The organism is Serratia sp. BW106, from assembly GCF_002607755.1.
GTDB lineage: Bacteria > Pseudomonadota > Gammaproteobacteria > Enterobacterales > Enterobacteriaceae > Serratia > Serratia proteamaculans.
Window position 1 is genome coordinate 1 of sequence record NZ_MCGS01000042.1, and the last position, 57,166, is coordinate 57,166.

General features: G+C 56.9%; 56 protein-coding genes (1 of these 56 cut by a window edge). 19 read left to right on the forward strand and 37 right to left on the reverse strand.

Annotated elements, in window-relative coordinates; translation table 11 throughout:
* A partial coding sequence (locus tag BEI65_RS23050; protein WP_133160067.1) for a hypothetical protein occupies positions 1–111 on the reverse strand: 111 nt, incomplete at its 3' end.
* Positions 112–349: 238 nt separating this feature from the next.
* Between BEI65_RS23050 and BEI65_RS23055 the strand changes: the two genes are divergently transcribed.
* The 3 genes from BEI65_RS23055 to BEI65_RS23065 all read left to right on the forward strand — a co-directional run bounded on the left by BEI65_RS23055 (position 350) and on the right by BEI65_RS23065 (position 1,990).
* Positions 350–1,102: a M48 family metallopeptidase gene (locus tag BEI65_RS23055; RefSeq protein WP_099065249.1), complete on the forward strand. Its 753-nt coding sequence runs from the start codon at positions 350–352 to the stop codon at positions 1,100–1,102.
* A gap of 289 nt (positions 1,103–1,391) precedes the next feature.
* Entirely contained in the window at positions 1,392–1,739 is a 348-nt protein-coding gene (locus BEI65_RS23060) for a hypothetical protein (RefSeq protein ID WP_099065250.1), read from the forward strand.
* Positions 1,740–1,792: 53 nt separating this feature from the next.
* Positions 1,793–1,990, forward strand: coding sequence for a hypothetical protein (locus BEI65_RS23065; protein ID WP_099065251.1), 198 nt, complete (start codon positions 1,793–1,795; stop codon positions 1,988–1,990).
* A 53-nt stretch (positions 1,991–2,043) separates the two neighbouring features.
* Here the strand turns inward: BEI65_RS23065 and BEI65_RS23070 are convergent, their stop codons facing one another.
* From BEI65_RS23070 to BEI65_RS23135, 14 genes are all read right to left on the reverse strand, one after another.
* Complete coding sequence (locus tag BEI65_RS23070; RefSeq protein WP_099065252.1) at positions 2,044–3,684, reverse strand: thiamine pyrophosphate-binding protein; 1,641 nt, start codon at positions 3,682–3,684, stop codon at positions 2,044–2,046.
* A gap of 51 nt (positions 3,685–3,735) precedes the next feature.
* Positions 3,736–5,205, reverse strand: coding sequence for an aldehyde dehydrogenase (locus BEI65_RS23075; protein ID WP_099065253.1), 1,470 nt, complete (start codon positions 5,203–5,205; stop codon positions 3,736–3,738).
* A 15-nt stretch (positions 5,206–5,220) separates the two neighbouring features.
* On the reverse strand, positions 5,221–6,015 hold the full coding sequence (locus tag BEI65_RS23080) for an aspartate dehydrogenase (protein WP_099065254.1): 795 nt from the start codon (positions 6,013–6,015) through the stop codon (positions 5,221–5,223).
* A gap of 17 nt (positions 6,016–6,032) precedes the next feature.
* A complete protein-coding gene (locus BEI65_RS23085) occupies positions 6,033–6,827 on the reverse strand; it encodes an SDR family oxidoreductase (RefSeq protein ID WP_099065255.1) in 795 nt (264 codons plus the stop codon).
* Positions 6,824–7,642 carry an alpha/beta fold hydrolase gene (locus BEI65_RS23090; protein WP_099065256.1) on the reverse strand — a complete coding sequence of 273 codons (819 nt, stop codon included), beginning with the start codon at positions 7,640–7,642 and terminating at the stop codon, positions 6,824–6,826. Before BEI65_RS23090 ends, BEI65_RS23085 begins: the two co-directional genes overlap by 4 nt.
* Complete coding sequence (locus tag BEI65_RS23095; protein ID WP_085119009.1) at positions 7,642–8,166, reverse strand: cupin domain-containing protein; 525 nt, start codon at positions 8,164–8,166, stop codon at positions 7,642–7,644. Before BEI65_RS23095 ends, BEI65_RS23090 begins: the two co-directional genes overlap by 1 nt.
* Before the next feature lie 30 nt (positions 8,167–8,196).
* A complete protein-coding gene (locus tag BEI65_RS23100) occupies positions 8,197–9,459 on the reverse strand; it encodes an MFS transporter (protein ID WP_099065257.1) in 1,263 nt (420 codons plus the stop codon).
* Positions 9,460–9,483: 24 nt separating this feature from the next.
* Complete coding sequence (locus BEI65_RS23105; protein WP_099065258.1) at positions 9,484–10,695, reverse strand: NAD(P)/FAD-dependent oxidoreductase; 1,212 nt, start codon at positions 10,693–10,695, stop codon at positions 9,484–9,486.
* Entirely contained in the window at positions 10,692–11,633 is a 942-nt protein-coding gene (locus BEI65_RS23110; RefSeq protein WP_099065290.1) for a VOC family protein, read from the reverse strand. Before BEI65_RS23110 ends, BEI65_RS23105 begins: the two co-directional genes overlap by 4 nt.
* 159 nt (positions 11,634–11,792) lie before the next feature.
* Positions 11,793–12,587: an IclR family transcriptional regulator gene (locus tag BEI65_RS23115; protein WP_012146667.1), complete on the reverse strand. Its 795-nt coding sequence runs from the start codon at positions 12,585–12,587 to the stop codon at positions 11,793–11,795.
* 25 nt (positions 12,588–12,612) lie between these two features.
* Positions 12,613–13,368, reverse strand: a complete 756-nt coding sequence (locus BEI65_RS23120) for an SDR family oxidoreductase (RefSeq protein WP_099065259.1) — start codon at positions 13,366–13,368, stop codon at positions 12,613–12,615.
* On the reverse strand, positions 13,365–14,408 hold the full coding sequence (locus BEI65_RS23125; RefSeq protein ID WP_099065260.1) for an aromatic ring-hydroxylating dioxygenase subunit alpha: 1,044 nt from the start codon (positions 14,406–14,408) through the stop codon (positions 13,365–13,367). Before BEI65_RS23125 ends, BEI65_RS23120 begins: the two co-directional genes overlap by 4 nt.
* A gap of 20 nt (positions 14,409–14,428) precedes the next feature.
* Positions 14,429–14,737 (reverse strand): recombinase-like helix-turn-helix domain-containing protein, encoded by a 309-nt coding sequence (locus tag BEI65_RS23130; RefSeq protein WP_099065261.1) that lies wholly within the window; start codon positions 14,735–14,737, stop codon positions 14,429–14,431.
* A gap of 2 nt (positions 14,738–14,739) precedes the next feature.
* Positions 14,740–15,057 (reverse strand): non-heme iron oxygenase ferredoxin subunit, encoded by a 318-nt coding sequence (locus BEI65_RS23135; protein WP_012146671.1) that lies wholly within the window; start codon positions 15,055–15,057, stop codon positions 14,740–14,742.
* A 395-nt stretch (positions 15,058–15,452) separates the two neighbouring features.
* Between BEI65_RS23135 and BEI65_RS23140 the strand changes: the two genes are divergently transcribed.
* On the forward strand, positions 15,453–16,700 hold the full coding sequence (locus BEI65_RS23140) for an MFS transporter (RefSeq protein ID WP_099065262.1): 1,248 nt from the start codon (positions 15,453–15,455) through the stop codon (positions 16,698–16,700).
* Between the two features lie 50 nt (positions 16,701–16,750).
* Here BEI65_RS23140 and rluF read toward each other — a convergent pair whose 3' ends face one another.
* Positions 16,751–17,614 (reverse strand): 23S rRNA pseudouridine(2604) synthase RluF, encoded by an 864-nt coding sequence (gene rluF, locus BEI65_RS23145; RefSeq protein ID WP_099065263.1) that lies wholly within the window; start codon positions 17,612–17,614, stop codon positions 16,751–16,753.
* Positions 17,615–17,824: 210 nt separating this feature from the next.
* Positions 17,825–18,745 carry an agmatinase gene (gene speB, locus BEI65_RS23150; protein WP_099065264.1) on the reverse strand — a complete coding sequence of 307 codons (921 nt, stop codon included), beginning with the start codon at positions 18,743–18,745 and terminating at the stop codon, positions 17,825–17,827.
* A gap of 1,098 nt (positions 18,746–19,843) precedes the next feature.
* On the opposite strand from speB, the gene BEI65_RS23160 reads away from it, so the two are divergent.
* Positions 19,844–20,038: a hypothetical protein gene (locus tag BEI65_RS23160; protein ID WP_099065266.1), complete on the forward strand. Its 195-nt coding sequence runs from the start codon at positions 19,844–19,846 to the stop codon at positions 20,036–20,038.
* Positions 20,039–20,126: 88 nt separating this feature from the next.
* Here the strand turns inward: BEI65_RS23160 and msrA are convergent, their stop codons facing one another.
* From msrA to BEI65_RS27430, 5 genes are all read right to left on the reverse strand, one after another.
* A complete protein-coding gene (msrA, locus tag BEI65_RS23165) occupies positions 20,127–20,852 on the reverse strand; it encodes a peptide-methionine (S)-S-oxide reductase MsrA (RefSeq protein WP_099065267.1) in 726 nt (241 codons plus the stop codon).
* 16 nt (positions 20,853–20,868) lie between these two features.
* Positions 20,869–22,608 (reverse strand): cytochrome c biogenesis protein DipZ, encoded by a 1,740-nt coding sequence (locus BEI65_RS23170; RefSeq protein ID WP_099065268.1) that lies wholly within the window; start codon positions 22,606–22,608, stop codon positions 20,869–20,871.
* 13 nt (positions 22,609–22,621) lie between these two features.
* Positions 22,622–23,119 (reverse strand): peptide-methionine (R)-S-oxide reductase MsrB, encoded by a 498-nt coding sequence (msrB, locus tag BEI65_RS23175; RefSeq protein WP_099065291.1) that lies wholly within the window; start codon positions 23,117–23,119, stop codon positions 22,622–22,624.
* A 187-nt stretch (positions 23,120–23,306) separates the two neighbouring features.
* Entirely contained in the window at positions 23,307–25,283 is a 1,977-nt protein-coding gene (gene speA, locus BEI65_RS23180; RefSeq protein ID WP_099065269.1) for a biosynthetic arginine decarboxylase, read from the reverse strand.
* Positions 25,276–25,419: a virulence promoting factor gene (locus BEI65_RS27430; protein ID WP_112347340.1), complete on the reverse strand. Its 144-nt coding sequence runs from the start codon at positions 25,417–25,419 to the stop codon at positions 25,276–25,278. The genes speA and BEI65_RS27430 overlap by 8 nt, the downstream gene beginning before the upstream one ends.
* Positions 25,420–26,178: 759 nt before the next feature.
* On the opposite strand from BEI65_RS27430, the gene metK reads away from it, so the two are divergent.
* The gene (metK, locus tag BEI65_RS23190) at positions 26,179–27,333 is read left to right on the forward strand and encodes a methionine adenosyltransferase (RefSeq protein WP_085119028.1); all 1,155 of its coding nucleotides are present in this window, start codon (positions 26,179–26,181) and stop codon (positions 27,331–27,333) included.
* A gap of 118 nt (positions 27,334–27,451) precedes the next feature.
* Here the strand turns inward: metK and nadS are convergent, their stop codons facing one another.
* From nadS to hrpB, 8 genes are all read right to left on the reverse strand, one after another.
* Positions 27,452–27,736, reverse strand: coding sequence for a NadS family protein (gene nadS, locus BEI65_RS23195; protein ID WP_099065271.1), 285 nt, complete (start codon positions 27,734–27,736; stop codon positions 27,452–27,454).
* A 1-nt stretch (position 27,737) separates the two neighbouring features.
* Positions 27,738–28,070 (reverse strand): type II toxin-antitoxin system RelE/ParE family toxin, encoded by a 333-nt coding sequence (locus tag BEI65_RS23200; RefSeq protein ID WP_099065292.1) that lies wholly within the window; start codon positions 28,068–28,070, stop codon positions 27,738–27,740.
* 279 nt (positions 28,071–28,349) lie between these two features.
* A complete protein-coding gene (fhuB, locus tag BEI65_RS23205) occupies positions 28,350–30,338 on the reverse strand; it encodes a Fe(3+)-hydroxamate ABC transporter permease FhuB (protein WP_099065272.1) in 1,989 nt (662 codons plus the stop codon).
* On the reverse strand, positions 30,335–31,243 hold the full coding sequence (gene fhuD / locus BEI65_RS23210) for a Fe(3+)-hydroxamate ABC transporter substrate-binding protein FhuD (protein ID WP_099065273.1): 909 nt from the start codon (positions 31,241–31,243) through the stop codon (positions 30,335–30,337). The genes fhuB and fhuD overlap by 4 nt, the downstream gene beginning before the upstream one ends.
* On the reverse strand, positions 31,243–32,040 hold the full coding sequence (gene fhuC, locus BEI65_RS23215; RefSeq protein ID WP_099065274.1) for a Fe3+-hydroxamate ABC transporter ATP-binding protein FhuC: 798 nt from the start codon (positions 32,038–32,040) through the stop codon (positions 31,243–31,245). Before fhuC ends, fhuD begins: the two co-directional genes overlap by 1 nt.
* A 47-nt stretch (positions 32,041–32,087) precedes the next feature.
* Positions 32,088–34,271 carry a ferrichrome porin FhuA gene (gene fhuA / locus BEI65_RS23220; RefSeq protein WP_099065275.1) on the reverse strand — a complete coding sequence of 728 codons (2,184 nt, stop codon included), beginning with the start codon at positions 34,269–34,271 and terminating at the stop codon, positions 32,088–32,090.
* A 254-nt stretch (positions 34,272–34,525) separates the two neighbouring features.
* Positions 34,526–37,030 carry a bifunctional glycosyl transferase/transpeptidase gene (mrcB, locus tag BEI65_RS23225; protein WP_099065276.1) on the reverse strand — a complete coding sequence of 835 codons (2,505 nt, stop codon included), beginning with the start codon at positions 37,028–37,030 and terminating at the stop codon, positions 34,526–34,528.
* A gap of 220 nt (positions 37,031–37,250) precedes the next feature.
* Entirely contained in the window at positions 37,251–39,689 is a 2,439-nt protein-coding gene (gene hrpB / locus BEI65_RS23230; RefSeq protein ID WP_198404501.1) for an ATP-dependent helicase HrpB, read from the reverse strand.
* Between the two features lie 87 nt (positions 39,690–39,776).
* On the opposite strand from hrpB, the gene thpR reads away from it, so the two are divergent.
* The 6 genes from thpR to folK all read left to right on the forward strand — a co-directional run bounded on the left by thpR (position 39,777) and on the right by folK (position 44,757).
* Complete coding sequence (thpR, locus tag BEI65_RS23235; RefSeq protein ID WP_099065277.1) at positions 39,777–40,319, forward strand: RNA 2',3'-cyclic phosphodiesterase; 543 nt, start codon at positions 39,777–39,779, stop codon at positions 40,317–40,319.
* Positions 40,316–41,023 carry a DNA/RNA nuclease SfsA gene (sfsA, locus tag BEI65_RS23240; protein WP_099065278.1) on the forward strand — a complete coding sequence of 236 codons (708 nt, stop codon included), beginning with the start codon at positions 40,316–40,318 and terminating at the stop codon, positions 41,021–41,023. Before thpR ends, sfsA begins: the two co-directional genes overlap by 4 nt.
* Positions 41,024–41,206: 183 nt before the next feature.
* The gene (dksA, locus tag BEI65_RS23250; RefSeq protein WP_085119044.1) at positions 41,207–41,662 is read left to right on the forward strand and encodes an RNA polymerase-binding protein DksA; all 456 of its coding nucleotides are present in this window, start codon (positions 41,207–41,209) and stop codon (positions 41,660–41,662) included.
* A gap of 71 nt (positions 41,663–41,733) precedes the next feature.
* Entirely contained in the window at positions 41,734–42,645 is a 912-nt protein-coding gene (gene gluQRS / locus BEI65_RS23255; RefSeq protein WP_099065279.1) for a tRNA glutamyl-Q(34) synthetase GluQRS, read from the forward strand.
* Between the two features lie 61 nt (positions 42,646–42,706).
* Positions 42,707–44,257 (forward strand): polynucleotide adenylyltransferase PcnB, encoded by a 1,551-nt coding sequence (gene pcnB, locus BEI65_RS23260; protein ID WP_099065280.1) that lies wholly within the window; start codon positions 42,707–42,709, stop codon positions 44,255–44,257.
* Entirely contained in the window at positions 44,257–44,757 is a 501-nt protein-coding gene (folK, locus tag BEI65_RS23265; RefSeq protein WP_099065281.1) for a 2-amino-4-hydroxy-6-hydroxymethyldihydropteridine diphosphokinase, read from the forward strand. Before pcnB ends, folK begins: the two co-directional genes overlap by 1 nt.
* 22 nt (positions 44,758–44,779) lie before the next feature.
* Here folK and qseC read toward each other — a convergent pair whose 3' ends face one another.
* Both qseC and qseB read right to left on the reverse strand, forming a co-directional pair.
* Positions 44,780–46,138: a quorum sensing histidine kinase QseC gene (gene qseC, locus BEI65_RS23270; RefSeq protein WP_099065282.1), complete on the reverse strand. Its 1,359-nt coding sequence runs from the start codon at positions 46,136–46,138 to the stop codon at positions 44,780–44,782.
* Positions 46,135–46,797: a quorum sensing response regulator transcription factor QseB gene (qseB, locus tag BEI65_RS23275; RefSeq protein ID WP_099065283.1), complete on the reverse strand. Its 663-nt coding sequence runs from the start codon at positions 46,795–46,797 to the stop codon at positions 46,135–46,137. The genes qseC and qseB overlap by 4 nt, the downstream gene beginning before the upstream one ends.
* Before the next feature lie 169 nt (positions 46,798–46,966).
* Between qseB and panB the strand changes: the two genes are divergently transcribed.
* From panB to panD, 3 genes are all read left to right on the forward strand, one after another.
* Complete coding sequence (panB, locus tag BEI65_RS23280; RefSeq protein ID WP_099065284.1) at positions 46,967–47,761, forward strand: 3-methyl-2-oxobutanoate hydroxymethyltransferase; 795 nt, start codon at positions 46,967–46,969, stop codon at positions 47,759–47,761.
* Positions 47,762–47,785: 24 nt separating this feature from the next.
* The gene (panC, locus tag BEI65_RS23285; RefSeq protein WP_099065285.1) at positions 47,786–48,640 is read left to right on the forward strand and encodes a pantoate--beta-alanine ligase; all 855 of its coding nucleotides are present in this window, start codon (positions 47,786–47,788) and stop codon (positions 48,638–48,640) included.
* 134 nt (positions 48,641–48,774) lie between these two features.
* Positions 48,775–49,155, forward strand: a complete 381-nt coding sequence (panD, locus tag BEI65_RS23290) for an aspartate 1-decarboxylase (RefSeq protein WP_024484346.1) — start codon at positions 48,775–48,777, stop codon at positions 49,153–49,155.
* Positions 49,156–49,193: 38 nt separating this feature from the next.
* Here the strand turns inward: panD and BEI65_RS23295 are convergent, their stop codons facing one another.
* From BEI65_RS23295 to BEI65_RS23305, 3 genes are all read right to left on the reverse strand, one after another.
* The gene (locus tag BEI65_RS23295; protein ID WP_099065286.1) at positions 49,194–50,474 is read right to left on the reverse strand and encodes a polysaccharide deacetylase family protein; all 1,281 of its coding nucleotides are present in this window, start codon (positions 50,472–50,474) and stop codon (positions 49,194–49,196) included.
* Positions 50,475–50,695: 221 nt separating this feature from the next.
* Positions 50,696–51,466: an ABC transporter permease gene (locus BEI65_RS23300; protein ID WP_099065287.1), complete on the reverse strand. Its 771-nt coding sequence runs from the start codon at positions 51,464–51,466 to the stop codon at positions 50,696–50,698.
* Entirely contained in the window at positions 51,463–52,386 is a 924-nt protein-coding gene (locus BEI65_RS23305) for an ABC transporter ATP-binding protein (protein WP_085118881.1), read from the reverse strand. Before BEI65_RS23305 ends, BEI65_RS23300 begins: the two co-directional genes overlap by 4 nt.
* A gap of 236 nt (positions 52,387–52,622) precedes the next feature.
* Between BEI65_RS23305 and can the strand changes: the two genes are divergently transcribed.
* The gene (gene can, locus BEI65_RS23310) at positions 52,623–53,279 is read left to right on the forward strand and encodes a carbonate dehydratase (protein WP_061807929.1); all 657 of its coding nucleotides are present in this window, start codon (positions 52,623–52,625) and stop codon (positions 53,277–53,279) included.
* Positions 53,280–53,316: 37 nt separating this feature from the next.
* Here can and hpt read toward each other — a convergent pair whose 3' ends face one another.
* Both hpt and cueO read right to left on the reverse strand, forming a co-directional pair.
* Positions 53,317–53,853, reverse strand: coding sequence for a hypoxanthine phosphoribosyltransferase (hpt, locus tag BEI65_RS23315; protein ID WP_012146700.1), 537 nt, complete (start codon positions 53,851–53,853; stop codon positions 53,317–53,319).
* A 98-nt stretch (positions 53,854–53,951) separates the two neighbouring features.
* Positions 53,952–55,571, reverse strand: a complete 1,620-nt coding sequence (cueO, locus tag BEI65_RS23320) for a multicopper oxidase CueO (RefSeq protein ID WP_099065288.1) — start codon at positions 55,569–55,571, stop codon at positions 53,952–53,954.
* Positions 55,572–55,807: 236 nt separating this feature from the next.
* On the opposite strand from cueO, the gene BEI65_RS23325 reads away from it, so the two are divergent.
* The 3 genes from BEI65_RS23325 to speD form a co-directional block, all read left to right on the forward strand.
* Positions 55,808–56,155 (forward strand): YacC family pilotin-like protein, encoded by a 348-nt coding sequence (locus BEI65_RS23325; RefSeq protein ID WP_099065294.1) that lies wholly within the window; start codon positions 55,808–55,810, stop codon positions 56,153–56,155.
* A gap of 109 nt (positions 56,156–56,264) precedes the next feature.
* Positions 56,265–57,128 carry a polyamine aminopropyltransferase gene (speE, locus tag BEI65_RS23330; protein ID WP_099065295.1) on the forward strand — a complete coding sequence of 288 codons (864 nt, stop codon included), beginning with the start codon at positions 56,265–56,267 and terminating at the stop codon, positions 57,126–57,128.
* A gap of 27 nt (positions 57,129–57,155) precedes the next feature.
* Positions 57,156–57,166, forward strand: the beginning of a protein-coding gene (gene speD, locus BEI65_RS23335) for an adenosylmethionine decarboxylase (protein ID WP_099065289.1). Its footprint extends 784 nt past the window's final position; the window shows 11 of its 795 coding nt (coding positions 1–11); it begins with the start codon at positions 57,156–57,158; its stop codon lies off the right edge, out of view.

Genomic DNA, 57,166 nt, shown 5'->3' on the forward strand with positions numbered 1-57,166 from the left:
GGCGATGTCCGCCATGCCCATTGGTGCACCCGGGTGGCCGGAATTTGCTTTTTGTACGGCGTCCATGCTGAGTGCGCGGATGGCGTTGGCAAGCTCTTTACGAGAGGACATGTTTTACTCCAGGTCGGATTAAAAAATCGGTCAAGTTTTCTATTTTCTCAGACTCAGCATTAAAACGGCAATCCCTAATGCCAAATGAGAGCGAGTTCACAACTTATTAGCACAATTGGTCGTTTTTTCGGAATAACACTATTTTCCCAATGGCCAGCGTACACTAGTCTCAGGCGGCAAGTTTTCTCTAATTTAAAATGGCACTCCCCCCTTGTTACTATCACAGGAAGATGGCTTTATGAAAATTCGTACCTCTTTGATTGCATTAAGCATTGCCACTTTGGTAAGCGGCTGTCAAAACCTGAATACCGATACCCTGATGCAGTCTGGTGCACAGGCGTTTCAGGCGGCGACATTAAGCAATGACGACGTAAAAACCCTGAGTGATAAATCCTGTGCAGAGATGGACAGCAAGGCACAAATCGCGCCGGCTGACAGTACCTATGCCAAGCGCCTGAACAAAATCTCTGCCGCACTGGGGGATAATATCAACGGCACGCCGGCCAACTACAAGGTTTACGTCACTAAAGACGTGAATGCCTGGGCAATGGCTAACGGCTGTATCCGCGTTTACAGCGGGCTGATGGACATGATGACCGACAATGAAGTGGAAGGCGTGCTGGGTCATGAAATGGGCCACGTGGCACTGGGGCATACGCGTAAAGCCATGCAGGTAGCCTACGGCACCGTGGCGTTACGCACCGCTGCGGCCTCAACCGGTGGCATCATAGGTTCGCTGTCGCAGTCACAACTGGCGGACATGGGCGAAAAACTGGTGAATGCCCAGTTCTCCCAGAAGCAGGAAAGTGAAGCCGATGACTACTCGTTCGATCTGATGAAACAACGCGGCATCGATCCGAACGGCCTGGTCACCAGCTTTGAAAAACTGGCGAAAATGGAAGCCGGTCGTCAAAGCAGCATGTTCGACGACCACCCAGCCTCCGAAGCGCGTGCGCAGCACATTCGCGACCGCATCGCGGCAGGCAAGTAACCCTCATTGCCCTACCGAATAACGGCACCCCAAAGTGGGTTTCTCACTGATTAAGGTGCCGTTTTCAGAAAATAAAAAAACGTATTAATATTAAATCCAGTTTTAAAAACCACTCAACTCTACTTATAGACTTATATAAACAGAACAACTTATAGCAACACATAATAACCATTTATTTTTTGTGATCTTTAACGAAAACTCACCTATGCAGCATTGAAAGTATTCTTAAAACAATATAATACTAAGCCTCCTTATGGACATAAAACAACACTATGGAATGGAGTTATTTATGAAAATCATTGATACATCTTTACTCGATCAAATATCTGGCGGTCGTGGAAATAATGGCGGTGACCGTAGCGATAATGGAGGAAGAAGAAGTCGGAATAATGGCCGCAACGGAGGCGGAGCCCCAAAAACATGCGCAAATGATGTTGGCGTTGGCATCATCACTGGCGCGCTAACAGGTATGGCTGGTGGGCCATGGACGATGATTGGCTTTGCCGTTGCGGGGGCTGCGACGGCAAGTCTCGGTTGCCCTGATAAAAGCCCATATAGAAATAACAACAATAATAACAGAGATGCACTAGCGGGTAACCGCTCCCCAAATAGCGTAAATGGGCAATGCCGCTGGTAATATTTATCTGTATATGCCCCCTCGCTCAATGGGGGCGATTAAGGCGTCAACTCATGAATAAAGCAAGATACTCGTTAATTTCCATTGTCTGGATGCCAGGCTGTTATTTTATTGGCATTAAATCATCATTAAAAATATTACAACCGGCGACCAGCTATGTGGATCTGGTCACGCTGGTTCTTGCTATTATTGGGCTTCGAGTATCCATTTCACTGATAGTCGACGCCCTGGGGATTTTTAATAAAAATTGATTACCTTTGAACGACACCTCGACTGAGTAAGGTGCCGTTCAACCCGTCACGGCTTAGTACAAAGACTTTTGCGGTGGCCCGGCGAAGGTCAGCGGCCCGATACTGTTCATATCCACCTCCACCACCGACGGCCCCGGATAGTTAATCGCCTCCGCCAACACGCCGCTGAACTGTGCTGCGCTGTCGACCTTCCAGGCTTTTAGCCCCATGGCTTCGGCCACCAGCGTAAAGGATGGAGTGTGCAGTTCGTTATAGTACTGACGACCGGCAAAGTATTTATCCTGAATGCCGCGCATCACGCCGTAGCCACCGTCGTTCATGATCAGCAAAGTGATATTGGCCTGCTCCTGCGCCATCGTCGCCAGTTCGCCCAGGCCTAACGCCAGCCCGCCGTCACCCACCAACCCGACCACCTTGCGCTGCGGGTTAGCGATCGCGGTACCGATCGCCATCGGCAAGCCCATGCCAATCGCCCCGGCCAGCGAGTGAATGTTGCATAGCGGAGAAATAGCCCGGAATAGACGACTGCCCCAGACGCTGCCGGAGACGGTGATATCACGCACCAGCAGCCCATCCTGCGGCAGCGCGGCGGCAATGGCGTCGTTCAATTTGGCATATTCCCCCGACTGCTGGCGCAGCGCACTTTCCGCCTGCTGCACCGCAGCGATAATCTTGGCATCCCACTCGGCACTGACCTTCTCACCTGAGCTCAGTCGAGCCGCCAGTGCGTTAAGCAAAGCGCCACAGTCACCGTTGATTTGTTCGTCGGCCAGATAGTTGCGATTGGCCGCCGCCGGATCAATATCAATCTGCACCAATGGGCGCGGCAGCGGCAGCGTCCAGGTACGGGTTTCATTGCTACGCAGGCGCGAACCGGCCACCAGCGTCAGATCGCACTGCGTCAGGATCGCCTCAATGCTCGGTGAATTATGGAATGCACGCAGGCTGCGCGGGTGGCTATCCGGCAGAATGCCGCGTCCGTGGGTGCTGGAGATCACCGCCACACCGGCATCCGCCAGTTTACGTACCGCATCGCCGCAGGCCAGCGCACCGCCGCCCAACCACAGCAGTGGGCGTTTGGCCTGTTTCAGTCGCTGATACAACCGCTCAACCGCGTCGTCACTGGCCGGCGGCAGCGGCGCAGGGGCCACCGACTGGCTCAGCACCGCGCTGGAGACCAGGCTGCTTTGAATATCGATCGGGATCTCCACCGCCACCGGGCCGCAAGGCACCGTCTGCGCGTCGAGAATGGCCCGTTGGATCACCGCCACGGCCTGTTCCGCAGAGTTAACCCGATAAGCGCGTTTGGAGCAGGCGCGCAGGAAACCCAATTGATCGCGGGTTTCATGAATGAACCCGGCGTCGGCATCCAGATAGGCTTTTTCCACCTGACCGGTAATGTGCAGCAGCGGCGTGTTGGCGTTCAGCGCTTCGATCATCGCGCCGACCGCATTGCCGGCACCTGCGCCGGTACTGGTCAAGGCCACGCCCAGACCGGAGAAACGGCCGTGGGCATCGGCCATGGTCACCGCCCCCGCTTCACCGCGCGCCGGCACGAAGCGAATGTTGCCACGTTGCCCCACCGCATCGGCAATCGGCAGATTATGAATCGAAATGATGCCGTACATCGCCGACACTTCGTACTGTTCCAGAGTCCGGGCTATCGCCTCGCCAACCGTTATTTTATCGCTCATCATCTGCCTTCTTATTGTGTTCGTTGTAGGGGTACACACCGTCGACCAAAGCTAATCGCTCCAGCGATTCACCTGATGGCTAAGCGCCAGGTACAGGCTTTTTTGCTGCATGTAGGCTTTGATGCCGTGCAGGCCCTTTTCGCGGCCCAGACCGCTTTCTTTGAAACCGCCGAAAGGCGTAGAAATAGAAAATGTTTTGTAGGTGTTGATCCACACCGTGCCGGTTTCCAATTGCTCCGCCAGCGCCATGGCCCGTGGGAAATCACGGCTCCAGATACCGGCCGCCAGCCCGTATACCGAGTCATTGGCCTGTTCAATCAACTGCTGCTCATCGTCAAACGGCAGCACCACCAGTACCGGGCCAAAAATCTCTTCCTGACAGGCACGGGCGCTGTTGCTCAACCCTTCGATTATCGTCGGCAGGTAATAGCTGCCCTGCGCCAGCAGCGGATCGGCCGGGGCTTCTCCGCCAATCACTACCCGCCCCCCTTCCTGCTGTGCCAGCGCCACGTAATCCGCCACGCTTTGGCGATGCTTTTGGTTAATCAGCGGACCGAGGTGGACGCCCGGCGTCAGTGGATTACCCACCCGCAACCCGGCCGCCAGTTCACTCAGGCGCGCCAGCAACGGCTGGTACAGAGAACGGTGCACAAACAGTCGCGAACCGGCGATACAGGCCTGACCGGCGGAGCTGAAAATGCCGTAACAGATACCGCGTGCCGCCTGTTCCAAATCCGCGTCTTCCAGCACGATGGTCGGCGACTTGCCGCCCAGTTCCAGCGAAGTGGGGATCAGCTTCTCGGCGGCAATGTGTGCCAGATGGCGGCCGGTATTGGTGCCACCGGTAAAGGAAATCTTTTTCACCAACGGGTGACGAGCCAGTGCTTCACCAATCACCGAGCCTTTGCCCGGCAACACGCTGAGCAGCCCGGCCGGCAACCCCGCCTGTTCAAACAGCTCCGCCAGTTTGAGCGCCATCAGCGGTGTGGCTTCGGCCGGTTTGAGGATCACCGCGTTGCCCGCCGCCAGTGCCGGGGCCACCTTTTGCATTTCGCTGGCAATCGGGGAGTTCCACGGCGTAATCGCTGCGATCACCCCCAGCGGTTGATACTGGCTCAGCGTCATCACCTCAGCGCTGCGCTGGGTCGGCAGTTCGCCCTCCAGCACTTCGCAGGCGGCAGCAAAGTAACGGGCGGTCGCCGCCGCACTGGCCACCAGCCCAAGGGTTTCCGCCAGCGGTTTGCCATTGTCGCGGGTCTGCAACTGCGCCAACTCTTCCTGCTGCGCCATAATCAGGTTACTGACGCGGTACAGAATGCTGGCGCGCTGATGTGGTACCAGCCCACGCCACTCGGGCGCACGCCAGGCGCGTTCCGCCGCGGCTACCGCATCATTGACATCTTCAACGCTGGCGGCACGCAGCCGCGCATTGACGCTACCATCGGCCGGAAACACCGAGGTCATCTCATCGCCGCGCCCTTCGCACCAGCGCCCAGCCACAAAAATCTTTAACCTTTCCATGCTCGCTCCTGCCGTTCAGGCAATAAAACCACCGTCGATCAGACGGCGGCAGGCTTGTACCGCGCTCAGCGCCGCCAGGGTTGATGTCTTGGGATTGCTCGCCAGCGGATTACCGCTCAGCTCAATCTGAAATTCACCGAAATTGCCGCACACCTGCAGCCGGTGGGTATTACGTCGGGTGGCGGGATCGACCAGCAATCGCACCTGGGTGGCGTCCATCCCCAACCCGTTGAGCGCAATGGTCGCCGCCACGTTGGCGTTGGCCGGGAACAAGCGTGCCGCCTCGCGCGCCGACCCTTCAAAAAATACCTGCGCCTCGTTCACGGCATCGAGGTCAATCAGTTGCTCTGCCATGCTGCCGCGCCAACTTGCCGGACTTTTACAGGCCTGATAGGTAACGCTGTCCAGCCCGCCTTCGCGCGCCGACGCCAGCCCATCCATCCCCGCCACCGCACCGGACAAAATGATCAACTGACCCTGATGCTGCCGACAGGCCTGCTGCAACCGCTGTTGCAGTGCCGCATCCGCCAGCGCGCCGGTGGAGATCACCGCCAACGGCCAGCCACGCGTTACCACCGCCTCACCAAATTCCACCACCGCCTGCTGGCTGGCACATTCCAGCACCAGATCCGGCTGCTCAGCACACTGATCCGGATGGGTTAACGCCTGCACCTGACCACCAAAGGCGCTGACAATCGCTGCATGATGAGCCGCACGCGCCACGATCCAGCCCACGCTCACCCCATCCGGCAGGCGGGAAAGCACTTCTCTGGCCATTGCGCCGTAGCCAATCATCATGATCTTCTTCATCTTTTCAGCCCCTGCGGTTAAAGATGGCGGTTAAAGCCACCGGAAACGTCGAGCGCCGCACCGGTAGTAAAGGACGCCAGGGGTGAAGCCAGGAACAACAGCGCCTGCGCCGGCTCCTGCGGTTTACCGAGGCGTTTCATCGGGATGCCGCGACGTTCGGCAATCGCCGCCGTCCACTGCTCCCAGCTTTGATCCTTATCGCTGCGCTCGTCGAAACGGCGTCGCCACTGGCCGGACTCCACCATGCCCAGCAGGATCGAATTGACACGGATCCCTTTGTCCACCAGCTCTTTCGACAATGTCAGCGTCATGTTGAGCAGTGCGGCGCGTGCCGCCGAGGTGGCGATCATGTGTTCTTCCGGCTGCAAGGCCAGCAGCGAGTTCACGCAGGTAATTGAAGCGATATCCGAACGCTCCAGCGCCGGCAGAAACGCCTGCACCGGGTTAATCACGCCGAACAGCTTTAGCTCCGCTTCATGCAGCCAGGCCGCACGTGGCGTATGCTCAAAATGCGCGACGAACCCCTGACCGGCGTTGTTGATCAACAGATCCATCCCGCCGAAGTGTGCCGTCACCTGAGCGGCAAACTGTGTCACCTGTGCCTCGTCCAGCACGTCGCAGCACAGCGCCAGGATCTCCGCCTGTGGAAACTCATTACGCAGGCTGGCTTCGGCTCCCGCCAGTTTGTCCGGGTCGCGGCCGCAAAAGGCCACCTTTGCACCCTCCGCCAACAGCAGGCGCAGGGTCTCAAAACCGATGCCCGACGAACCGCCGGTGACTACCGCGATCCGTTGCTCAAGCTGAAAATTCATGATTGGATTGCTCCCGTAAAATCCTGCAGATAACGGTTAAATTGCACCGGCGCGTCGAGATAGCTGGCGTGCCCTGCCTGCTCAATCAGCCGCAGGGGCGCGTCCTGCTGTTGCGCCAGTATTGCCGCCGCTTCAGGCGGCGTGATCCGGTCGCAGTCACCGCACCACACCTGCAGCGGGCCACGGTACTGCGCCAGATGGCGGCCGATATCGTCATTGGCCAGCATCCACGCCGCGCTGAGAAAACCTTCTGGATCCAGCTGCTGCATACCGTTGCGTACCCAGGCGATATCCTGCGGATCCGCGCCATCACGCAACAGCGCAGCCGCCCGCTGTTCGCCATAGCCCTGCGGCCCCAGCTTTTCAATCATCTGTTTGCGCTGGCCATAAACCTGCTGGCGTTTTTCTTCCGACGCAGTGGCATAACCCTGAGCCGGATCCGCCAGCACCAGCCCACATAAACCATCAGGATGCGCAGCGGCATAGGCACTGCCGATCAATGCGCCGAGCGAATGGCCGACAATCAGCGGTTGCTCCAGCTGCAATTCGGCCACCAGCGCCGCCAGAGCAGCAGCATAAGCGGCGGCGTCCGGCCGGCTCACCGTCAGCGGCAGGCTGCCGCCGTAGCCCGGGGCATCCCAGGCCAGCAGGCGGTGGCCGTCGGCCAACCCGCGATCGTTAAACTGCTTGATCCACGAGGCCGAACCGGAACTGATGCCGTGCAGCAACACCACCGGGCGGCCGTGCCCCGCTTCGCGCCAGCTCAGGGTGTAACCCCCGCAGCGCGCCTGCTGACGTTGAACCAGGCCGTTCATCAGTTGCGCTTCACTTTGGACAAGGGGTGATCCGCCGGGTAGGTCGGCGTTTCCGGTTTGGCGGTGCCGAGCATCACGCACATCAGCGCCTCTTCCTCACCGTGGTTAAACAACCCACGGTAGACCCCGGCCGGAACCGAAATCAGATCGCGCTCTTTCAGCTTGGTTTCGTAGTACTCCGTGCCGTCCTGGATCATCAGCGTGATGCTGCCTTTCAGCATAAAGAACACCTCTTCCACATCGTCGTGCAGGTGCAACGGGCCTTCGCATTTCGACGGCAGCACCATGGTGGAGAAGGTGAAATTACCCGCCGGAATGGTGTTGGTGTCATTAACCACCCCGGTAGCCCCGGTGCCGATGTAACGCATCTGCGCGCGGCGGTATTTCGGGTCGTAATCGGCCTGGAACTTCAACGCATTCCAGTCATATTTGCGGCCTTCAAAACGGGCGATACGTGATTCCACCCAATTCTCTATCGACTGATCCTGCGGCTTGACGGCAGCTTGTTTCTCAACCTGGGACATGTTGGTACTCCTCTGTGAATCAATGGGATATCAATATTTCTTCAGCAACGGCAGCAGAATGATGCAGCCGATAAAGGCCATCACCACCAGGAACAGCAAGCCGTTATCCATGTTGCCGGTGGCGGCGATCAGCGCCCCCATCAGCACCGGTGCCAGTGCACCGGCAAAATTACCTAATCCGTTAAAAATACCGCCGGCGGTGGCGCTGACCTTGCTGCTGGTGGCCTTCGCCAACAGGGCAAATACGTTCGGCGCACCGGCCCCCCACATAAAGGTGCTGAAGGCCATGGCAGCGATCACGCTGTAGGTCCCCTGCATATGCAGCACCACGGCCAACCCCAGCCCGGCGCCGCACAGCGAGATAAAGCAGGCCAGCGCACGGCGATCCAGTTTGTCCGACAGCCAGGCCCCGAGCACTTCGCCCAGCAGCATGGCGATAAACGGCAGCGATGACAGGTAACCGGCGTGTTCCAGGTGAATGCCTTTACCCTTGATCAGGTAGCTGGGCAGCCAGCCGTTCATGCCCCACAGGTAGGTCAGGAAGGCGATGTTAAACAGGCAAATCATCCAGAAATTCGGGTTGCGCAGCAGCTCATGGCGATGCTGCTTGCGTTCGGCGACTGCCGGAGGTGAAACGGCAACGGCAGCCGGACGCGACACGTTCAGATGGCGCATGCCAAACAACACCAACAGCATCACCGGCAACGTCAGGAACGCCATAAAGAAGAAGGTGGTTTGCCAGTCAAAGGTGTTGAGGATATACAGCGTGACCGGGAAGCCGAGCGCCGCACCCAGCGGGGTACCGAGCAGCCACAGCATGGTGGCACGCGCCTGCAACCGCTGCGGGAAGGCCTGGCGGATAATGGCGTAGGCCATCGGTAACAGCGGGCCTTCGGCAATGCCGAGTAAAATGCGCAACGTCATCATGGTGTGATAAGAACGGGCCAGGCCCATCAGCACCATCAACACGCCCCACACCACCATCATGCCGATCAAGACTTTTACCGGGTTCAGCCGGTCGCCAATGCCGCTCAACAACATCGAAGAAATGCCGTACGAGAACAAAAACGCGCTCATCAGCAAGCCCAGTCGCGCCGGGTCAAAACTGATGCCCAGCGCCTGCTGGAATTCACTATCGGAAAACAGTGCCGCGATGCTGATCTTGTCGAAAAACGCCAGCAGCACACAGGCAAACAGCGCGATAGGCACCGACCAGCGAACCCGCTGCTGCGGATTTTCGGCAACGGCGTCCCCCACCCGTTCAGCACGGGCGTCAATCTCTTGCGTAGTCATGAAACGCTCCCGAGGTTACGGGCGTTATTTCAACGCCATCAAAGAAAACTCTGCGTCCGCCAACTGCTGCGGTTCCAACACTCGTCCGCTGGCCAGCCAACGTTTGCCCAGCTTGATGGTGCGCGCGTCGTTAAACGCCACCATCTGCACCAACTGACGATCGGCATTCAGCGTAAAGAACACCTGTGACTGCGGTGTACGCCGCACTATGTGATGCACACCGCCGGACGGTACGCCGAGGATCTGGATATTGGCGTCGTATTGATCCGACCACAGCCAGGCCACGTCATCGTAAGGAGAGGCGAAGGCATCCAGCATCGCGCAGGCAGTGCTGATCGCCTGATTCTGCGCGTAGGCCCAGGATTGCAGGCAAAGGCCCAGCGTCGGATGGCGCGCGACGTCACCGGCGGCGAAGATCGCCGGGTGGCTGGTACGCCCCTGACCGTCAACCACGATACCGGCGTCCACCTTCAGCCCGGCACCGTGCGCCAGTTCCAGATTCAACTCCACGCCGATCCCCACCACCACCAGATCAAACGGCTGAGGATCGCTGATGTCGCTGCCGATCCAGGCGCTGCCGTCACGATCTTCCAGTTGGATGTCACCGCAGCCACAATGCACCGTCACGCCCTGCTGCTGATGAAGTTCGAGCAACGCCTGGGAAACGTCCGCGCCGACGCTGCGCATGCACAATGCGGGCTGGCGTTCGAATACCCTGACCTCAGCACCAATGCGCCGTGCCGAGGCGGCAATTTCCAGGCCGATCCAGCCGCCACCGACGATGGCCAGCTTATGGCAACCCTGCAGCGCCTGGCGCAGGCGGGTCGCATCGTCCCAGGAGCGCAGCGTCATCACCCGTGGGTGACTGGCCCAGCGGGCATCCGGCAAACGCGGCCGCCCACCGGTGGCGATCAACAGTTGATCAAACTGCAACTGCTGGCCATCGCTAAGGCTGACAATTTGTTGCTGTGCATCAATGGCTTCGGCACGCAGTGGGCGGCACCAGTCGATGTTCAGCCCGGCCACTACCTGTTCACTGAACAGTCGGCTGAGCGGTGCATTGCCGTCCAGTAACGCCGCCTTGGAAAGCGGTGGACGTTCATAAAAGTCATAGGGCTCGTCACTGACCACCGTCAGCTTGCCGGTGTAGCCCCGGTCACGCAGCGTTTTCGCCGCCCAACCGCCGGCCTGGCCGCCGCCGATAATCAGGATGCCCGCCGGTTGTGGCTGGCTCATAACGCCTCCGGCTTTTTATGCTGGCGGCGCGTGTCGTGGTCGATCCCCCCTTCCACCGCCCACTCGGTGAACGACACCAGTGAGTGTTCCAGCTCGCGGGGCTGCCAGTTTTCGGTCAGGTAATCGTCGTTGGTGTAGTATTCAAACGCCCCGCCGGTCGGGCTGTTGACGTACCAGAAATAGGCCGAGGAGATTGGGTGGCGACCGGGGCCGATAAAGGTGCTCCAGTGCTCTTTGTTCATGGCGATGCCACCGCCGATCACTTCGTGGATGTCGCGTACGGTAAAGGCCACGTGATTCAGGCCCCGTGGGCGATTAGGTAATTTCAGCAGGAACAGGTTGTGATGGCCGCCGCGAGCCTGAGTACGCAGGAATACCGCTCGGTCGATATAGCGGTCCGACACCTGGAACCCCAGCACTTCACAATAAAAGCGCTCGGTCGCGGCCAGATCTTCGACGAAGAACACCACGTGGCCGATATTGATCGGTTGCGCCTGCGCATACACCGGACTTGGCTGATCGATGCGGCGCACGTCGCCCCACTGGTTGATCGGCGACACCGGTAAATCGACTTCACGCTGCTGGCTAACGCTAAAGCGCACCGTCATACCGTTCGGATCGAGACACTCCAGCTCTTCGCCTACCTGACGGAAGCCTGGCATCTGCGCCAACAAGGGCTGCAACGCCGCCAATTCGGCCGGGCTGCCAACGCCCCAGGTCATGCGACGCAGCGTCGAGCCGCCCTCAAATGCCGCCGGTAATGCCTCGCTCTGCAATGGATGCAACACCACGCGCGCCCCGCTCAGGGTAGTGAATTCACGCTGGGTTTCGCCCCAGTGCTGTTGCGCCGCCTGCAGGCCGAAGTCCTGCATGAACTTTTCGCAAGTTGGCAGATCTTCGACGCCAAATTCCAGTTTTTCGATTCCGATTACGCTCATTAATTGTGCCTCACGTTCTCGCTGAATGCGTTTTTCAGGCATGACAAACCCGGGCCCCTGTTTACCATGGGCCTTATCCCTGCCTGAGTCATTGGTAGGGGACGACTCTATTCGTCCCGATTAATGCGGGGGCCGCCTGTCGCGCCCCTGGGAAATCAGTTAACCGGCGTTAGCCTGCGGCGGTGCACCCAGGAAGCCGGAGATTTTCACCGCGGCGTCCCGCACCTCCATGCGTAACCGCTCGCGATCCGCTTTCGGGATCTCATCGGACGGCACCATAATGCTGATCACTGCCTCAACCCGCTGCTCGCGGTTGAAGATCGGATAGACGATGGAAGAGATACCGTGGCGGAAAAACGACTCGCCGATCACATAGCCGCGCGCCTTGTCCTGCTGCACCATCTGCCACAGCGTTTCGCGATCTGCCGGTGTACCTGGGCCACTACCCGGCAGTTGTTCCTGCGGATACAGCAGCTCAAACTCTTCGCGAGTGGCGCTGGTCAATAACATGCGGCCGAGCGAGGTTTGGTGCACCGGCAGGCGGGTGCCGACGCTGACCTGGTTGATTTGCGAACCGGCGGCACTGACGCGGGCGATGTAGATCACGTCGCGCCCATCACGGATCGCCAGATGACTGCTGCATTGGCTGCGATCGCGCAGTTGTTCGATGACCGGCTGACCGGCCTGCGCCACGTCCAGCGAGGCAATATATTCAAAGCCGAGACGCAGCACCTTGATGCCCAGCGAGAAGGTGTTGGTGCGTGGGTTACGCTCCAGAAAACCCAGATGCTCCAGCGTCTGCACCACGCGATAGGCGGTAGCTTTTGGCATGTCGACCAGGCGATGCAATTGGGCAAAGGTCATTTCCTTGTGCTGCTCGCCAAACGCCAGCAACAGTTGCAATCCGCGATCCAGTCCTGGGATCAGATATTTACACCCTTGGTCGTCTGCCATGTGCTGCTCCTGGCTAAAAGGTAGATTAGTTAAAGACGAAACCGCCGTTAACCGGCAACAGTTGACCGGTCACGAAGTTCGCCAGCGGTGACAACAGGTAGAGCACCGTCCCGTTGACGTCGTCAGGATGCTGAGCCCCGGCCAGTGCCCGGCCCTGCTCATACAGCTGATGACGCTCGGCAGGCACATATTCGGTGGCCTCCACCCGCGTCAGGCCCGGGGCAATGGCGTTAACGCAGATCCCCTGCGGGCCCAGTTCCCGCGCCATCGAACGGGTCATTGAGATAATCGCCCCTTTGCTGGCCACATAGGCCATTAAGCGCGGTGCGCCCCACAGTGCAGTATCCGAAGCCACGTTAACGATCTTGGCATGCGGGTTTTGTGCCAGCAGCGGTACCGCCGCCTGGCTCACCAGCCAGGTGCCACGCACGTTGACCTGCATTACCCGATCCCACAGATCGATATCGTATTCCATCATGGTTTTGCCACCCACGCCGGTGGCCAGGGCCGCGTTGTTCACCAACCCGTCGATCGCCCCACCTTCGGCTATGGCGTTAAACGCAGCGCTGATCGAGGCCGGATCGGCCAGATCTATCACCTGGCTTTCAACCTGTGCCCCCTGCTCCCGCAGGCTGGCGGCGCCGTCCGCCAGTTCATCAGCCAGAATATCGCACATCACCACGCTGGCACCGGCGGCAGCAATGGCGGCGGCGAAACTACGCCCCAGCCCACGCGCCGCGCCGGTCACCACAATCCGTTTCCCTGTCAGCAGGCCATTCACTGTGCCGCCTCCTGTTCACTGAGCTGCGCCAGCTGTTTCTGTGCTTCTTTTTGCATCATGCGGCGCAGGCGGGATAGCCCGACGTCATGCTGATACAAATATTCACGACCACGTGCGTTCGGTGCCATGTTTTCCAGCACGATGCGATCCTGCTCCAGAACATCCCAGTGCAGCGACTCCAGGCGATTGCGGTACATAAAGCGCCACATGTCACGCTGCCAGTCTTTTACCTGGCGGATACGCCAGAAGAACACCCGGCAGTGATCCTTGTCTTCCGGTACCACCATGCCGATGATCCAGAAGTGGCCGCCCGGTCCGAAACGTTTTTTGTACGGGATCGACAGACGCATCCAGTAGGCACCGCTGCTGCCAAATTCTACCCAGTCAAAGTTAACGCCGATCTGACCATTCTTCTTAAAGATGAAACCGCTGTCGGTCGGCTCCAGCGCCATGTCTGCCTTGCGATCCCCTTCCGCCATTGAATGCGAAGAAGAATGCAGGTAGGTGCCGTGCATCGGGTCCATCACGTTTTCCAACGCGTACTGATAATTGCAGTCCCAACTGGCGGTACACAGGAAGTTGCTGTAGGACGCTTCGTCCGCCAGTTCCGGCGGGAAGGTCAGCTCGGCCGGCTCTTCATCTGCGGTCACGCCGAAATAGAGAAACACCGCGCCGTAGGCCTCTTTGGCCGGATAGGAACGCAGGCATTTCTGCCCCACCAGCGGGCAACGATCAACCGCCGGTACGTCTTTAACCGTACCGTCACCGCCCACTTCCACGCCGTGATACCAGCAGGCAATGCGATCGCCCAGGTTCCAGCCCATGGAAAGCCGTGCCCCGCGGTGCGGGCAGCGATCTTCCAGCGCATGGATCGCGCCTTCACCATCACGCCACACCACGATCTGCTGCTCCAGGCGCGTAATGCCGACCGGGTTATTGCCAATTTCCCAACTGGCCAGCACCGGATACCACATGCCACGCAGCCCCTGATCGAGATAATCCTGTAAGGCCTGTGCGGAGGATGTTGTGTTTGCTGTCATTGTCTTCTCCCGGGTGTGGATCAGAAACCGTTAACGTGCAGGAACTCGCGGAACGCCGTCTCATTCCACGGCTGGCCATTGCGATCAAACAGGCGGCGCTGATTTAGCGCACTGACGATCTGCTCCAGCTCTTCCGCGCCCTGATCGAAGATCTCTTCCAACGCCGCCACCAGCGCGCTCTCAAAACCGTCCGGCACCCGGGCACGGTTCTGCCAGATGACGTTTTGGAATTGACCAGGTTGATGGATCTGACCGTTGCCGCCTTCGCGCGCCGGGATCACCTGTTGGGTGTCCGGCAGCCAGGGATTGAAATCGGTGATGTGCTGCATGATTACTCCTCCGCAATAAAGGTGATTTGGATTTGATTGTCGATCACCCGGGTGGCATAGGTTTGCAGATCGCGACCGCCTGGCTCACGCAGGCACTGGCCGGTACGTACGTCGAACAATGCTTCGTGCAACGGACACTCGACCTTACCGTCATCAACAAACCCCTGGCTGAGCAAGGCATAGGCATGTGGGCAGACGTCTTCCAGCGCGTAATAGTTGCCGTCGATCAGATACACCCCGACTTCTTTCCCTTCCACGTTGGCGGAGAAAGGAAAATCTTCTTTCACCTGAGACACTTCACACACTTTCTTCCAGCTCATTGCTTCTGTCCTCTATCTGATTGTTTCATATATGAAACTCAGTTTCTTATTTAATACAGCCACTATAAGTATGGCGAAACTTTCGTCAAGAGAGCAAAGCGGCAATTGTTAATGGAAAGTTGTTTAAACATGACAAATGCGGGGAGGATCACGAAAAAATGCACCGAGATGAAAAACCTATGAAAGTTGTGCGTTGCATCACGAAATCATGGGTGAAAACACGTTGATCTGGCTGGCTTAATGAGAGTACAAGTTCCCTCTCACTGATTAAAACACCCTTTTAAATAACAATAAATTTACATTCAGCCCGCTCAATCCCGCTTTTCAGCTCTGTGAAATCAGCGGGTTAGTTTTCTGCTGCCTGAATTCTTTCATCGCCCGCTAAAGGAGCGCACATGGAGCCCATGGTGCAACAACGTCAACGCTGGTCCGGGGTCGTGGCCCTGCTGTTTCTGATCGTCATCGCCTATGCCGATCGGGTCAATATCGCCGTGATGCTGGTCAACCCCGACTTTCTGCAGCACTTTCAGCTCGGCGACAGTCGTGCACATCAGGGCATGCTGATGACGGTGTTTTTGCTCGGTTACGGGCTTTCCGCCATGCTGCTAACGCCGTTCCTGGAAACCCTGATGGGGTATCGCCGCGCGCTGACGTTGAGTATTGTGCTGTGGGCGCTGCTCACCGCCGCCTCGCCGCTGGCCGGTTCGGTACTGCTGTTATTTGCGGTGCGCGCACTATTGGGTGTCAGTGAAGGGCCGTTATTCTCGCTGAAAACCATGTATATCGGCGATCACTTCGCCGCCGATGAGCGCGGCAAACCCAATGCGGTCAGCACCCTGGGCGTCTCGCTGGGGCTGGTGATTGGCTTTCCGCTGGTGAGTTTCCTGATGGCGCACTTCGGCTGGGCCATCTCCTTCTATCTGCTGGCGCTGATCAACCTGCTGCTGGGGCTGGCATTGGTACGGCTGTTTATCCATCCCGCCACCCAGCCTTCGCGCACCGTCGATCCACGGCCGATAATGAGCCGCGTCTGGCAAACCTTCGCGCTGGCCTGGCGTACCCCGATGCTCGGCTGGATCATGCTGATCGAGATCGCCACCCTCAGCTACCTGTGGGGATCCAGCTCCTGGTTGCCGGCCTACCTGACCGACGAGAAAGGTTTTTCTATCAAACAGATGGGCTGGATGGCCTCGCTGCCGTTTATTGTCAGCATCGGCTCAAAATACCTTGGCGGCGTACTGCTCGATCGCATTCGCCCTTATCAGGCACCGCTGATTTTCGCCTTTGGTGGTGCGGCCACGGCACTGTGCATCTATGGCGTGATGCACAGCCATCAGCTCGGCTGGATTGCCTTTTTCCTGCTGGCGGCCAATGCCTGTTGGGGCGCTCAGGGTGCCGCGATCCCTACCCTGCTGCAGCATTATGCGCCGCCGCAGGCCGTCGGCAGCGCCTATGGGCTGATTAACGGTGTCGGCAATATGTTCTCGGCGTTTGTGCCGATGATCATGGGCATGGTGATGGCCAGCCAGGGCAAGGTGTCTTCGGGATTTACGGTGCTGATCGTGTCGCAGGGCGTGACACTGTTGGCGGGTGCCGTACTGTTCAGCCGGATGCTGATGACGCGTGAGGCAAAGCGGGCATAAAACAAGAGGGGCGCATAATGCGCCCCAACTCATATTCATGTTACTGCGGCTTAGCGCCCTTTCTTCTTACGGCCCGGCTGGGCAAAGCGCTTGCGTGCAGCCGAGTTACCGCTGGGCTTTTCGGCGCTTTTCGGTGCGCTGGCGGCAGGCTTTTTCACTGCAGGTTTGGCTTTCTTGGTCGGTTTGGCTTCTGAAGATGAACCCTCGATCAATTTGAACAGTTCGACCAACTCATCGTCGGTTAAATCGCGCCATTCTCCCGGCGGCAACCCGGCCATGCCCACATTCATAATGCGGGTACGCTCCAGTTTGGTCACCTCATAGCCGAAATGCTCACACATACGGCGGATCTGACGGTTAAGCCCCTGTACCAGCACGATGCGAAACACAAAGGGCGCTTCTTTCTTCACCTTGCACTTTTTGGTCACCGTACCCAGCATCGGCACACCGGCACCGAGGCCACGGATGAAATCGTCGGTCACCGGCTTGTTGACCGTGACCAGATATTCTTTCTCGTGGTCGTTACCCGCCCGCAGGATTTTATTCACCAGATCGCCGTGGTTGGTGAGGAAAATCAGGCCCTGTGAGTCTTTATCCAACCGTCCGATCGGGAAGATACGGGTACTGTGGTTAACGAAATCGACAATGTTGTCTTTCTCGCCTTCTTCCGTGGTGCTGACGATACCGACGGGCTTGTTCAAGGCAATAAAGATCAGGTTGTCTTCGTTGCGCGGTTCAATCAACTGACCGTTGACCTTGACGACGTCGCCTGGAAACACCTGATCGCCAAGCGTCACGCGCTTGCCATTGATAAAAACATTGCCTTGTTCGATATAACGATCGGCATCACGGCGCGAGCAGATACCGCTCTCGCTTATATATTTGTTAAGACGTGTTGAAGGTTTGGTCAGCATATTTTCTCCATACCCGTCGTCTTTCAAGCCACAGCGTTGTTACCTGCACTCACCCACCCCAGTCACTTACAAAAGTAAGCTCCTGGGGATGAGCGAGCTGGGTGCCTAGCTGTGACTTGAAATTCATAGGGTATATAGATACCGGTTATGTGTATTTCTCTATGGTACCGTGCTTACAGCCCATAACCGCCTGTTAATACTATTAGGAACTTATTTGGTTTTTTTTGCTGCCTGCAGATACAGCATTTCCAGGCCCAGGGTCGCCGCGGCCAGCGCGGTGATCTCGGACTGATCATAGGCCGGAGCCACTTCCACCACGTCCATGCCGACGATGTTCAGTGACTGCATGCCGCGTACCAGTTTCAGTGCACGATCGGAAGTCAGGCCGCCGATCACCGGTGTGCCGGTGCCCGGTGCGAATGCCGGATCCAGGCAGTCAATGTCGAAGGTCAGGTACACCGGCATATCGCCGACGATCTGTTTGATCTGGGTCAGCAGATCGTCCGCGCTACGATCGTTAACCTGCGCAGCGTCCAATACCGTGAAGCCGTTGTCATGATCGTATTCGGTACGAATGCCGATCTGCACCGAATGTTTTGGATCGATCAGGCCTTCGTTCGGCGCATGGAAGAACATGGTGCCGTGATCATATTGGCTGCCGTTAGCATAGGTGTCGGTATGGGCATCGAAGTGCACCAGCGCCATTTTACCGAAATGTTTGGCGTGTGCGCGCAGCAGCGGCAAGGTAACAAAGTGGTCACCGCCGAATGAGAGCATGCGCTTGCCGGCCGCCAGCAGTTTTTCTGCGTGCGCCTGCAGGTTGTCGCTCATGCTCTGAGCGTCGCCAAAGTTGAACACAATGTCACCGCAGTCGACCACATTCAGACGATCGCGCAGGTCAAAGTTCCACGGCCAGCGGTTGCCTTCCCAAGCCAGGTTGGTGGAAACCTGACGGATCGCCGCGGGGCCATGACGGCCACCGGCACGGCCGGAGGTTGCCATATCAAATGGAATGCCGGTGATGACCCACTCTGCATCGCTGTCGTAAGGCATAAAGTTCAGCGGAAAGCGCAGGAAACCAAAGGCATTGGACACTAAAGAATTATCGGGCTGGTGGCCTAAGGTACTCATAGTAAACCCTCATATTTCAACGTTTCGCCTGTTGAAAAATCACACAGGCGCTGGCAAAAAAAAATCCCTCCCGCGTCGTTAGCCCGACGAGAAAGGGATCCATTCGAAATCTGTTTAGTACTGCTGATACGGCAGATTATCGCCGCATTTCGTTCGCGCTTCAAGAGCGCGCATCATCATCCCGGCAGCTCGTCGTCACCCAGTATAGACCCTGCATCCTTCAGCTATGTGATCGTTGCCGTTTGTCCACGCTTTGAAGCTGATATCTATTAAGCATCCGATGATTATTTTTGTGACTTTGATCCCTTTATCTTGAACTGAAAATATATAATTTAATAAATTCAGGCCATGCTATTAATGACACGTGGTTTTAGTATCAATGAAGAAATAGAATTTAAAAAAATTCAAATCAGACAGGTTAATAGTATACGTAACAATTAATTTTTACATATAAAAATAAAATAGAGAGAGATAAGTAAATCCGATGTTTAACATCATGCCGACACGTTACAAACGAACAATTAAAAACAAAAAACTTCATATAACACTAGAGGTTATGACTTTTCTATTAAGTATTCCGCTAGGCTATCTTTGTTCTCAAATTGATTCACTGAATGATATTTCCCTGGAAATCATTCTCATCTATGTCCCTGTGTCTATGATCACAGTGGATTATCTTTATCAACGTCTTGAAAGGAAATAAGCGTTATGAGAGAGCTAACAACAAAGGAAATACTCACCATTTCTGGTGGGAATGCAGATTCTGGCTATGAGGGCCGAGGATGTGCTTCGCAGGTAACCAGCGATGCCAGTAGAGGCGCCATGGCAGGGGGATATGCAAGCGCAATAGTAGGAGGACTAAGAGGATTGCCTGGTGGACCAACAGGGATTGCAGTTGGTGCTATTTCAGGTTTCGCATATGGTTCTATTCGTGGTGCTGCTAGCGAAGCTATTCGCTCATACTCTCGTAACTGTGGAGATAATAAAAATAGAAATGACCCATTAGGTGGAAACTCTAGTCGTAACAGTGTTAATGGTCAGTGTCGTTGGTAGTCTCTATAAGGCCGGGTACTTCCCGGCCTTAATGGGGATGTGTTCATGAAAAAATTTCTTAAAATTTTTGCGCTCTTTTTTATCTGCTATTTGATTGCTTACCTCTTTCAAGGAATAACCATTACCGGCCCTACCGTTTTCAAATCTATAGGCTACGCTGTGCTGATTGCTTTGGCATACTTATTTGTCACCAGTGCATGGTGGAAAAAAAACGTGTTAAAATTAAAAAGTGACGACTAGGTTATAGAATAACATCCCGCCCCCCAACAGGATCAGCCGAAAGTGTAGGCATAGGCCAACAACAGCATAGTAAAGTCGTATAACGCTACTACTGTTTCACCAATACCGGCTGCTGGCTGTAACGCGCCGGGAATAAATGCTCGAGCTGTTTTATTTTCGGTTGGTCGTTAATCATGATGTACATGGAATCAGGGTGGTCGGTCAAAAAGTTCTGATGATAACTCTCTGCCGGGTAAAAATGCCCGTTGCCTTCGACGCGAGTCACCAGCGGCTGAGCATAACTGTGGCTGGCCTGTAACTGGGCAATGTAGGCATTGGCGATCCGTTGTTGTGAGTCACTCTGCGGGAAAATCGCCGAACGATACTGCGTGCCACTATCCGGTCCTTGTCGATTAAGCTCGGTAGGATTATGAGCCACCGAGAAAAAGATCTGCAACAAGCTGCCATAAGAAACCTGAGTCGGATCAAAAGTCACTTTCACCGATTCTGCATGGCCAGTATCACCCCCGCTAACCTGTTGGTAATCGGCGGTTTGCGCTGCACCACCGGTGTAACCTGAAACCGCGTTGGTCACGCCTTTCACATGCTGAAAGACCCCCTGCACACCCCAGAAACACCCGCCGGCAAAAATAGCGGTCTCACTGTGCGACGTCACTGCCGGTTCATCAACCGCAGGTGCCGGGATCACCACCGCGGTTTCCGCACCGCCAAATGACCATGCGCTCCCCTGCCAGAGCCCCACACCGACCAGCGCGACCACACCAGAGAAAGCATAAGACCGCAACCCCTTACCGAGCCTGTTTGAAAGTTTCATCATATTCCCCACGGGATTAACCGAAAGTGAAGGCGTAAGCAGCGACGCCCGCCTGTTCGAATTCAATGCTGAAGGTGTGTTCACCCGCACCATCGGTTTGTCGGATCAGTTGATAAAGGCGTTGATCGGTGACCACGCCACGCCCATCCGGCGCGACATCAGCGCCATGCATTTCGCCAGGCGCCTGGCCATCCAACGTCACTTTGAAAACCACCGGCTTACCCGCCGCTGTCGGGCCTAATACCAAATGCAAATCGCGGGCATGGAAGCGGTAGACGATGCGCCCTTTAGGGGCATTGAGCGTCACGTTTTCGCCACCGACGGTCCAGTTCCCCGCCAGCCCCCAATCATTGAGCGGTAAACTTGCAGGCACGCCGTAGCGGGCGACCATGTCCTGGGTAGCCTCACCGGAGGCAAAGTTTTGCGCCCGCGCATAGCCCAGATAGGTCTCTGGCGAAATGCCAGCCTGATTACCGGCCGCCTGCTCAACGCCCTGCCCGGCGACCTGGCTGACGGCGGTGCTGATATTTTTAGCCCCGGCCTGACGCAGCAACGCCTGGATCACCCGCTCAGACTGCGCATAATCACCTTCGCCAAAATGCTGGTAACGGATATGCCCGTTGGCATCTATAAAATAGTGGGCAGGCCAATACTGATTGTTGAAAGCACGCCAGATGCTGTAGTTGTTATCGATGGCAATCGGGTAATCGATCCCCAGCTTTTTAGCCTCTTTGGTGACGTTGCCAATGTCTCTCTCAAAGGCAAACTCCGGAGCATGCACGCTGATCACCACCAGCCCCTGATCGCGGTATTTCTCTGCCCAGGCCTTCACATAAGGCAAAGTACGCAGGCAGTTGATGCAGGAATAGGTCCAGAAATCCACCAGCACCACTTTGCCGCGCAGAGACTCAGCGGTCAGCGGCGGAGAGTTCAGCCATTGCACCGCCCCTGACAACGCCGGCATTTCGCCAAAATCTTCCAGAACCGGCGTTGAATCGACTGCCGTTTGCACTGGCAGACGCGCTGGTGCAGCCGCTGGGGTGAACGTCTGCAACAAACGTTGTTCAATCCCGCCGGTGGAGGCCGCTGAAATGCGTGCCAGCACGCTGGTATCCAGACCGAGAGCAATCGCCACCACCCCAACCAGCATCGCACCGCCCAAACCGCGACGGATCCATTCACCGGCACCCAGCGAACGTTTCATGGCGCTGAAGACCTTGCCGCCGATCAATAACGCCAAGGCCAGTGAGGTCGCCGCCCCGGCGGCATAGGCTAACAAAAGGAAAGTTGAACCGACATTCGCCCCCTGCAGCGCGGCACCGGTCAGCACCAGACCGAGGATCGGCCCGGCGCAAGGTGCCCAAAGCAGCCCGGTAGCGACCCCCAGCAACAGCGAGGGGCCAACCTGGTGCTGCTTGTTTGCGGCAATTTTGTCAGACAGGCGATTGCCGGCCGAGACCAGTGGGTGCATCACACGTTCGGCAACCGCCGGGAACAGCAGTGTGACGCCAAATACCGCCATCAGCACCAATGCCAGCCAACGACCGTATTGATTGGCAGCGACCACCCAACCACCACCAACGGCGGCCAGCGTGGCGAACAGCGCAAAGGTCAACGCCATGCCCACCAGCAAGGGCAAACCGGAGCGTAAGAAAGGACGATCGGCACGCGAAAAAATAAACGGCAGCACCGGCAGAATACACGGACTGGCGATGGTCAGAATGCCGCCGAGATAAGCCAGTATCAGGATCAACATATCGCTCTCCCCATTAGGCTTTTTGCACTGCAAACTGCAGCGCCAGCCCGTTCATGCAGTAACGCAATCCGGTAGGTTGCGGACCGTCATCAAACACGTGCCCCAGATGCCCGCCACAGCGGCGACAGTGCACCTCATCGCGCACCATGCCAAATGTTCGGTCCTGCCGCTGTGCGACAGCCTGTTCAAGCGGCTGGTAGAAGCTTGGCCAACCGGTGTGGCTGTCAAATTTGGTATGAGAGGAAAACAGCGGTAGCTGGCAACCCGCGCAGGAAAACAGGCCGTCGCGATGTTCATCATTCAGCGGGCTGCTATAGGGAGCTTCTGTGCCCTGCTCCCGCAAAATATGATACTGCGCGACGCTCAGTCGCTGATGCCACTGTTGATCAGTGTAGCTGACTTCAAATTGCCCAGAGGCCGCCGCACGGGCCGCCTTTCTCGGCAAGAGTCCTAATGCGAGGGCTACGGACAGGCCGCCGCCAGCCAGAATAAATCGCCGTCTGTTGATCATCATCGTCACCCCGGAAACCAATCCAACCGATAGTGACAAGCTACAGAGAAAACCCTGTCCGAATCCTCACGGAGAGTTAACAAATTTGTGATAACTGATAGGGGGAAGAAAGGTATTGAGGGAATTGCGGGGAAAAACCATTAAAAAAGGCCGGACATCAGAGAGATGCCCGGCCTTTCAGAACTACTTATTCATCTTCTAAATAAGTATAGCCGTACAAACCGGCTTCAAACTCTTCCAGGAACTGCGCCTGCAGTTCACTGTCCAGATCGGTTTCTTTCACCTGATCGCGGAATTTAGCCAGCAGCGCGGTAGGATCCAGCTGCACGTATTCCAGCATGTCGGCAACGGTGTCGCCTTCATCAGACAGTTCGCTTTCTACCGTGCCATCAGGGAACACAAACACGTCAACCGAGGCGGTATCACCGAACAGGTTGTGCATGTTGCCCAGGATTTCCTGATAGGCACCTACCATAAAGAAGCCCAGCGCCGGCGGGTTTTCCGGATCGTACGGCGGCATTGGCATGGTGGTCGCTACGCCGTCACCGTCGATGTAGTGATCGATAGTGCCATCGGAGTCACAGGTGATGTCCAGCAGCACCGCGCGGCCTTCCGGCGGCTTATCCAGCCCTTCCAGCGGCAATACAGGGAACAGTTGATCAATACCCCAGGCATCCGGCATCGACTGGAACAGCGAGAAGTTGACGTAGAACTTGTCCGCCATACGCTCTTGCAGTTCGTCAATGATCGGACGGTGTGCACGGTTGCTCGGATCCAGCTGCTGTTGGATCTTGTTGCAGATGTTCAGGTACAGCTGCTCGGCCCAGGCGCGCTGGGTCAGATCCAGCATGCCGTGAGCGTACTGGGTGTGAACGTCGTGCAGGTCCATCTGGCTGTCGTGCAGCCATTCGCGCAGTGAACGGCGGTTCTCCGGCTCGTTCAATTCCTGCCAGGTTTCCCACATGCTTTCCAACGCGCGCGGCGCGTCTTCTGCCGGAGGTAATGGTTCACTGAATTCGTTGCGCTCAACGCCGATCACGTTGGACACCAGCACCGTATGGTGTGCGGTAACCGCACGGCCGGATTCGGTGATCACCGTCGGGTGCGGCAGACCGTGCTCATTACAAGCGTCGCCGATACCCCAAATCACGTTGTTGGCGTATTCATTCAGGCCATAGTTCACCGAACAGTCGGACTGCGAACGGGTACCTTCATAATCCACGCCCAGACCGCCGCCCACGTCGAAGCACTGGATGTTAACGCCCAGCTTGTGCAGTTCAACGTAGAAACGTGCAGATTCGCGCACACCGGTGGCGATATCGCGAATGTTGGCCAGTTGCGAGCCAAGGTGGAAGTGCAGCAGTTGCAGGCTGTCGAGACGACCCGCTTCACGCAGGGTTTCCACCAGCTTCAGCACCTGAATGGCTGCCAGACCGAACTTGGACTTTTCGCCGCCGCTCGACTGCCATTTACCGGAACCTTGTGACGCCAGACGCGCACGCACACCGAGGCGCGGGACCACGTTCAGACGTTCGGCCTCTTCCAGCACCATGTTGATCTCGGACATCTTCTCGATCACCAGGTACACCTTGTGCCCCAGCTTTTCGCCGATCAACGCCAGGCGGATGTATTCACGGTCTTTATAGCCGTTACACACGATCACCGAGCGGGTCATACCGGCATGCGCCAGTACCGCCATCAGTTCGGCTTTGGAGCCGGCTTCCAGCCCCAGCGGTTCGCCGGAGTTGACCAGCGATTCGATCACGCGACGATGCTGGTTTACTTTGATTGGGTAAACCAGGAAATAGCCGCCTTCGTAGCCGAACGACTCACGCGCGCGTTTGAACGCGGCATTGATCGAACGCAGGCGATGCTGCAGGATCTGCGGGAAGCAGAACAGTGCCGGTAAACGCAGACCGTCTTTTTGGCGTTGCTTCACCAAATCAGCCAGATCGACACGTGCCTGCGGGACGTCCGGATCCGGGCACACGCTGATGTGGCCCAGTTCATTGACGTCATAATAATTGTTGCCCCAGTAGGCGACGTTATAAGTGCGCAGCATCTTGCTGGCATCACGGTCATTCATGGCAACCTCCTGCATGGAGCGCAAAGATTTAGATTCGCCCGTTGCTGACGGACGGTGAATCAAAAGATCATCAGACATTACTCGCCTCACATCCCGTACTGACGATACAGTCAGCCACTATCGCAGCTACAACCCGCGAGAACAACCCAACAAACCGCCCTTGCGGCAGCGAATAAAACTGCCGTTCGCGGTCAGCGATCGGTTTATTACTCATATAATTGTAAGACACCCTGTTCAAACCTCGTGAATCGGGTCAAGAAACATCCCACAGGAAGGCTGCAGGCTACCCTTGTTCAGTTCTTCAGACGACCGTTAACCGGCCCGAGGATCCTGAGTAGCGCCCAGGTGTTTATCACACCTGAAAGGTGGTGTAGAGACAAGACGGGAGATAGCAGAAGAATATGCGCCAGAACGGCACTGCTGTTGAGAACCAACAACCGGTAGACAACGGATCATTAATCCAACCACCTCCACGCACGCCGTCCTCAATGAACGACTGAGCCTCTATTAATAGTGTAAGAACGTGACCGTTCTATGAAGCGGCGACGCCAAAGGTCGGCGTCTGCGGCTGAGTATTCGGTCTCTCACGGGGGAGTCACAGAAATTTACAACTTCTTGCCCCACGCTGTGCACCAAATGAGCCGCGCGCGCAGTTTATACCGATAACACGGGGAAAATGCAAAATGAAAATTTGCCGGAAACTGTTTCAAGCGATGAAAATGGCGTCGGCGGCTTTGCGCAAAAGAGCGAAATGGCAAAAAAATACTGGCAATCCGGCTAAGGCCTGACCTAAAATAGACGTCCAGATGTTAATCCATCTATACTGATTAACAGAGAAACTGCTTAACGGCTTTGCCTGAGGGGCGTTGCAGGATGCATCTCGCGCCATCAGCGGAAGACCCTTCGCTTTGATGCCGGATCTCCAGCGCTGTGCAGTAATTTCTAACCCGTCTTATGCAAGGTACAGAATACAATGGCTAAACACCTTTTCACGTCCGAGTCCGTCTCCGAAGGACATCCTGACAAAATCGCCGACCAGATCTCCGATGCCGTTCTCGACGCCATCCTGGAACAGGATCCTAAAGCACGCGTAGCTTGTGAAACCTACGTGAAAACCGGCATGGTACTGGTCGGCGGTGAAATCACCACCAGCGCCTGGGTAGATATCGAAGAGATCACCCGTAAAACCGTGCGCGAAATCGGTTATGTGCACTCGGATATGGGGTTTGACGCCAACTCTTGTGCCGTACTGAGCGCCATCGGTAAGCAATCCCCGGATATCAATCAGGGTGTTGACCGTACCGATCCGCTGGAACAGGGTGCCGGCGACCAGGGCCTGATGTTTGGCTATGCCACCAACGAAACCGAAGTGCTGATGCCTGCACCGGTGACCTACGCCCACCGTCTGGTACAGCGCCAAGCCGAAGTGCGTAAGAACGGCACTCTGCCGTGGTTGCGTCCGGATGCGAAAAGCCAGGTCACTTTCCAGTATGACGACGGCAAAATCGTCGGTATTGACGCAGTGGTACTCTCTACCCAGCACTCCGAAGATATCTCGCTGAAAGACCTGCAAGAAGCGGTGATGGAAGAGATCATCAAGCCGGTTCTGCCTACCGAATGGCTGAGCGCCAGCACCAAATACCACATCAACCCAACCGGCCGTTTCGTTATCGGTGGCCCAATGGGCGACTGCGGTCTGACCGGGCGTAAAATCATCGTTGATACCTACGGCGGCATGGCTCGTCACGGTGGCGGTGCATTCTCCGGTAAGGATCCGTCCAAGGTTGACCGTTCAGCAGCCTACGCAGCACGCTATGTAGCGAAAAACATCGTTGCTGCCGGTCTGGCTGACCGCTGTGAGATCCAGGTTTCCTACGCTATCGGCGTGGCAGAACCGACGTCTATCATGGTAGAAACCTTCGGTACCGAGAAAATCCCTACCGAACAGCTGACGCTGCTGGTGCGCGAGTTCTTCGATCTGCGCCCATACGGCCTGATCCAGATGATGGACCTGCTGCAGCCTATCTACCGCGAAACTGCCGCCTACGGCCACTTCGGCCGTGAGCACTTCCCTTGGGAAGCGACCGACAAAGCAGCCCTGCTGCGCGATGCTGCCGGCCTGAAATAAGCCCGTGTATCGAATGTGAAAACGGCGAGCCTGGTGCTCGCCGTTTTTGTTTTTATGGGATGTTTAAACGTTGTAAATCCTGTCTGGCACTTTCAGAAACAAGCCGCGCACAGACTCACTAGTGTGCGGCAAGCTCGCGGAAGAATTCAGGGTTAGCCTGGATGGCCGCCAGCACCTTTGCCGCCAGACCTGTTGGGTTACGTCTTTTGGTTTCCCAGCTTTTGATGGTATCAACGCTGGTACCTAGTGCCTTGGCCATTTCACTCTGAGAAACATTAAGCTGCGCCCTGATCGCTTTCACATCCGCGATATCATAACGAGTGACATTGGCAGCCGTCTTAACCCCTTTCTTAATGGCGACAGCTTCTTCAAGAGACGTTTTCATATCGTCAAAAAAGCTCATGTCATACCTCATCTTTCAGCAATTTCGTCAATTTCTTCAGCTGTGACTTTTCCGTATCGGTCAGGCTGTCTTTAATACTTTTCGGGTAGGCCATCACCAGATAGATAACCTCTGCGGTTGCCAGAAAGTAAATCACCCTGGCACTCCCGCTTTTCCCCTGCGAACCCGTTGCCATCCTGACTTTTCGCAGGCCACCGGTTTTTTGAATCAGATCGCCTTTGCCTGGCGATTCGATGAGTTCTTTCTGGAGTTCTTTCAGCTCGTCGTCTGTGGCTATTTGCTTTATCTGCCGCGTGAACATCGGGGTCTCAATAAATACTAGTGCATGACTCACCGGCACCCTCTCCATGTTGAGGTACAGAGTACACCTGATGATGTACTCTGTACACTAGGGTAACTTGAGTGTAATGGGCTCCTTTCCTTGGCTCTCGGCAGAGATCCAGAGCACCCGTACGCAGTATATTCATCTCGCCCCAGGTTTCAGCGGCCCTTTCCCCGTTAAATTCCGCTTCTGCGCAACCTTACGCAAAGCGTTGCAACACTCTGAAAACACAAAAGACAAAGGCCCGCAATGCTGAGCCTTTGAGGGCAGAAACCGGAGTTCCGATATCGGTTACGAGGTTTGCTTACGCAGCAGGTAAACGAAATACGGTGCGCCGATAAAGGTCGCCAGCAGCCCGGCGGGAATTTGGTACGGGAACATCACCATGCGTCCACACCAGTCAGCAAACACCATCAGCAACCCGCCCAACAGTGCGGCAATCACCATCTGCGGTAACGCGCGGCGGAAGCCCAACATACGCGCCATGTGCGGTGCCATCAGACCAATAAAGCTCAGCGGCCCCACGGTCAGCGTTGCCATGGCGGTCAGCGTGGCGGCCAGCAGCAGAATGCTCAAGCGCACCGGCGTCAGGGCGATGCCTACCGAACGAGCCGTGGCACTGCCGAGCGGCAAGATACTGAGCCAACGCCGACACAGCGGCGCCAGCACAATCAACACTGCCGCAATGATCGCCGTTCGCACCGCCTGCTCCGGCGTCACCGCATAGGTAGAGCCGGAAATCCAGGTCAGCAGCCCACCGGTGCGCGGGTCGCCACTGGCCAACAGCAAGAAAATGGTGGTGGTAAACGCCGTGCTGAGCGCAATACCGGCCAACAGCATGCGCTCGGTAGAGAACCCCCCGCGCCCGGCAGCAACCATAATCACCAGCAGGGTACCGGCAGCCCCCAGGCTCCCGGCCGGCAGCAGCCAGACAAAAGCATCTCCCGGAACTATCAACAGCATCATCACCACACCGAAGGCGGCTCCGGAGCTGATGCCCAGCACTTCCGGGCTGGCCATCGGGTTACCGGTCAACTTCTGGATTAAGGTGCCTGCTACCGCCAGCATCATCCCCGCGGCCAGTGCCGACAACACCCGTGGCCAGCGCCACGGCATCAGCGACTCCAGCTCGGCACCATGACTCCAGTGCCAACCGGCAGCGTTTTGCCCCAACATCAGCGCCACAGTCAGACCAGCGAATAACACGGCCCCCGCCAACGCCACCCACACCAACAGATGACCACGTTCAGCCGGCACCCTATCGCCCAGATTCATCGGTGGTGGCGTAGAGGCACTGCGCAGCCGCGGCAACAGCCATAACAGCAGCGGTGCACCAAACAGCGCAGTGGCCGCACCGGTCGGGACTTCGCGCCATACCTGCGTCAGCCAGATCATCACCTGATCGGTTAACCACAACAGCAGCGCCCCCAGCAACGGGGCTAACATCATGCGGTGCGCCAATCGGCGTGCGCCCAGCATTTTCGCCATCAGGGGGGCAAACAGGCCGATAAAACCAATTACGCCAACGGCATTCACCAGCATGGCACTGAAGATAATCGCCAGCGCCAATGCGCAGAAACGCGCCATCGACAGGCCCAGCCCCAAATTACGTGCTACGCCGTCATCCAACCCCAGCAGCGTCAGTGGGCGAAGCAGCAGCACCGCCAACACCCCGGCCACCAGCAGGCGCGGCAGGATAAACTGCACCGTGCTCCAGTCTTGCTGATTCAGTGCGCCGGTACTCCACAGGAACACGCCCTGCAGTTGATCGTAATTGAACAACGCCAGCAGGCTGTTGACCGCACCGCAGTATAGCCCCAGCACCAATCCGGCCAGGATCAGCGTCACCGGCGACATGCGTTTACCCCAGGCCACGCCGAACACCAGCCCGCCGACCACCACCGCCCCGACCATGGCGGCCAACTGGCGGGTCAGCTCACCGCCTGGCAGCATCCACAGCGTGGCGATAGTCAGCCCGAGCTGTGCCCCGGCGGAAACCCCGAGCGTCGCCGGTTCCGCCAGCGGATTGCGCAAGACCTGCTGGAACAGCACGCCGACCAGCCCTAACCCGGCTCCGGCCAACAGGGAGACCGACAGCCTTGGCAACAGGCTGTAATGGAACAGCATTTGGCGTACATCGTCGATATTCGGCGTAGTCAACGCCTGCCCCCACAATGCCCACGGCAGTTGTTGCAACAGGTTGTAGATCGTCAGGCCGCCGGCCGTCGCCAACAGCAGCAGTACCAGGGTCAGCGGGAATGCACGGATGCGCGCGCTCATGAATAACTCTCCTGCGCCTGCTCCAGCAGATGACAAAATCGCATCGAAGACAGCGTCGCCCCGTAGAACCACACCGCCGGTACCTGGCGCAATTGATCCTGCCGGACGAACGGCAATGCCTGCCATAGCGGGGTGGAACTGACCTTTTTCAACATCTCTTGATTACCGTGGTCGAGATAAATCGCCCGTGCGCTTTTCACCGCCGTCAGACGCTCTATGCCCACTACCGCCGTACCCCAGAAGTTGGTTTCCCCTTCCCAGGCATTTTTTATTCCAAGTTGATCCATCACTTCCTGGAACAGGCTGTTTTGACCAATGATCAGCGCATGGCGGGTATCCATCAGCGAAAACATCAGTAGCGGTTGCCGGGTATAGGAATGCAGACGCTGACGCGCATCCTGAATAAAGCGATCAAACTGTGCCAGATGTTGCACCGCCCGGGTTTCCAGCCCCAACCGCTGCGCCAACGCCTGCAATGACTGCCTGGCGACCGTCAGCGGCTTGCCACTGCCGTCGTTGAAGCTAAAACTCATGCTGGGAGCAATCGGTGCCAGCTTTTGCGGCGTCGGGCCATAGCCCTTCGACAGCAGCATCAGCGAGGGCTGAAGCTGTTGCAACAGCTCGAGGTTAGGTTCGGTACGCTGGCCGACATCAATCACTGAAGCAGGCAGTTTCGGCTCTTCCACCCACAGGTTGTAATTATGGATATCAGCAACCGCTAACGGCGTAACTCCCAGCGCCAGCAGCAGCTCAATCGGCAACCATTCCAACGCCACGATGCGCGAAAGGTCCGGCGGCGTTGCAGCGGCTTGTCCCGGCAGGGAAAACAGCAAGGGCGAAAGCGCCATGGCCGCTAACAGGCGACGGCGTACGGCATCATGATGAATATCAGAGGAATCAGCCATCAGTAGACAAAACTCACCGGCGCACCGCCGCTTGGATGTGGCAGCGTTCCCATAGGAATACCGTAAATTTGTTCCAGTACCTCGCCCTGCATCAGATCCAGTGGCGTGCCCTGTGCAATCATTTCGCCGCCGCGCAACGCCACCAGATGGTCGCAGTAGCGCGCCGCCATATTGATGTCGTGCAGCACGGCAATCACCGTCAGGCCGCGTTGATGGCTAAGTTGCTGGATCAACGCCAGCACCTCAACCTGATGGGCGATATCCAGCGCCGAAGTGGGTTCGTCCAACAGCAGACAGCGGCTGTCCTGCGCCACCATCATCGCCAGCCAGGCGCGTTGACGTTCACCACCGGACAAACTGTCCACCAGGCGGTTGGCGAAGGGCTTCAGGCCCACCAGCGCAATCGCCTCTTCGACCTGCTGGCGATCGTTAGCGCCAAAACGGCCCAGCGCACCGTGCCACGGGTAGCGGCCAATCGCCACCAGTTCACGCACTGTCATGCCTTCTGCGGCCGGCAGTTGCTGGGGCAGATAGGCAACCTGACGCGCAAAGGCTTTGCTGTCCCACTGGCTCAGCGGTTGCTGGTTGAGCAATACACTGCCGCTGGTAGGGCTTTGATGACGGCCAAGGATCTTTAGCAGCGTGGATTTGCCGGAGCCGTTATGGCCGATCAGCCCACAAACTTTGCCGACAGGAAAGGTCAGCGACAAGGGCTGCAGCAGGACACGGCCGGGAACGGCAAAGCTGGCGTTATTCAGGGTAAAGGTGGCGTCGTGATTGAGATGTTTATCCGGCATAGGTCCTACTTTGTCCGGGGCGACATGACGCCGCCCCGGTTATCCGATTAGAAGCGGAAGGTTGCGGTGGCGACCACCTGACGTTCTGCGCCCCAATAGCAGCCATAGGTGGCAAAGCAGCTGGAAACGTATTCTTTATCAAACAGGTTGTTCACATTGATGCCAATCGAGGAGCCCGGCAGATTGAAACGCGCCAGATCGTATTTTATCGCGGCATCAACCACCGTGTAATCCTTCACTTTAAAGGTATTGGCCTCATCCCCATAGCTGGAGCCGACATAGCGAACGCCAGACCCCAGAGTCAAACCGCTGATGGCGGTTTCATGGAAGGTGTAATCCGCCCACAGTGAGGCCATGTGTTTTGGAATGGCGGCCGGGGTATTGCCCTGCTGTGTGGTGTCCTTGGAGTACTCGGCATCCGTGTAGGTATAAGAGCCCAGCAGGTTAAGGTTGGCCGACAGCGCAGCTTTGGCTTCAAATTCAACACCACGGGAACGGATCTCGCCGCCCTGAATGCTGGCGAATTTATTATTCGGGTCCGCCACCTTGTTGTTGGTTTTGGTCAACTGGTAGATCGCCATGCTGGCAGTGATAGGGCGATCCTTCGGTGCATACTTCACGCCGGCTTCATACTGCTTCCCTTTGGAGGCAGCGAAGGTGTTGCCGCTGACATCCGTGCCTGACGTTGGCTCAAAGGATTCACTGTAACTGACATAAGGCGCAATACCGTTTTCAAAGACATAATTCAAGCCAGCCCGGCCGGTGAATTCATTGTCCTTCTGCCGGGATACCGAGTTCTCGGTCAAGCGATTGGTGCTGTTGGTATCGCTCCAGTCATAGCGTCCCCCCATGGTCAGCACCCATTGATTCCACTCGGCCTGATCCTGTACGTAAAGCCCGGTTTGCTCCTGACGATTGACCTGGCTGGCGCCGCCGGTAATGGTATAGCTTTGATTGCCGTACTCCGGTGCCACCACATTCAGGCTGGAGGCGCTGCCATACTGATAAACCACGTCATTACGCATGCGCATGTAGTCCACGCCCATCAGCAAGGTGTGATCAACCAGCCCGGTGGCAAATTTTGCCTGGGCCTGGGTGTCCACCGCAAAGCTCGACAAATGCTCTTTCGAGTTCATCACCCCACGCGTTAACTCAGCCGGATTCGTCGGACTGATGCCCTGACCATAGATCGAGCGGTAATCGACATCCATCTTGGAGTAACGCAGGTTTTGGCGCACCGTCCACACGTCGTCAAAACCATGCTCGAAGGCATAACCGACCATCTGTTGCTTGCGCGAGATGTTGTTATAGCCCGGCTCACCGTCGTTAAAACTGGTCGGTAGCTTGCCGTTGATGCCATTTTGCACCGTGCCCTCTTTCGGTAGCCAGCCATAAAAGCCCACGCTTGGGTCATCCTGGAAACTGCTGAGGAAAGTCAGAGAGGTACGATCATCCGGCCGCCAACTGAAAGAGGGTGCGATAGCGTAACGTTTGCTCTTTTCGCCCACCTGCTGCTGGTCTTCATCACGCGCCAGGCCGGTCAAACGGTAAGAATAAACACCGTCATCATCCAGGGCGCCGCCAAAGTCGAAGCCAGTCTGGAACAGATTGTCGGTGCCCATTTTGAACTGAACTTCACGCAGGCTTTCGGTCGTGGGACGTTTGCTGACCAGAGCGACAACCCCACCCGGGTTGCTCTTGCCATAGAGCACCGAAGAAGGACCGCGCAGCACTTCGGCGCGCTCCAGGAAGTAAGGGTCAATCTGGTAAATGGAGTAGTTGTCGTCCTGCAGCTTCAGGCCGTCGAGGTACATATTGGTACCGACCGAACTGAATCCGCGAATGTTCACGGCATCGTAAGCGGTAGAGGCCCCACGATTACCCACCATCACGCCCGGCGTATAAGCCAGCGCACTTTTCACCGTCTCCGACTGGCGCATATCCATTTCTTCGCGCGTCACCACGGACACCGACTGCGGCGTTTTTACCAAAGGGGTATCTGTTTTGGTGCCGGTGGCGCTGTGCTTGGCCGCATAGGTGCCGACCGGCCCCCAGGCGCTTTCCTGCTGTGATTGGCTGCTACCTACTACGGTAATCGTGTCTTCCTTGACGTCGGCGGAGAATGCCGGCGTTGCCAGCGTGCCAAGTGCGGCAGCGATAGTCATCGCCACCCCACTGACGTGAATGCGGCCCTGCTTGGCCGCAGAAGATGAAAGACGCTTGGTCGACATAGGTGGTTTCTCTGATGAATTATTTGATAACGAATGTAAACGATAATAATTATTATAATCGCGGCATTTTATGCAGAAGCTAAATTAAACTGCAAGTCGAATTCAGCAGGTAAATTGGTGTGCGATTAATCGGTTAGCCTCATTAACCAGATGGAAATAAACTGCGCAGAGAAACAAAAAAGCCCGCAACAGAAAGTTACGGGCTTAATAACAAAGAAAAACTTTTCACCTAAGCGCTTTACATGATTAGCCGCTTACTTACCGAACATGTCCTTGATCCAACCGGCGACGCCGTCAGCATCTTTCTGCTCACCCGCAGCCTGCTGTTGCTGCTGTTGTTGCTGTTGCTGAGCTGCCTGGCTTGCCTGACACAGACCTTGCGGGTTGTCGGTCCACACCGGGATGGAGCGCCCACCACCGCCACAGACAAAGTTACCGCCAGAATCGATAGCTATCTGGTTGATCCCTTCCGGCGGCTGCAACATCAGCGGCAGCGGCGTCTGGTTCTCCAGATAACGGCGATACAGGGTCAGTGCACCGTTGGCACCGGTCAGCTTGGCCGGACCGTTGTTATCACGGCCAACCCAGGCGATAGCCACTTCTTTACCATCAATACCGGCAAACCAGCTGTCGCGCAGATCGTTGGTGGTCCCGGTTTTCGCCGCCAGGTTGTAGTTGGGGAATTTCACCGACAGTGAACGGGAGGTCCCGCGTGCTACGCCCTGCTGCATGGCGTACAGCGTCAGGTAGGCGGCCTGTGCCGGCACCACGCGTTCCGCCTGTGGGAAGCTCTGGTACAGCACCGAACCGTCTTCGGCGATCACTGAGCGCACCGCTGACAACGTCGCACGGTTACCGCCACCGGCGATGGTCTGGTATTCCTGCGCCACTTCCATCGGCGTCAGGCCAATCGCGCCGAGCAGCATAGAAGGTACCGGATTGATTTCCGCTTTCGGAATGCCCAGGCGTTGCAGCGTGGCGCTGATTTGGTCCAGCCCCACCGCCATGCCCAGGTTCACCGTAGGAACGTTGAGCGAGAAGGCCAGCCCGTCCACCAACATCACCTGCCCGCGGAACTTGCGGTCATAGTTGTTTGGCTGCCAGACGGTACCGTTTTGCAGTTTCAGCGTTAATGGCTGGTCTGCCAGCCAGGTATTCAGGCGGTATTTATCCGGCTCGGACAGCGCAGTCAGGTAGGTTGGCGGCTTGGCCAATGAACCGACCAAACGGCGCGCCTGCATCGCACGGTTAAACCCGGCGAACTGCGGGTTGGCACCGCCAACCATGGCGCGGACTTCACCGCTGAAGCGATCGACAATCACCATCGCCGCTTCCAGATCCTGAACGTGGCGAGCCGCCTTCAGTGCCGGAATACCGTCTTCAACCGCTTTTTCCGCGGCATCTTGCGAAACCGGATCCAGCGTGGTGAAGATTTTCACCCCGGACAGATCGTTAACCTTATCGCCTAGCTTGGCTTGCAGCTCCTGACGCACCATCTGCATAAACGCCGGCTGCGGGGTGATCACCCCGCCTTTCGGCTGCACACCCAGCGGTCGTGCGCTGAGCATGTTATACAGTTCGGCATCGATAACGCCCTGGTTCTGCAACAGTTTGAGCACCAGGTTACGGCGCTCCAGCGCCAGTTTCGGGTTACGCCAAGGGTTATACAGCGACGCCCCTTTGACCATGCCTACCAGCAGCGCCTGCTGATCCAGACTCAGTTCATCCACCGGGCGGCCGAAGTAATACAGGCTGGCCAGCGGGAAACCACGGATCTGATCGTTGCCGCTCTGGCCGAGATACACCTCGTTCAGGTACAGCTCAAGGATGCGATCCTTGCTGTAACGGTAATCTACCAGCAACGCCATGTAAGCTTCGTTGGCCTTACGCCACAGCGAGCGTTCATTGGTCAGGAACAGGTTTTTCACCAACTGCTGCGTCAGGGTACTGCCGCCCTGTACCGCACGGCCGGCGGTCAGGTTAGCCAGTACTGCACGGCCGATGGAATAGGGGCTGATACCGTCATGTTCATAGAAGTGACGGTCTTCGGTGGCGATCAACGTATCCACCAGCAGGTCCGGGAAGCCGGCACGCGGTACGAACAGACGCTGTTCGCCATTCGGTGACTGCAACATGGTGATCAGGCGCGGATCGAGGCGGAAGAAGCCGAAACTGCGCTGGTTCTCCATGTTCTCGATTTTCGCCAAACGGTTGTTCTGGAAATCCAGACGGGCGTGGATCTGCCCTTCTTTACCGTCCGGGAAATCAAACGGACGGCGCAGCATCTCAATGCTGTTGGCCTGCACGGTAAATTCGCCCGGGCGGGTCATGCGGCTAACCTGACGGTATTGCATGCCCTCCAGCAGATCGACCATTTCCTTTTTGCTGTACGGCATGCCCGGTTCCAGATTGACCATACGGCCATAAACCGCCGCCGGCAACTGCCAGACCTTGCCGTCAATGCGGCTGCGGATCTGCGAATCCAGGTATACGCCGTAGATCGCCAACAGGACGGCAACCACCAGGATCAATTTGATCAGCAGGCCGAGCCAGCGGCGTTTTTTACGCGGCGGAGTCGCTTTTACCTTACGTGGCATGCGTTCTTCCTCGTCTTCATAATCATCATCGTCATCCTGGTACTCGTCTTCTTCGTAATCATCGTAATCGTCATCTCGACGACGGCGCGGCGGCTTGCGCGACGCGGTGCGTTTTGGTTGTTTCCCTTTGCGCCCTATGGGCTCGCGGTCATCCCCAGCCATTGCTGTTGCTCTCCAGACTTGGCGGCACTGCCGGCCATTATAAGTCGCTTAATCTGTCGCGCCGTCAGGCCGCTGAACAGAAGAAACATCTGAATTCTCCCCCTAAATAATTGGCGTTGCATCAAGGCGGCCAGAGAGCTTATCCCGATGAGCTTACTCTAGTAAGCGATTCGGGTAAGTGAACACAGCCAACACAGATGTGACGTCAAGTATGACGGGGTTACTGATATTTTTTCGTGCGCCGCGTGGGAGCGGTATTCGCCGGGTCGTCCGGCCACACGTGCTTCGGGTAACGCCCTTTCATCTCTTTTTGCACTTCCCGATAAGCGCCCTGCCAGAACGCTGCCAGATCGCCGGTGATTTGCAACGGCCGGTGCGCCGGTGAGAGTAACTCAAGCACCACCGGGATGCGACCCTCGGCCAGCATCGGGCTGCGCTGTTCACCGAACACTTCCTGTAAACGCACCGCCAGCGCCGGCGGTTTGCCGGCATCATAGCGAATCGGCAATCGGCTGCCGGTCGGCACAGTGTAATGAGTGGGTAGCGCATTATCCAGCCGCTGCTTTTGCTGCCAGTTCAACAACCGCGCCAGGGCCTCGGCGATATTCACCTGTTTCAGCCCACGCATGTCACGCACGCCACTCAGCGACGGCAACAGCCATTGTTCCAGCGATACCAGTAACGAGTCATCGTCGACCGGTGGCCAGTCAGCCTCCGGCAGCCAGTTCTGTGCGCACTGCAAACGCAGGCGCAACTGTTCGGCAGCGGTATCCCAGTTAAGCACCGCCACACCCTGGGTACGCACCCAGTTAAGCAGCGCCTGTTGCAGCTCTTCGGCCCCCGGCTTGGCCAGCGGCTGGGCACGCAGCGTCAAACGACCAATCTGCTGGCGCTTCCAGGCGCGCAGCGTGCCTTTTTCTTCATCCCATTCCACGGCGGTTTGCTGGGAAACGATCGCCGGTAACTGCGCTGCCAGCGCTTCAATCTCCACCGGCAGTGCCAGCAGAATACGGGCATCGGGGCTGTTATGCCCCTGCAGCAGGCTGGGGACAATCAGCCAGGGCGCTCGCGATAACGCCTCATCCTGATTCATCGCCGCCCCCATGCCGTTAGCCAACAGGTAACGGCCATCCTGCCCACGCCGTTGGGCGATACGGTCAGTAAATGCCAACGCCAGCAGGCGCGGTGCCATCTCAACGTCAACCTGCCCGCTTTTCACCTGCAGGCGGCGGGCAAGCTGAGTCGCCCGGCGTTGCCAGTTCGGCTGTGGGCGGCTCAGCCAGTAGCCGATATCCATTTGTCCGCTGCGCGGTGGCTCTTCCAGTAACGCCGCCAGTGCGGTGGCCGTCGCCAGCCCATCAGCCCCACGCTCTGCGCCGTGGGTCAGCATCGCTGCCAGCCGTGGCTCACAGCCCAATTTGGCCATCTGCCGACCGCGCGAGGTGAGTTTATCGCCGTCATCGGTGGCACCCAGCCGTTGCAACAGCCGCCGGGCTGCCGCCAGTGCCGTTTCCGGTGGCCGATCGAGCCAGGTCAGTTGCCCGACGTCATGGCAGCCCCATTGCAGCAACTCCAGCCAGAAACCGGCGAGGTCACTTTGCAGAATTTCCGGTTCGGCGTGCTCTGCCGCCCGCTCAGCCTGCTCTTTGGCAAATAGATGCCAGCAGATACCCGGCTCCAGACGCCCGGCACGACCGGCGCGCTGGATCATTGACGCCTGACTGATACGCTGTGTCACCAGCCGCGTCAGGCCATTACGCACGTCATAACGCGCCACCCGCTCCAGGCCGCTGTCGACCACCAACCGGATGCCTTCGATGGTCAGACTGGTTTCGGCGATGTTGGTCGCCAGCACCACTTTGCGCCGCCCGGCCGGGGCCGGTTGAATCGCTTTCTGCTGCTGCGCCAACGGCAAGGCACCGTACAGCGGGCATAGCTCGGTATCGGCAGCCACTTCGCCGTTCAAGCGCTCCAGCACCCGGTTGATTTCTGCAACGCCCGGCAGGAACAGCAGCAGCGATCCCGTCTGTTCCGACAGCAGGCGCTTAACCGCCGCGGCCACGCCGTCCTCCAGCCGCTGATGGCTGGCCAGGGGTTGATACTGGCGATCGACCGGGAAGCTACGCCCGGCGGACACCACCGCCGGTGCCTGTGGCAGCAACTGCGACAGGCGGGCGTTATCCAGCGTCGCCGACATGATCAGCAGTTTGAGATCGTCACGCAGCCCCTGCTGCACATCCAGCAGCAGCGCCAATGCCAGATCGGCCTGCAGGCTACGCTCATGGAATTCATCGAGGATCACCAACGAGACGCCCTGTAACTCGGCATCCTGTTGCAGCATGCGGGTGAGAATGCCTTCGGTCACCACTTCCAGCCGGGTATTTGGCCCCGTTTTGCTTTCGGCGCGCATGCGGTAACCCACGGTCTGGCCAGGTTCTTCGCCTAACTGCTGCGCCAGCCGGTACGCCACGTTTTTCGCCGCCAACCGCCGCGGTTCGAGCATGATGATGCGGCCCGGCAGCCCGGCTTTAGCCAGGATCTGCAGTGGCAGCCAGGTCGATTTACCAGCACCGGTCGGCGCATGCAGCAGCACCTGCGGGGCGGATTGCAGCGCAGTGAGCAATTCATCAAGAACCGCGCTGACGGGCAGTGAAGACACAGAACTCTCCGTAGTGGTTAACATTGGACGGCGCACATTGTAGCATTAGAGTCTGCGTTTCATTCACTTGCCACTTGCCGGGGCCCCATGTCCAGTTCGCGCCGCCTGTTTTTCGCCCTGACCTTGCCTGATGCACTGCAGCAACAGGTGATCCGCTGGCGTGCCGAAGCCTTCGCGCCGGAAGTCGGTCGGCCGGTCGCAGCAGCCAATTTGCACCTGACGCTGGCCTTTCTCGGCGACGTCTCGGCGCAAAAAGAGAGCGCGCTGAAAAAGTTGGCGGGCCGTATTAGCCAGCCCGGTTTCAGCATGCTGCTGGATGACCTCGGCCACTGGCCGCGTCCCGGCGTGGTTTGGCTCGGCACCCGACGTGCCCCGCGTGGGCTGTTGCAGTTGGCGGAGCTGTTACGATCGCAGGCGGCTCGCAGCGGCTGTTATCAGAGCCCGATGCCGTTTCATCCGCATATCACTCTGCTGCGATCGGCGACGCAACCGGTCGCCGTGCCGCCCGCCACCCCGGGCTGGAACTTCAGCGCCGACGAATTCTCCCTGTACCAGTCAGTGTTTGAAAACGGCCGTACGCGTTATCAAATGCTTGAGCAATGGTCTTTAACCCATCAGGACACCCGATGATTTTTACGCCACCGCTGCGCCACGCCACGCTGATTAAACGTTACAAACGCTTTCTGGCGGACGTCATCACCCCGGAAGGGGAAACCTTCACCCTGCACTGCGCCAATACCGGTGCCATGACCGGCTGTGCCACGCCCGGCGACACCGTTTGGTACTCCACTTCGGATAATCCCAAGCGCAAATACGCCCACAGTTGGGAACTGACCCATACCCAACAGGGGGACTGGATCTGCGTGAACACCTTGCGTGCCAATGGGTTGGTACGTGAGGCAATCGAACAGAATCTAATCAATGAATTATCCGGTTACAGTAAAATCAGCAGCGAAGTAAAATACGGCAGTGAGAACAGTCGTATCGATTTGTTATTACAGGCAGAAAACCGAGCTAACTGCTATATTGAAGTTAAGTCAGTCACATTATTGCAACAACAACGTGGTTACTTCCCTGATGCAGTAACGCTCAGAGGACAGAAGCACTTACGTGAGTTGCTAAGCGTGGTTGAAAGCGGGCAACGGGCGGTATTGTTCTTTGCTGTGTTACATAGCGGTATTGAGCAGGTCGCACCGGCACATCATATAGATGAGCGTTATGCGACACTGTTGGCACAGGTTCAGCAGTTGGGTGTAGAAGTGGTTTGTTATGGGGCTAAATTATCACCTGACGGTATATCTCTCTGCGATAAGTTACCGTTTTTTATCGATTAGCGCTGGCCGGGTACAAATAATTCGACAACCGGTTAACGCGTCGCCAAATACGCCTTCCTTCACACCATTGTCAAGCAGGCGACAGGAATAATTGCCAACCTACCTCCCATCTGTTATTTATAGCGGCCTGTTTTTCCCCCACATTGGGGATTCGATAGTGCGTGTGTATGTAGGAGAAGCAACATGCAAGAAGGGCAAACCCGTAAAACCTCGTCCTTGAGCATTCTCGCCATCGCTGGGGTGGAGCCGTACCAAGAGAAGCCGGGCGAAGAGTACATGAACGACGCCCAGTTGTCGCATTTCAAGCGCATTCTTGAAGCATGGCGTAACCAGCTCAGGGATGAAGTTGATCGTACGGTAACTCATATGCAGGAAGAGGCAGCTAACTTCCCTGATCCGGCCGACCGTGCCACTCAGGAAGAAGAGTTCAGTCTTGAACTGCGTAACCGCGATCGTGAACGCAAACTGATCAAAAAGATCGAGAAAACGCTGAAGAAAGTAGAAGACGAAGATTTCGGCTACTGCGACTCTTGTGGCGTGGAGATTGGCATTCGTCGCCTTGAAGCGCGTCCGACTGCCGATTTGTGCATCGACTGCAAGACTCTGGCCGAAATCCGCGAAAAGCAGATGGCCGGCTAATACAGTTGTTACCGCTGCGGCGTGCGTTCTGCGTGCGCCGCACAGAGAAAAGGGAAAGTTTCCCCTCTGATATGCAAGAAAGACATTATGTGGGGCGCTTTGCCCCATCGCCTTCCGGGGATCTGCATTTCGGCTCGCTGATTGCCGCTCTGGGAAGCTACCTCCAGGCTCGTGCTCAACGCGGGCAGTGGCTGGTTCGCATTGAAGATATCGATCCCCCGCGTGAAGTCGCCGGTGCGGCCGATCGTATCTTATCCGCTCTGGAACACTATGGTCTCCTCTGGGACGGCCAGGTCATCTATCAATCCCAACGTCATGAAGCCTACCGCGCCGCTCTGGATCAACTGCATCAGCAGGGGCTCAGCTATTTCTGCAACTGTACCCGCAGCCGTATTCAGCAGATAGGCGGCCTGTATGACGGCCACTGTCGCCCTTTGAATCTTGGCCCGCAAGGTGCCGCCATTCGCTTGCGTCAGTCCTCCCCGGTTTACGCCTTTCATGACCGCCTGCAGGGCGAGTTGCAGGCCGACCGGGCGCTGGCACAGGAAGACTTTATCATTCGTCGACGTGATGGGCTGTTCGCCTATAACCTGGCGGTGGTGGTGGACGACCATTTCCAGGGCATTACCGAAATCGTTCGTGGTGCCGACCTGATCGAACCGACGGTGCGCCAGATAGCGCTGTACCATCAGTTACAGGCGCCGGTGCCCGCCTATGTGCATCTGCCGCTGGCGCTGGGCGCCAACGGTATCAAACTGTCGAAGCAAAACCATGCACCCGCTCTGCCCGACGGCGATCCACGCCCAATACTGGTGGCCGCGCTAAAATTTCTGCGCCAACCGCTGCCGGAAAGCTGGCAAGATCTTGACCTGTCGTTATTATTGAGCTGGGCAATCGCACACTGGAAGCTGGATGATGTGCCGCGCCGGGAGGCTATTTCCCTGGACGAAAACACATCGGCATTCTCAAAAGAGCCATGGTGAGCTATGATTAGCCGCTATTTTTTGTTAGCGCCATTTTTATCAGACACTATCGAGGTGTACCATTTTTACCCGAGTAGCCAATTTCTGCCGTAAGGTGCTAATCCGCGATGACAAGCAGCCGCGCGATGATGCGCCGGTCAGCGATAAAAACGTAGTCCGCGAAGAAAGCGTGGTGGTGGCACCGCCGGCCGCGCCGCAGCAACGTTCCGCCGATCGCGGCAGAGAAAGCCCTGCCCGCCGACCGGCACCGCGTAAACGCTCACCTTTTCCTGCCGCAGAGAGCAACGGTTCAATGACCGTGATCCCACGCGACCAGCATTCCATCTCACGTAAAGACATCAGTGAGAATGCGCTGAAGGTGCTGTATCGCCTGAATAAATCCGGCTTCGAGGCCTATCTGGTCGGTGGCGGCGTACGTGACCTGTTGCTGGGCAAAAAACCGAAAGATTTCGACATCACCACCAACGCAACGCCGGAGCAAGTGCGCAAGCTGTTCCGCAACTGCCGTTTGGTTGGCCGCCGCTTCCGCCTGGCACACGTGATGTTCGGGCCGGAAATTATCGAGGTTGCCACCTTCCGTGGTCACCACGAGCAGCAAACGCCGGAATCTGACAAAAATTCTTCCCAGCAGGCCCAAAACGGCATGCTGCTGCGCGACAACATCTTCGGTTCGATCGAAGAAGATGCCCAGCGCCGCGACTTCACCATCAACAGCCTGTATTACGGCGTAGCGGACTTCACTCTGCGTGATTACGTCAACGGCCTGCGCGATCTCAAACAGGGCGTGATCCGCCTGATTGGCGATCCGGAAACCCGTTATCGTGAAGATCCGGTGCGCATGCTGCGCGCAGTGCGCTTTGCCGCCAAGCTGGACATGACCATCAGTGACGAAACCGCCGAGCCGATCCCGCGCCTGGCATCCTTGCTGCATGAGATCCCGCCGGCACGTCTGTTTGAAGAGTCTCTCAAGCTGCTGCAGGCAGGCTACGGTTATCCGACCTATCTGAAGCTGTGTGAATATCAGTTGTTCCAGCCGCTGTTCCCACAGATTTCACGTCACTTCACGCCGACCCAGGACACGCCGATGGAGCGTATTCTGGCGCAGGTGCTGAAGAACACCGACTACCGCCTGCAGAACGACATGCGCGTCAACCCGGCGTTCCTGTTTGCTGCTATGCTTTGGTACCCGCTGCTGGAACATGCGCAGAAACTGGCGCAGGAGAGCGGACTGGCGTACTACGACGCCTTCGCGCTGGCGATGAATGACGTGTTGGACGAGCAGTGTCGTTCGCTGGCCATCCCGAAACGCATCACCACGCTGGTTCGCGATATCTGGCAGTTGCAGCTTCGCCTGTCCCGTCGTCAGGGCAAGCGCGCGCACAAGCTGATGGAACACCCGAAATTCCGCGCCGCTTACGATCTGCTGGCGCTGCGTGCCGAAGTGGAAGAAAACCAGGAAATGCTGCGTCTGGCCGAATGGTGGGGCGAGTTCCAGGAAGCCACTCCGGCACGCCAGAAAACCATGTTGAGTACTTTGGGTGACGATCCGGCACCGCGCCGCGCGCGTCAACGCCGCCCTCGCCGCCGGACGCCGCGTAAAGAAGGAGAATAATGATCCGCGTTTATATCGCGCTGGGTAGCAACCTGGCGCACCCGCTACAACAGGTGAAAGCCGCACTGGAAGCGTTGGAGCATCTCCCACGCAGCCGGTTGATCGTTTGTTCTTCGTTTTACCGCACCAAGCCGCTGGGCCCGCAGAACCAGCCGGACTATCTCAATGCGGTGGTGGCACTGGATACCTTGCTACCCGCAGAACAGTTGCTCGATCACACCCAAGCGATAGAACGCAATCAGGGCCGCGTGCGCAAAGATGAGCGCTGGGGCCCACGGACTCTGGATCTGGATATCATGCTGTATGGCGAGCAGGTCATTCATACCGACCGCCTGACGGTGCCGCATTACGGTCTGAAAGAGCGTGAGTTCATGCTCTATCCGTTGGCAGAAATCGCCCCCGAGTTAATCTTCCCCGATGGCGAATCACTGGCCAGTTGCCTGAAACGCGTGCCGCAAAATGGCATGGAACTCTGGCACAAACCCAAGCACAAAGCCTGAGTCAGACGCAGCATGCCACGCCCTACAGCATCACCTGAGCAACAAATCCCCCTTCTGGCCGGTTGGCAAAGCTAACGCGCAGTCCGTGTAAGCCGGCAATACGCTGCACAATCGACAACCCCAACCCACTGCCGGTTTGCTCCTGGCCTGGCGGACGATAAAAACGTTCCCCCAACCGCGCCAGATGTTCCACCGTTACCCCAGGACCATTATCCTCGACCGTCAGCAGGCGCTCTGTCAGCCTCACAGTTACGATGCCGCCCGCTGGAGTATACCTCACCGCATTATCCAGCAGATTACGCACCAGCAGCGACAGCAGCAGCGTTTGCCCCTGTAGCGGCGGTGGCGAGCCCTGTTGTTCGTAACGCAGGGTGACGCCGGCAGCATGAGCATGGCGATCCTGCTCTGCCAGCGTCATCGGCACCAGTTGGCCCCAATCGACCGCTTCCAGCTCAGCCAGGTCAGACAGGGAATCCAGCCGCGATAGCGTCAGCAGTTGATCCACCAGCCGGGTGGCACGATCGATACCCACCGTCAGATTGCCCAACGCATGCTCACGCATCGGCTCGTCATCACCGGCCAACTGCACCACCTCTGTCTGCACCCGCAGCGCCGCCAACGGACTGCGCAGCTCATGGGCGGCATCAGACGTAAAGCGCCGTTCACGCACCAGCAACGCATTGATGCGAGTAAACAGTGCGTTAAGCGCATCGACCAGCGGCCGGACTTCGGTCGGTACCTGACGCGCGTCCAATGGCGTGGCATCGTCCGGTGCGCGCTGGCGCAATCCTGCTGCAACACTTCGCAGTGGCCGCAGCTCACGCCCAACCATCAGCGCAATCAGTAGCATCAGGATCGGCAGCGTCACCAACCACGGCACCAGTTGCCCGGTCACCATGCCCAGCGCCATATCCCGGCGATAATCCCACTCTTGCCCTACCACGATGCGATAGCGGCCATCCGGGCTGGTCAGCCACAGTAAGCGCCAACTGTCGTCATCGCCTTTGCGTTCGCCATCGGTGAAACCTTCGCGATCGCCGTCAAAGCGGAAATCCGCGCCATTTTCCCCGTCGTTGAGCAGCATCTTGCCATCGCGATCGAAGATGGCGAACGCCAGCGCGTCATCATCCTGCTCGCCACGCTTGCCGTGATGCACCAGCTTTTTGGTTTTCGGCAGGCTGCGTACGCTCTCATCGGCCAGAAGATCGCCCAGGTTGACGGTTGCCAGCCGTTTGGCAAACAGCATCTGTTGAGTATCAAACACTTCGTTGATGGTGTTGCGCGTCATCATCCACGCCACCAGGCTGGCAGAGCACCAGGTCAACAGCGCCAGCAGGCTGAAAATCAGGATCAGCCGTAGCCGCAGACTAAGATGTTTCACGCGTCATCCCCCAGCGTGTAACCCACGCCGTGAAGGGTGCGGATGAACCCGTTACCCAGCTTGCGCCGCAGATGATGGATATGGACCTCCACGGCGTTGCTGCTGACGTCATCGTCCCAGTTGTACAGTTTTTCCTGGATCAGCGGCCGCGCCAGCACCCGCCCCTTGTTATGCAGGAACAGTTCCAGCACCGCCAGTTCGCGTGGCGTCAGCGTGATCGGCTCACCGTTGCAGCTCACGCTGCGGGTGGCGCTATCAAACACCACATTACCATGCACCAGTTGTGGCATCAGTTGACCATGGCGACGGCGGATCAACGCCTGCAGCCGCGCCGCCACCTCCGCCAGGGCAAAAGGCTTGCACAGATAATCATCGGCCCCGCTTTGCAGGCCGTTGACCCGTTGCTCCAGCGCGTCGCGCGCGGTCAGGATCAGCACCGGCACGTCATGACCGGCCTGCCGCCACTGACGCAACAAGTCCAGGCCATCAAGGCCCGGCAGGCTCAGATCGAGGATCACCGCATCGTAGGGCGCGCTTTCCAGCGCATTTTTGCCGACCAGCCCATCGGTAAACCAGTCCAGATTAAAGCCGAGCTTGGTCAGCCCGGCCTTGATTCCGTCGCCGATTAACTTGTCATCTTCTATCAGCAGTATTCGCATGTGCGTCCTTTTTTAGCCATTGCCGGCCATTACACCACAAGGTTCTTAAGAACCGCTTAAGCATTATGATCTGCGCTACCCACCCCGTTAGGGTTACAGTAGAATGACAGCACTTTTTTGCAGCCAGGGCCCTGCGCACGCCGCACGACCCTATTCAGGAGACGACGTGATGAAACCCACCACCGTGACCCATTTGCACCAGTGGAAGCAGGAACAGCGCAAGTTTGCTTCCCTCACCGCCTACGATGCCAGCTTTGCCAAACTGTTTGAAGAGCAAGGCGTTAAAGTGCTGCTGGTGGGCGATTCGCTGGGCATGACGCTGCAGGGCCACGACTCCACGCTGCCGGTCACCGTTGCCGACATTGCCTATCATACCCGTGCCGTGCGCCGTGGCGCACCGGCCTGTCTGCTGCTGGCCGACCTGCCCTTTATGAGTTACGCCACCCCACAGTTGGCCTGTGCCAATGCCGCCGAACTGATGCAGGCCGGTGCCAATATGGTGAAGCTGGAAGGCGGCAGTTGGCTGTGTGAAACGGTGAAAACGCTCACCGAACGCGCCGTGCCGGTATGCGGCCACCTCGGCCTGACACCGCAGTCGGTCAACGTCTTCGGCGGCTACAAGGTGCAGGGCCGTGATGAGCTCGCCGCCAAGCAGCTGCTGGAAGATGCAAAAAATCTGGAGCTGGCCGGTATCCAACTGCTGGTGCTGGAGTGCGTACCGACCGAACTGGCACACAAGGTCACCGAAGCCCTGACCATCCCGGTGATCGGCATTGGCGCCGGTAACGCCACCGATGGACAGATCCTGGTGATGCACGACGCATTCGGTATCACCGGCGGTCACACGCCGAAATTCGCTAAAAACTTCCTGGCGCAAAGCGGCGATATCCGCTCGGCGGTGCAACACTATATTCAGGACGTGGAGCAAGGAATTTACCCCGCTGAAGAGCACTCTTTCAACTAAAGTGACTGCGCTAGGAGTTATGCAATGGTAATTATCGAAACCCTGCCGCTGTTGCGTCAGCAGATCCGCCGCTGGCGTCAGGATGGGAAACGCATCGCGCTGGTGCCAACCATGGGCAACCTGCACGAAGGCCATATGACACTGATCGATGAAGCCCGTGCGCGCGCCGATATCGTGGTGGTCAGTATCTTCGTCAACCCGATGCAATTCGAACGTCCAGAAGATCTGGCGCGTTACCCACGTACCCTGCAGGAGGACAGCGAAAAGCTGACCCGTCGCGGCGTTGAACTGGTGTTTGCACCGGCCCCGGCCGATGTCTATCCGCAGGGGCTGGAACAGCAAACCTACGTCGATGTGCCGGGTATCTCCAGCATGCTGGAAGGTGCCAGCCGTCCGGGCCACTTCCGCGGCGTCGCCACCATTGTCAGCAAGTTGTTCAATCTGGTGCAGCCGGATCTGGCCTGTTTTGGCGAGAAGGATTACCAGCAACTGGCGTTGATCCGCAAGATGGTGGCGGACATGGGCTATGACATCGATATCGTCGGCGTACCTACTGTTCGCGCCAAAGATGGCCTGGCACTCAGCTCACGCAACGGCTACCTGACCGCTGAAGAGCGTAAAATCGCCCCGCAGCTCAGCAAAATCATGAATGCGTTGGCAGAACAGCTCAGCAACGGCGAACGCCACGTCGACGAGTTGCTGGAACAAACCGCCGAACACCTGCGCAACGCTGGTTTCACGCCGGATGAGCTGTTTATTCGTGACGCCGACAGCCTGCAGCCACTCGGCGTTGAAAGTCGCCGTGCGGTGGTGTTGATGGCCGCCTGGCTGGGCAAGGCGCGGTTGATCGACAATCAACAGGTTGACCTGACGCTGTAAGTCATTTTTTGTGCAATCGTCACCATTGCGCCCCGCCTGGCAGTAGACAATGGCAGGCTTATCGGTGACGATGACGCCGGATGGATGTTCAACCCCAATCGCCTGTGAAGGCTGATACTTAGTTAGGTAAAGTTATGATACGTACTATGCTGCAAGGCAAGCTGCATCGGGTGAAAGTGACTCAGGCTGACTTGCACTATGAGGGCTCCTGCGCCATCGACCAGGACTTCCTGGAAGCCGCAGGCATTCTGGAATATGAAGCTATCGATATTTATAACGTTGATAACGGTCAGCGTTTCTCGACCTATGCCATCGCCGCCGAACGCGGTTCGCGCATTATTTCGGTCAACGGTGCGGCAGCACGTTGCGCCTGCGTGGGCGACAAACTGATCATCTGCTCCTATGTACAGATGAGCGATGCCGATGCCCGCCAGCACCATCCGAAAGTAGCCTATTTCGAAGGTGACAACCACCTGCAGCGCAAGGCGAAAGCCGTGCCGGTACAGGTCGCCTAAAAGTAAAACGGGCGCTGTCGGCGCCCGTTCCTTTCTTGCTATTGCACCACCAGCGTTCCTGGCTTGTTGGCTATTCTGTCCGCCATGGTCTGAATCGAGTCGGTGCGCAAAATATACAGCCGTTTCAGCGTATAGGGGTTATCCCCCGGTTTCACTTTGCCCTGCACCGTGGTCACGGCCATATGGAACCCGGCATCTTTCGCGGCCTGTATCGCCCGCTGGTTGTAGCCGCCAAACGGGTAGGACACATACAGCACATGCGGATTAAACTGCGACAGCGCACGGCGTGAGTGCTCAAAATCGAATTCGATATTGTGCAGCGAGCGGCTCAGCAGGATCGGCTGACGATTACCGTCGGTGCGATGCAGGAAATGGGTATGTGACTGCACGTCGAAGACGTCCTGAATCTGCTTCAGTTCGGAAATACTCATAAACTGCAGCGAGTCTGGGTTCCACTTTTGCGGGTGACGTTTAATGCGCGAAGAAATGATAAACGCCGTAGCGCGGAAGCCGTAATTCTTCAAGACTGGATAAGCATAGCGATAGACCGATTTCAGCCCGTCATCAAACGTCAGTACTACCGCCCTGCCCGGCAGGTTGATCTGGTTTTTCAGGTAGGCTTCCAACTGATACAGGGAAATGGTGTCATAGCCCGCCTGCTTCAGATAGGTCATCTGGTTACTGAACGCCACGTCCGACGTGGTGGTCGAGGTATGGCGGAAGCGCTTGTTCTCTTCGTTTTTCAGCAGGTGATGGTAGGTCAGTATCGGTATGCCGGTGTCAATCTCGCAGTCCAGCTCACTGACATAGCCCAGGCGATCGCCAATGTTGATCTCGTACCAGGTGTTGTTGAGCCGGTCTTTCAGCTTACCGATGATCGGGTAGCGCAGGTTTTCTTCCAGCACGCCAAACACATCGCTGCTGTTATCCGCATCGGTATAAACGTTGATCGCCTTGTGAGTGATCAGATTCTGGTTGGTCAGCGGTTTATTCAGCTCCCCCAGATCATCCTTCACCTTGCGTGATTTTTTGAGATCGCGCACGTCGTCTTTATCAATAAACCCCGTGCCGTGGCCGAATTTGAACTCGTAATATTCCGCATCCGCCGGGAACACCTGGATCAGTTGCCCCTGTTTCACTTCACCAACCGGGATGACATGCTCGCCAATCAGCGAATAGACTTCGCTATCGCGTTGCGCTTCCATATATTCGGATTTAACAGCACTGTCTTCCGACAGCAAATTTGCCAGGCTTGCCGGGGCGACAAGTGACATCAGGATGCCGAGTAACCCAGCCGCTATCTTGTGTGTAGACCGCATGGTTATGTTCTGCTTACGAGTGCGTATACCCGTCGCCTTTCAAGCCGCAACTTGAAATTCATAGGGCATATAACAAAATGGAGAAAATGTGGAGCGCCAGCATAGCACGATTTGAACAGCCGGGAGAAAGGGGTTATTTGAGCAATTTTATTGATTTACAGGGTGCTTGCTTCAGGTCAATAAAAGCGTCCCCGCACGCGATGCCCGGGGACACAGGTTAATCAGGTACGCAGACCGCGACCGCGCTCAATCAGGTACCAGGACAACAGGTAGAACACTGCAATAAACGCCACCAGCACCGTCATGGTCAGCGCCAACGGCACGTCGCTGATGCCCAGGAAGCCATAGCGGAATCCGCTGATCATGTAGACGATCGGGTTCAGTTTGGACACCGCCTGCCAGAACGGCGGCAGCAGCGTCAGCGAGTAAAACACCCCACCCAGATAGGTCAGCGGCGTCAACACGAAGGTCGGGATCAGGCTGATATCGTCAAAGGTGGTGGCAAACACCGCATTGATCAGGCCCGCCAGCGAGAACAAAATCGCCGTCAGCAGCAGCGTGGCCACAATCACCCACCAGGCATGCACCTGTAGCGGCACGAAGAACAGCGAGATCACGGTGACCAGCACGCCGACACAAACACCGCGCGCGACACCACCGCCGACGTAGCCGGCGATCACCACGTGCGTCGGTACCGGCGCCACCAGCAGTTCTTCAATATTACGTTGGAATTTGGCGCTGAAGAACGAGGAGGCCACGTTGGCATATGAGTTGGTGATCACCGCCATCATGATCAGGCCAGGGACGATAAACTGCATGTAATCAAAACCGTGCATCTCACCGATGCGTGAACCAATCAGGTTGCCGAAGATGATGAAATACAGCGTCATGGTGATCACCGGCGGTACCAGCGTCTGGATCCAGATGCGGGCAAAACGGTTGATCTCTTTGGCCCAGATGCTCTGTAAGGCCACCCAATACAAACGCATCATGCTTTTTCTCCATTACCGTTAACCAGGGTGACAAACAGCTCTTCCAGCCGGTTAGCCTTGTTACGCATACTCAGTACCTGAACGCCCTGGGTGCTGAGCTGGGCAAACAGACCATTCAGGCCCTGCTCGCGCATCACTTCCACTTCCAGCGTTGAAGTGTCCGTCAGGCGGTGGCGGTAACCGTCCAGCTTCGGTAACGGGCTTTTCGCCGCCAGATCGAGGATGAAGGTTTCAGACTTCAGCTTGGCCAACAGACCTTTCATCGAGGTATTTTCCACCAGTTCGCCGTTCTGGATAATGCCGATATTGCGGCACAGCATTTCTGCCTCTTCCAGATAGTGGGTGGTGAGGATAATGGTGGTGCCCTGAGCGTTGAGCTCTTTCAGGAAGCCCCACATCGAGCGGCGCAGCTCGATATCTACCCCGGCAGTCGGTTCATCGAGGATCAGCAATTTTGGCTGATGCATCAATGCGCGGGCGATCATCAGGCGGCGCTTCATCCCGCCGGATAACATGCGGGCGCGTTCATCGCGCTTGCCCCACAGATCCAACTGGGTCAGGTATTTTTCCGCCCGCACCAGGGCTTCACGGCGAGTCACGCCATAGTAGCCTGCCTGATTGACCACAATCTGCATTACGGTTTCAAACGGGTTAAAGTTGAACTCCTGCGGCACCAGTCCAAGCTGGCGTTTGGCATTAACAATGTCTTTATCGATGTCGTAGCCGAACACTCGCACGCTGCCGGACGTCTTATTGACTAGCGAACTGATAATGCCGATGGTGGTGGATTTCCCGGCGCCGTTAGGCCCCAGCAAAGCGTAGAAATCCCCTGCCTCGACGTTCAGGTCGATCCCGCGCAACGCCTTGACGCCACCGGCGTAAGTTTTGGTTAACTGCGCTATTTCCAGTGCATAATTCATAAGTTAAAAAGTACCTTGTGACGATGAGTATGCTGCTGCGTCTTGTAATGAAGGTGATCTTATCATCAGCAGCGTTTTCACTGAGGCAAATCCGTGCGGAAAATTCAGGTTCCATCCCGCCATACTGTATAAAAAGTGGCTGAATATCGTCTTGCGTAACTGTTCCGATTTCCAAAATGTGATGCTTGTCCTATATTACCCCAACGCAATCTGTTCGTTACAGGTCTATAACCTCCATGAAAGAAATCGAAAAGCTTATCGCTAATAACCATACCTGGTCAGCTAACATCAGCAAGGAAGATCCAGACTTTTTTGAACGTTTAGCCCAGGCGCAAAAGCCCCGCTTTTTATGGATAGGTTGTTCAGACAGCCGCGTTCCCGCGGAAAGACTGACCGGACTGGAGCCAGGTGAACTGTTTGTCCACCGCAACGTGGCCAACCTGGTGATTCATACCGATTTAAACTGTCTGTCAGTGGTGCAGTACGCCGTCGACGTGCTGGAAGTTGAACATATCATTATTTGCGGCCACCTGGGCTGCGGCGGTGTGGAAGCCGCGGTTGAGAACCCGGAACTGGGGCTGATCAACAACTGGCTGCTGCACATTCGTGACCTGTGGTACAAGCACAGCTCACTGTTGGGTGAACTGGAGCCGGAACAACGCCTCGATGTGCTCTGTGAAATCAACGTGATTGAGCAGGTTTACAACCTGGGTCATTCCACCATCATGCAATCAGCGTGGAAACGTGGCCAGAAAGTCATGATTCACGGCTGGGTGTATGGCATCCAGGACGGACGCTTGCGCGATCTTGAAGTGGCGGCCACCAGCCGCGAAAGCCTGGAGATGGGCTATCGCAAGGCCATGGCCACATTGCAGCAGGATAAGGGCATTTAATTCTGTCACGGGCGCGGTAAACCGCGCCCGCAGCTTATTACTCGTCCAGCAGCACCACTTTGCCGACGTACGGCAGATGGCGATAACGCTGAGCGTAGTCGATACCATAACCCACCACAAACTCGTCCGGAATGGGGAAGCCCACGTACTCAACCGGCACTTCAACCTCACGGCGTTCAGGCTTGTCCAACAGGGTACAGATCGCCAGAGATTTCGGCCCGCGCAGCGCCAGAATTTCGCGCACTTTGTTCAGCGTATTGCCGGAATCAATGATGTCTTCCACGATCAGCACGTCTTTACCACGGATGTCTTCATCCAAATCCTTGAGGATTTTCACATCACGGGTGGTAGACATGCCGCTGCCGTAGCTGGAAGCGGTCATAAAGTCGACCTCATGCGGCACTTCAATCGTGCGACACAGATCGGCCATGAACATAAAGGAGCCGCGCAGCAGTCCGACCAACACCATATCACTGCCGCTATCGCGGTAATCTTCGGTGATCTGGCGGCCAAGTTCGGCGATACGTGTCTTAACTTCCTGCTCGGAAATCATTACTTCTACAGTGTGTTTCATAGTTTTCAGGTCAGTTGCCGGAAGAAGGGCGCAGAGTTTAGCATAGCCTGAAGCCAGTGGCGACGCGAGTGCGCCGCCCGTTGTTCCAGAGTGGTGGATCAGTCGGTTACGGTAAAGCCCAGCATCATGCCGGTATCTTCATGTTCCAACAGGTGGCAGTGGGCCATATAAGCATGATCGCTGTTGGCTGGGTGATCAAAACGCACCAGCACTTCACTGCGCCAACCTTCAACCAGCACCGTATCTTTCCAGCCGCTACGGTGGGCCGCCGGGGGCTTGCCGTTTTCCGACAGAATACGGAACTGAGTGCCGTGAATATGGAACGGGTGCAGCATCATGTCGCCTTCACCGGAAATGGTCCATTTTTCATATTTTCCGCGCTTGGCTTCAAACATCGGCTTGGTCATGTCGAAGGCTTTACCGTTGATCATATTGCCATGGCTGAAGTCGAACGGCTTGGCACCCTGATCCATCCCCTTCATATTACCGTGATCCATGCCTTTCATCGCGCCGTGGTCCATGCCTTTCATGTCGGCCATCTCACCGTCGCCTTTAGCCATATTGCCGTGATCCATGCTCATGCCGGCCATGGCCTGATGACCGTAGCGATCCATCAAGGCCTGCATGCCCAGCTTGTCCAACTGCGGGTTCATCATCAGTTGCAGCCAGCGCTCCTGGATCCCGCTCACCGCCGGTAATACAGGCAGTTTCACCAGGCTGTCCGGCATGGTCTTGATACCCTGCGCCAGCGAAGGCTGAATATGCAATACCGGCAGCGGCTGGTCGAACGGTGCCAGCGTCATGCCCATCTGTTGAACCGGCAGCGTGACGATATCAAAGGGTTTGCCATCGGAGGCATCCACCAGCACTTCGAAGCGTTCGCCCATCAGCATCGACAGCTCGGTCAGCTTGACCGGTTCGGCCAGAAAACCACCATCACTGGCGATCACATAGAGTGGACGGTTATCACTGGTTGCCAGATTCAACGAACGCGCATTGCAACCGTTGAGAAAACGCAGGCGCAGCCAGCCGCGAGGTGCCACATGCCGTGGATACAGGGCACCGTTGGTGAACATGCGATCACCGAACCAGCCTACCGCTGCGCTCATGACATCCAGTTGGTATTCAATCTGTGCGTCTTTGCCCAGCCGCTTGTCCTGCAGGATCACCGGAATATCATCCTGCCCCCAGGTTTTCGGCAATGGCAGCTTGCTGCTCTCTTCATCTTCCAACAGCACCAGCCCTGCCAAGCCCATAATCACCTGCTGACCGGTCTTGCCGTGGGTGTGCGGATGGAACCAGCAGGTAGCTGCGGGCTGTTCCACCGTGAACTGCACCCTGCGCGTGGTACCTGGCTGAATCAGCGCCTGTGGGCCGCCATCGACGTCGCCGGGGATTTCCAGACCGTGCCAGTGGACGGTACTGGCCTCCGGCAAGCCATTGCGGATATCCACCGTGACCGGCTTGCCACGCTGCAGCCGTACCGCCGGCCCCAACAATGCACCATTAACCCCCCAGGTTTGGGTTGCCTTGCCCGGCAGCCAGTTCATTTCACCGGTTTGCAGCGCCAAAGCAATTTTCCCCTGCGCGTCTGGCATCAGCAACGGCGGGATCGGCAACGCCGGCAGTTCAGCTGCCCACGCGCCCCGGCTCCACAAGGGTAAAGCACTTGCCGCGCCCAGCGCAGCGGTCAATTTGATAAAATCACGGCGTAACATCGCTGACTCCCTTTTTCAGTGATCGGCACTTAATGCGACGCAAGGTGCAGCTCATTCAATGAACCTGCACCTTGAAAGATTATGGGTATAGCTTTATCTGCGCACAGCCTAAACCCTCCCCTAAGCGGAAGGTCAAGCCTTTGCTGCCGGTTATGTTACCTGCAGGTAATAAAATTTGGTGCCTTTACAGGCAAGTGTGATAACGTCTGTGGACAATAAACAGGTCTATTTTCATGATGAAAAAAACAACGTTACTGGTGCTGTTGCTCACCATGCTGGGGTTCTCCAACGCCAGTCTGGCGCTGAATGAGTCTGAGGCGGAAGATCTGGCCGATCTGACGGCGGTCTTTATTTATTTGAAAAATGACTGCGGCTATAACGACTTGCCCAATGCCCAAATCAAACGCGCCATCGTTTATTTTGCCCAGCAAAACCGTTGGGATCTGAGCAACTATAATAGCTTTAATATGAAGGCGCTGGGTGAAGACAGCTATCGCGATCTCAGTGGTATCGCCATCCCTACCCCCAACAAGTGCAAATCCCTGGCACGCGACTCGCTTAGCCTGCTGGCTTACGCCAACTAATCCCCCGCCTTGCGCTATCTCTGTTTGAAATTCAGCCGTGCATCACCAGGCAGAGTTAGCTATGATGTTGCGCCAATTTTTCATGGCTGTTATTACGGAGTTCCCGCACATGACCCAGAAAGAAATTTGGTATGAAACGCTGCATGCCAACTTCGGCCAGTACTTCTCGGTAGAGAAGATACTGTATCGTGAGAAGACCGAGCATCAGGATCTGGTGATTTTTGAAAACCCGGTTCTGGGGCGCGTTATGGCGCTCGACGGCGTGGTGCAAACCACCGAACGTGATGAGTTCATTTATCACGAAATGATGACCCACGTACCACTGCTGGCCCACGGTCAGGCGAAGAAGGTGCTGATCATCGGCGGCGGTGACGGCGCCATGCTGCGTGAAGTCAGCCGGCATCAGGGCGTTGAGCAGATCACCATGGTCGAGATCGACGCCGGCGTGGTCGAGTTCTGTCGCCAATACCTGCCAAACCACAATGCCGGAGCTTACGACGACCCACGCTTCAAGCTGGTGATCGACGACGGCGTCAACTTTGTTAATCAGACCGATGAAAAATTCGATGTGATTATCTCCGACTGTACCGACCCTATCGGCCCTGGCGAAAGCCTGTTCACTTCAGCGTTCTACGAAGGTTGTGCACGCAGCCTGAACGAAGGCGGCATTTTTGTTGCGCAGAACGGCGTGTGCTTCCTGCAGCAAGACGAAGCGGTCAATAGCCACACCAAACTGAGCCAGTACTTCAACGACGTTAGCTTTTACCAGGCGGCGATCCCGACCTATTACGGCGGCATCATGACCTTCGCCTGGGCGAGCCAGGATCCGGCGCTGCGCCAGCTCGATCTGGCAACGCTGCAACATCGCTTTCATCAAAGCGGTTTAAGCTGTCGTTATTACAACCCGGCAATTCACGCGGGCAGCTTTGCTCTGCCGCAGTATTTGCTCGACGCACTGAACGTTACACGTTAAGCGAGAAGATAAAGGAGGTGAACCAAATTGCATAAGCT

What these genes read in the sequence shown, in the direction of transcription:
- BEI65_RS23095 (WP_085119009.1), bottom strand. Translation starts at nt 8,166, where the DNA reads ATGTCCCAGGTTGAGAAACAAGCTGCCGTCAAGCCGCAGGATCAGTCG.
- rluF (WP_099065263.1), bottom strand. Translation starts at nt 17,614, where the DNA reads ATGCTGACCAAACCTTCAACACGTCTTAACAAATATATAAGCGAGAGC.
- fhuA (WP_099065275.1), bottom strand. Translation starts at nt 34,271, where the DNA reads ATGTCGACCAAGCGTCTTTCATCTTCTGCGGCCAAGCAGGGCCGCATT.
- dksA (WP_085119044.1), top strand. Translation starts at nt 41,207, where the DNA reads ATGCAAGAAGGGCAAACCCGTAAAACCTCGTCCTTGAGCATTCTCGCC.
- BEI65_RS23295 (WP_099065286.1), bottom strand. Translation starts at nt 50,474, where the DNA reads ATGCGGTCTACACACAAGATAGCGGCTGGGTTACTCGGCATCCTGATG.
- folK (WP_099065281.1), top strand. Translation starts at nt 44,257, where the DNA reads ATGATCCGCGTTTATATCGCGCTGGGTAGCAACCTGGCGCACCCGCTA.
- panD (WP_024484346.1), top strand. Translation starts at nt 48,775, where the DNA reads ATGATACGTACTATGCTGCAAGGCAAGCTGCATCGGGTGAAAGTGACT.
- speE (WP_099065295.1), top strand. Translation starts at nt 56,265, where the DNA reads ATGACCCAGAAAGAAATTTGGTATGAAACGCTGCATGCCAACTTCGGC.
- BEI65_RS23100 (WP_099065257.1), bottom strand. Translation starts at nt 9,459, where the DNA reads ATGACTACGCAAGAGATTGACGCCCGTGCTGAACGGGTGGGGGACGCC.
- thpR (WP_099065277.1), top strand. Translation starts at nt 39,777, where the DNA reads ATGTCCAGTTCGCGCCGCCTGTTTTTCGCCCTGACCTTGCCTGATGCA.
- BEI65_RS23140 (WP_099065262.1), top strand. Translation starts at nt 15,453, where the DNA reads ATGGAGCCCATGGTGCAACAACGTCAACGCTGGTCCGGGGTCGTGGCC.
- BEI65_RS23125 (WP_099065260.1), bottom strand. Translation starts at nt 14,408, where the DNA reads ATGACAGCAAACACAACATCCTCCGCACAGGCCTTACAGGATTATCTC.
- BEI65_RS23300 (WP_099065287.1), bottom strand. Translation starts at nt 51,466, where the DNA reads ATGATGCGTTTGTATTGGGTGGCCTTACAGAGCATCTGGGCCAAAGAG.
- BEI65_RS23110 (WP_099065290.1), bottom strand. Translation starts at nt 11,633, where the DNA reads ATGAGCGTAATCGGAATCGAAAAACTGGAATTTGGCGTCGAAGATCTG.
- BEI65_RS23090 (WP_099065256.1), bottom strand. Translation starts at nt 7,642, where the DNA reads ATGAACGGCCTGGTTCAACGTCAGCAGGCGCGCTGCGGGGGTTACACC.
- BEI65_RS23070 (WP_099065252.1), bottom strand. Translation starts at nt 3,684, where the DNA reads ATGAGCGATAAAATAACGGTTGGCGAGGCGATAGCCCGGACTCTGGAA.
- msrA (WP_099065267.1), bottom strand. Translation starts at nt 20,852, where the DNA reads ATGAAACTTTCAAACAGGCTCGGTAAGGGGTTGCGGTCTTATGCTTTC.
- BEI65_RS23085 (WP_099065255.1), bottom strand. Translation starts at nt 6,827, where the DNA reads ATGAATTTTCAGCTTGAGCAACGGATCGCGGTAGTCACCGGCGGTTCG.
- gluQRS (WP_099065279.1), top strand. Translation starts at nt 41,734, where the DNA reads ATGCAAGAAAGACATTATGTGGGGCGCTTTGCCCCATCGCCTTCCGGG.
- panB (WP_099065284.1), top strand. Translation starts at nt 46,967, where the DNA reads ATGAAACCCACCACCGTGACCCATTTGCACCAGTGGAAGCAGGAACAG.
- BEI65_RS23075 (WP_099065253.1), bottom strand. Translation starts at nt 5,205, where the DNA reads ATGGAAAGGTTAAAGATTTTTGTGGCTGGGCGCTGGTGCGAAGGGCGC.
- mrcB (WP_099065276.1), bottom strand. Translation starts at nt 37,030, where the DNA reads ATGGCTGGGGATGACCGCGAGCCCATAGGGCGCAAAGGGAAACAACCA.
- BEI65_RS23305 (WP_085118881.1), bottom strand. Translation starts at nt 52,386, where the DNA reads ATGAATTATGCACTGGAAATAGCGCAGTTAACCAAAACTTACGCCGGT.
- BEI65_RS23160 (WP_099065266.1), top strand. Translation starts at nt 19,844, where the DNA reads ATGAAAAAATTTCTTAAAATTTTTGCGCTCTTTTTTATCTGCTATTTG.
- BEI65_RS23325 (WP_099065294.1), top strand. Translation starts at nt 55,808, where the DNA reads ATGAAAAAAACAACGTTACTGGTGCTGTTGCTCACCATGCTGGGGTTC.
- fhuD (WP_099065273.1), bottom strand. Translation starts at nt 31,243, where the DNA reads ATGGCTGATTCCTCTGATATTCATCATGATGCCGTACGCCGTCGCCTG.
- BEI65_RS23080 (WP_099065254.1), bottom strand. Translation starts at nt 6,015, where the DNA reads ATGAAGAAGATCATGATGATTGGCTACGGCGCAATGGCCAGAGAAGTG.
- fhuC (WP_099065274.1), bottom strand. Translation starts at nt 32,040, where the DNA reads ATGCCGGATAAACATCTCAATCACGACGCCACCTTTACCCTGAATAAC.
- msrB (WP_099065291.1), bottom strand. Translation starts at nt 23,119, where the DNA reads ATGATCAACAGACGGCGATTTATTCTGGCTGGCGGCGGCCTGTCCGTA.
- panC (WP_099065285.1), top strand. Translation starts at nt 47,786, where the DNA reads ATGGTAATTATCGAAACCCTGCCGCTGTTGCGTCAGCAGATCCGCCGC.
- BEI65_RS23170 (WP_099065268.1), bottom strand. Translation starts at nt 22,608, where the DNA reads ATGTTGATCCTGATACTGGCTTATCTCGGCGGCATTCTGACCATCGCC.
- sfsA (WP_099065278.1), top strand. Translation starts at nt 40,316, where the DNA reads ATGATTTTTACGCCACCGCTGCGCCACGCCACGCTGATTAAACGTTAC.
- BEI65_RS23105 (WP_099065258.1), bottom strand. Translation starts at nt 10,695, where the DNA reads ATGAGCCAGCCACAACCGGCGGGCATCCTGATTATCGGCGGCGGCCAG.
- fhuB (WP_099065272.1), bottom strand. Translation starts at nt 30,338, where the DNA reads ATGAGCGCGCGCATCCGTGCATTCCCGCTGACCCTGGTACTGCTGCTG.
- BEI65_RS27430 (WP_112347340.1), bottom strand. Translation starts at nt 25,419, where the DNA reads ATGAGTAATAAACCGATCGCTGACCGCGAACGGCAGTTTTATTCGCTG.
- BEI65_RS23055 (WP_099065249.1), top strand. Translation starts at nt 350, where the DNA reads ATGAAAATTCGTACCTCTTTGATTGCATTAAGCATTGCCACTTTGGTA.
- cueO (WP_099065288.1), bottom strand. Translation starts at nt 55,571, where the DNA reads ATGTTACGCCGTGATTTTATCAAATTGACCGCTGCGCTGGGCGCGGCA.
- metK (WP_085119028.1), top strand. Translation starts at nt 26,179, where the DNA reads ATGGCTAAACACCTTTTCACGTCCGAGTCCGTCTCCGAAGGACATCCT.
- can (WP_061807929.1), top strand. Translation starts at nt 52,623, where the DNA reads ATGAAAGAAATCGAAAAGCTTATCGCTAATAACCATACCTGGTCAGCT.
- hpt (WP_012146700.1), bottom strand. Translation starts at nt 53,853, where the DNA reads ATGAAACACACTGTAGAAGTAATGATTTCCGAGCAGGAAGTTAAGACA.
- BEI65_RS23115 (WP_012146667.1), bottom strand. Translation starts at nt 12,587, where the DNA reads ATGGCAGACGACCAAGGGTGTAAATATCTGATCCCAGGACTGGATCGC.
- qseB (WP_099065283.1), bottom strand. Translation starts at nt 46,797, where the DNA reads ATGCGAATACTGCTGATAGAAGATGACAAGTTAATCGGCGACGGAATC.
- nadS (WP_099065271.1), bottom strand. Translation starts at nt 27,736, where the DNA reads ATGAGCTTTTTTGACGATATGAAAACGTCTCTTGAAGAAGCTGTCGCC.
- speA (WP_099065269.1), bottom strand. Translation starts at nt 25,283, where the DNA reads ATGTCTGATGATCTTTTGATTCACCGTCCGTCAGCAACGGGCGAATCT.
- BEI65_RS23060 (WP_099065250.1), top strand. Translation starts at nt 1,392, where the DNA reads ATGAAAATCATTGATACATCTTTACTCGATCAAATATCTGGCGGTCGT.
- speB (WP_099065264.1), bottom strand. Translation starts at nt 18,745, where the DNA reads ATGAGTACCTTAGGCCACCAGCCCGATAATTCTTTAGTGTCCAATGCC.
- BEI65_RS23130 (WP_099065261.1), bottom strand. Translation starts at nt 14,737, where the DNA reads ATGCAGCACATCACCGATTTCAATCCCTGGCTGCCGGACACCCAACAG.
- BEI65_RS23065 (WP_099065251.1), top strand. Translation starts at nt 1,793, where the DNA reads ATGAATAAAGCAAGATACTCGTTAATTTCCATTGTCTGGATGCCAGGC.
- BEI65_RS23135 (WP_012146671.1), bottom strand. Translation starts at nt 15,057, where the DNA reads ATGAGCTGGAAGAAAGTGTGTGAAGTGTCTCAGGTGAAAGAAGATTTT.